Here is a 49,627-nt window from a genome sequence, read left to right as displayed (position 1 = left end):
CCAGCGTCATGGCCCTGGCCATGGACAGCTTCTGAGCCGGCGGCCGAGGTGCTTTGAAAACCGGAGCTGCCGGCGCAATGCGGGTCTGCGCTGCAGCTCTTTTTTATGCAATCTCAAGCGCGGCTTGGTGCTGGCGCCATTCGCGCGGCGACATGCCGAAATTGAGCTGAAACCAGCGTGTGAATGAGGCCTGGCGCGTATAGCCCGTCAGCGACGCGACCTGGCCTATGGAGTAGCGGCTGTTGTTCAGATAGCGCAGCACCAGGTTCTTTCGCACATTGTCCAGCAGCTCCGAGAAACTGGTGCCGCTCAGGTCCAGCTGACGCTGCAGGGTGCGCGTGCTCAGATGCATCTGCTCGGCCACGCGCTCTATCTTGGCCTGCTCCAGCGGCATGAGCAGATAGATGTTCTTGCGCACCTCCTGCAGCACGGCGTTCTCGCCCGAGGCCTTGAGCGGCATGACCACGCTTTCGGCATAACGCACCAGCTCGGGGTCGGCCGCGGGATTCGGAACGTTGAGATCAGCACTGCGCAGCAGCAGGCCGTTGAACTCGCTGTTGAAGCTGATCGGGCAGCCAAAGAACTTCTTGTGCAGATACAGCTCGGACGGCGCCGCATGCATAAAGCTCACGCCGTGCGGGCTCCAGTTGCTGCCCAGCACGCCCTGGCAGGCGCGCACCAGCACCCCGGCCACCAGCTCCGTCGCCTGCTTTTGCGGCACCTGGCTGCCGAGCAGCATTTCAAACCGCAGCAGGGTCAGGTCTCCGGCCGACTCCAGCGACAGGGCCAGAGCCGCATTGAGCAGCTGGCGGTAGCGTATCGCCGCCTGCCACATATCGCGCAGGCACTGCTTGTGGCGCATCAGACTGCCCAGAATGCCGAAGTCCAGCGACTGCCGGTTCTCGGCCATCTGCACGCCGAAAGCCGCACAGCCGGCCTCGCTGGCCGCAAGCTCGAGCAGGCGGCACAGCGTTTCCGCGGAAATATGCCGCTCCACATCCACCAGCGAACCCGCGTCCAGCCCCACTTTGCGCAGCAAATCATGGGGACGCAGCCCATGCTGATTGCATACATTCAAAAACCCGTTGAGGGTGACAGTTCTGACCAGAGTATCCATAGCAACATCACATGCGAGGCCTGCAGTCTTGGCGACGGCATCTTGACGCTCATCAGGGTTTGCACCCAATGGCGCTTAAAGAGAAAACTGAGGCATCAAAAGAGAAAAATACTAGCCGCAAATCCCTACATTGAACATCCTGAAAAACAGAGCCACAACAACAGGAGACTTCATGCGCCGTTTAATCCCGCTCCATCCCGCCATCAACCGCCGCCAGTGGCTGCGCGCCGCGGGAGCGCTTTCTATTGCGGGTGCCGTGCCCGCCATACAGGCCGAGCCTGGTCTTGCCAAATGGCCCGAAAAGCCCGTGCATATCCTGGTCGCGGGACCGGTGGGAGGCTCTGCCGACGTCGTGGCGCGCGCCCTGGGCGATCAGCTGGGCCGCACGCTGGGTCAGCCTTTTGTGATCGATCCCAAACCCGGTGCGGCCGGCGTGATTGCGGTGAACGACTTGCTGCAGTCCCCCAACGACGCCCATACCCTGCTGGTGGGCGTGAGTTCGCTGGTCAGCGAGATCCCCCATATCGTGAAAATGCGCCACGACACGCGCCGGGCCATCGCGCCTCTGGCGGAGCTGGCGCGCGGCGGCCTGGTGCTGGTGGCCGCGCCCAATCTGCCCGCGCAGAACCTCCAGCAGGTAATCGCCCAGGCACGCGCCCGCGCCGACGGCCTGAGTTATGCCTCCTACAGCCCCGGCACCATGTCCCATGTCGCCGGCCTGCTGCTGGCCCAGGCCACGGGCGCGAAATTCGTGCATGTGGGCTACAAGGGCTCCACGCCCGGGCTCAGCGATGTCATGGGCGGCCATATTCCGCTGATGTTTGACGGCCTGGCCACTTCGCTGCCGCTGATACGCTCGGGCAAGATCAAGGCCATAGCCATCACCTCGCCCCAGCGCTCGGCGCTGCTGCCCGATATTCCGACCTTCGAGGAGCTTGGCTACTCACAGCTCACATACACGGGCTGGATGGGGCTGTGGAGCAGCAGCGCGCTGCCCGCCCAGGCTCAGGCCGCCATCAAGCAGCAGGTGCAGGCTGCGCTCAACACGGCCAGCTACAAGAACATCTTGAACCTGGCCGGCTTCGAGCCCAGCAGCCAGCGCGATTCACCGGCGCTGCACAAGGAGCTGCTGGCCGACTACGAGCGCGTGGGCAAGGTGCTGGCCGGCACCACGCTGATGCCTTGACGCCCGCGCGCGCAGCCCGCAGATCCGGCAGGCCGGGCGGTCTCAATACTCGGCGTGCAGCCTCAGCCCGTAGGTGCGCACGGGTCCGCGATCCGCGTTGTAAGCGGGGTTGCGCACCTGCTGGAAATCGAAACCCAGCCAGACCCCCTTGCTCAGGCGCAGGTTGTAGAAGATCTCGTGCACCCATTCGGGCCGGTAGTTCAGCCGTCCATCGCCTATGAAGGCGCCCAGGCCGCCTTGGGCCAGGTATTCGCGATGGCTGGCCGACAGCGTGTTGCGAGTCGCCGCCAAGCCCAGCGTATCGCCTTCGCGGCCCCAGGCTGCACCCTTGAGAACAGCTCCCAGCTGGGCGCTGCGGTCCACCTCTTCGAAGGAATAGGTCTCGGTCTTGCCGTCGTGCCAGCTGTAGCGCACGAAAGCGCCCAGATAGTCCGTCAAGGCCTGGTCCAGATGCAGGCCGTAGCCGCGCTTGGTCTGCAGCCGGCGCACATTCGCCAACGCCGGCGTGCCGCCATTGGCGCGCGCGAAGTCCAGCGCATCCTGAAAGCTGCCCATGTTCTCGCGGTTGCGCCACAGCAGCACGCGCACGGCGCCGGGCTTGCCGTCCCACTGGTGCTTGTGCACCAGCTCCGCCTGATCGCCGTAGAACTTGGCGATGCGGTAGTTCAGTGCCTGGCCGTTGGACTCGCGCGGACCGACGAAGCGGCCTACGCGCAGTTCCCAGTCGTCGCGGAAATACTCCAGCGCCGCGCCCCAGGTATAGCCTTGCGCATCGGCCACATAGTCGAACGAGCCATGGGCGAGCGAGGACCAGGTCATGAACTGGCTGCGCGCATCGTGGCTGTAGGGGTTGAGATCGAAGACATCGACCACCGCCATCTTGCCCGCGCTCAAGACCACCCGGTTCTTGCTGCGCGTGCCCGCCAGCTGGCTGGGCGCCGACTCCACGGTCTCCTGCTCGCCCTCCAGATTCCAGGTCTTGCGCATGAAGGCGCGCGGAAAATAGGCCTTGGGATTGGAGCCCGACACCTTTTGCATCTCGCCGTTCGACAGGCTGCCCAGCCCCGCCAGATGCGACAGCGGCACGCCCTGGATCACCTCGGGGTTCAGATAGAACTCCAGCCCCGGCGCCGCTCGCAGCCCGAGATAGGCCGTGCCCGAGAAGGAATAGGATTTCTCGCGCTCGGTACTCAGGCTGTTCGGACCGGTATAGGGCGCGCTGAAGGCGGGCTTGCGCTGCCAGATATAGGTGCTCTGCAGATGCACTTCCAGATTGCCGGGCGGCTCGGCCTGGTCGCGGCCCTTATCCGTATCGGCAAGGCTTTCCTGCGCGCAGGCGACCGTGGCCACGCTCAGAGCGGCCAGGGCCAGGAGACAGCGGCTCATTGCTTTTCCAGACATCAGGTCGCACCGCCACGCGGGCTGTTTAAGACAGGCCGGCATCTGCAAGCTTCCTCCAACCATGCAAGGGCAACAGCAAGACCAGGGCCAGCCCCACTATGGCATGGCCCCAGCCCAGCATAGCGTGCAGGCTTTCAGGGGCGAAGTAATACAGCAGATAGCCGCTCGAGATGCCTATCAGGCCGAGAGCGCACAGAGCCAGGCCGGTACGGCGCTGGCCGGCCTTGCGCACGCGCAGCTTGGCGCTGCGCGTGGTCATGCGCCAGCCCTGGGGCACATGGCCGGCGGCCAGCATGCCGGCCGTGAACAGGGCCGCAAAAACCGCCGCGCCATGCAGACGCATCAACCAGGGCTCCAGCGGATGGGGCAGATTGTCTGCGCCAGCCCCCCAGAGATAGTGCACGGCCAGCCATAAAGCCCCGCTCAGGGCCAAGGCGCCGGCCGCAATATAGAGCAAGCGGTATTGCCAGCTTTTGAGATGATTCATGTCGATTGCCGTCGAAGAGAGACGGGATTCTAGGCCCCGGCATGCAGCCAGGCGCGGGCACCGTAGTGCGCAAGCAGCGGATGGCCATCGTCGCCGCTGGCGGCCACGATCTTGGTCAGCGCATCGGCCCACAGACACAGCGGCGCCGCCACGCTGACATGGGCGCTGGCATGCGCGCCATTGCCGGCCCAGATCTGGCTGCGCTGCTGCGGCCCCAGACAGCTGGTGGCCAGAGCGCCGTCGCCCAGCGCCAGGAACGGGCGCGCAGCGCCCGATGCCTCGTCACGCAGCATCACCGGCACCTGCACGGCGCCAAAAGCGCGCAGATCGCCGCCCGCGTTGACCCAGCCCTGGGTGCAGCCAGCTTGCTGCAGGATCTGGACCGCGCAGTCCACGGCATAACCCTTGGCTATCCCCCCCAGATCGAAGGCTGCTGCCGCCGCCAGCTTGCGCAGATAAAGCCCCTCGCAGCGCCAGCCGTCGGGCGCCCGACCCTGGGTGATGTCGAACAGTCCGCGACTGGCCAGGCGCAGCTCGTGCGCGGCCTGCAGCACGGCAGCGGTCTCGGGCGCCACCTCCAGGCCGCCACCTGGGGCCAGAGCCGCAAAGCGGCAGACATCGCTGCCGCTCTCGAAACGCGACATGCAGGCTTGCACCCTCTGCACCGCCGCAAATGCCGCTGCCAGCGCGGCCTGCTCGATCGCACCCGCTCCGCCCACGCCGATTTCCACCAGCGTGCCCAGCATAGGCCGGGCACGGCGCAGCCAGACGGGCGCAGCCGGGCTCATGTCAGCTTGCCATTGCGGCGCAGCAGATCCAGCCAAACCACATTGCGCCGCACGCCCTCGGTGAGATGGGTGCAGCTCAAGGTGGCGCCGCTGATGTTGGCGATGTCCTCTCCCACCTGAAGCGGCGAAGCCGCCGTCTTGCCGACGAACTGCTTGCGCCAGGCCGGCAGGCGGATTTCGTGGCCATGGCTTTCACGGTAAGACAGCACTTCCACCTGGCGAATGCTGCCGTCGGCATTCGTGCCCACGGCATAGGTAATGCGCTCGAACTTGCCTATCACCTCATCGACCACCACGTAGCCCTGTACCGCCCCGCCCTGCCTGGCCACGCGCAGCTGCAGGCGCGGTGCCTGGGGCTTGACACCCGCGGCCGCAAGCTGCTGGGACAGCACGGCATCCAGCGGCAGCTCACGCAGCTCGAAGGCATCGGCCTGCGGGAACATGAGCTTCTGGGCCTGTTCGGCGCTCATATAGTCCACGGCCAGCGCCGCGGCGGGCGCCAGGGCCATCACGGCCGCCGGGGCATACAGGGAAATGCGCATCGGAGATGTCATCAGAAGCTCCAGCCCAGACCCAGGTTGAAGCGGTCCGCATTCTTGTTGACCTTGAAGCGCTGGTAGTCGGCCTTGATCACCACCGACGGGGTCAGCCAGAAATTCGCGCCCACCGTCGCCACCTGCTCGGTGCGGGAGGCATCGGGCGTCAGGCCCGGGCCGAGATTCGCGAAGGTGCGCGCGGTGTTGAAGCGCTCGAGGCGCACAAAGGGGCTGAACGCATAGTCGCCCTGCTGCCAGAGCTTGTAAGCCCCCTGCAAATACCAGCCGTCGAAGGTCTTGGGCACCAGGGTCGGGTTGCCCACCAGGGTCAGATTCAACTGCTCGGTATTGGAGATATAGCCGCGCGCATACAGCGCCGACAGGTCCCAGCGCCCGGGCGTCCAGCGCGCATGGACGTCGCCCAGAGTGACGCGCATGCTCGGGTAGCCCGGCTGCCCATGGGTGGTGTTGCCGCTGAACAGCGAAGCGCCCACCAGCAGGCCCGGCACGCCGCGCCAGTTGGCAGCGCCGAACAGGCCGAAATTGCGCGCCTTGGCCTGGGCCGCCTCCTGATGGATGGAGCCCAGCGGGGAAGTCCTGCCATCGCTCGACGCCGCATCCCACTTGGTCAGGTCGAAGCTGGTGCTGATGCCGCCCTGCAGCGTCAGGCCGTTGTCCAGATTCGCGACCAGTTGCGCGCCCGCCTCACGCCAAGTCGTGGGAATGATGGCGGTTTCGACGAAGTTGCGCTCCACGCCATAGAAGGCCGTGGGCTCATGGGTTTCGTTGAGCAGGCCGGCCGGCATCAGGAACAGGCCACCGCGCGCCGCCAGCGTGGGCGTGAGCTGGTGCTCCACATAGGCCTGCTCGACCGCGACTTCGCCGGGATCGCTGGCCGAGGTCACCGCATGCTCGACCTCCAGCTCGGTCACGAGCTTGGTGCGATCGTTGATGCGGTGCTGCAGCCCGATCACGAAACGGCGCAGATCGAGCTGGGCCTTGTCCGAAGCCCTGGTCGGGCGGTTGTAGTTGATCTCGCCATAGCCGGTAATCACCGTTGCGGGGCCTTGATCGATCGGCGCAGCCGCAGCAAGCACAGGTGCGGGCGCGGAGGCTGCGCTGGTCGCTGCGCCCGCGTTGGCAGCCCCGCCATACCAGCCGCCGCTTTGTCCGGCCGCCTGCTGCACGGGCACCTGGGCCGGCTGAGGCTGCTGAGTCTGCAACTGCGCCAGCTGGGCCTTGACGTCTGCGAGTTCGGCGGCCAGCTGCTCGAGCTTGCGCGCCATTTCGGCCTGTGCGGCCGCCTGAGACGCAGCGGATTTGGCGGCAGGTGCTTTCTGCGCGAAAGCCGGCACGGCGGCGATGGCCAGCGACAGACCGAGTGCGCGTGCGGCCAGGGCACTGCCGCTGCGCTTGAAAAGGGGTTTCATGGGTGTGTGGAATGAGAGAAGGTAAAAGGTCTGCTCAAGGCTGGTAGCCGTCCGTCAGCGTTCTGAGAAAGGCGATGACGTCGTCGACCTCGCTGTCGCTGAGAGCGGGAGCGTCCCCGGGCTGGCGGTTGTAGGGCACTTCGGCCACGTTCACGTTGCGGTGAAACTCCTGTGGCATATCGTCGAACTTGTTCACGCTGCCGTCGGCATTGGCCGGATACCATTTCTCGGGGCTGGTGTCGCGCTGCACATAAAAGCTCAGCGCGTCCTTGAGCGTCTTGAAGCGGCCGTTATGGAACAGCGACTGGCGCAGCGCCACATTGCGCAGCGACGGCACCTTGAACAGTCCGCACAGGTCTTTGCGCTGGGCGAGGTCATCGCCGACACGTGCGCACAGGCCGAGATCGAAGAATGCCGGGTCGCTGTTCTGCCTGAGCTCGGGATTGCGCGGCACGCCCAGGCTGTCGTAGCTGAAGTCCGTGAACAGAGGCAGGCTGCCGTCCGAGCCACGAGCCGAAGGATGGCAGGCCAGGCAGTTGCCCTTGCCGGGGTTGTTGAACAGCGCCAGGCCGCGCATTTCCTGGTCACTCAGGCGCGGGATCTTGCCCAGCAGGAAAGCGTCGTACTTGCTGGAGAACGGCCTGAACTGGGGATCCTCCAGCTGATACTGCTGCAAGGCCAGCGTCACGCGCTGGAAAGCCGCTTCGGCATTCCCCATGATGCCGTCGCCAAACACCTGTCGGAACTCCGCCGCATAGGCCGCTGCAGCCAGGCGCTGGATCACCTCGTCCTTGCTGCCATTGGCCATCTCCACGGGGTTCAGAAACGGTTGACCGGCCTGGTCCTGCAGCGACCCGGCCCGCCCATCCCAGAAAAAGCCTCCGGTGGGGGTGCCATCCTTGGCGAAGTAGAACGCCTTGTTGGTGGCCAGATAACGGATGGACGGAGACTGGCGCCCGCCCTGCTGGTCCAGCAGGGGGCCGCCCAGCTGCGCAGCCAGGTTATTGGGCTGCGCATGGCCGAAAGCCGCATCGTGGCAGCTGGCGCAAGACTGCCGACCGGATGCCGAAAGCGAGGGATCGTGAAAGATCTTCTGCCCGAGTTGCGCCACCGAGGACAGCGCGACATCCGCTGGTGCGCCGCCGGGAAGCTTCGAGGGCTCCGCATCCCCCCCTCCTCCGCCGCATGCCGCGAGCGACACGGCAATGGAAAGCGCCCACGCCAAAGCGGAGCCCGCACGCAGCGGCCCCTTAGCCAAAGGCCTGGATAGCATTGAAAAACCTTGTTGTAATGATATTGATTCGCGATTCTACACATGCTCTTTCAAATTGAGAGACTTTTCACGAATCGCCGATATTTGTTGCCTTTTTGCTTCACCGCCAAGCCTTCCCCGGCCAGGCTCTCCGGCTTTTTCATAGCAGCCGGCCAAGCACGCTTGCGTCGCTGCGGCCGGCCAGTCGCAAATATCCGGCCGAAGACCTCCGTATCGTGTACAACATCTTCCAAACTCCGCCTTCAGCGGGCATGAGAAAACAGGCGCGCTCAATGTCTGTGGCCGCATGCGTCAAACCAAGGAGAGCCGATCATGCGTTTGAATATCAACGGCAAGCTTCACGAACTCGACATCGAACCCGAAATGCCGCTGCTGTGGGTGCTGCGCGACGAGCTCAATATCACGGGACCGAAGTACGGCTGTGGCATCGCCATGTGCGGAGCCTGCACGGTACATGTCGACGGTGCAGCCGTGCGTTCCTGCTCATTGCCCGCCGGACAGGTGCATGGCAATGTCACGACCATCGAGGGGCTCGGCAGTCCCGACGCCCTGCATGCGGTGCAAAAAGCCTGGATAGAGCTCCAGGTGGCCCAGTGCGGCTACTGCCAGTCGGGCCAGATCATGTCGGCAGCCTCCTTGCTGGCCTCCAACCCGACGCCCACGGATGCCGAGATCGACGCGGCGATGTCGGGCAATCTCTGCCGCTGCGGCACCTACCCGCGTATCCGCGAGGCAGTAAAGGCCGCAGCCCAGACCTTGAAGGGAGCCTGAGATGAGCAAGCTCAGCCACATCGCGCGCCGCAGTTTCCTGGTCGGCTCGGCCGCCATCGCCGGCGGCGTGATCTTCGGCACCTATCTGGTGCGCAGAACACCGGCCAACCCTTTGCTGGGTGAGCGCGCCGATGGCCAGGCGGTGTTCAATCCCTGGGTCAAGATCGATGCCAGAGGCATCACGCTGATTGCGCCGCACACCGATCTCGGCCAGGGCGTGCGCTCGGTCCAGGCCGCCCTCATTGCCGAGGAGCTGGACCTGGAATGGGGCCAGTTCGCCGTCGAGCCCGGCCCTCCCAGCGCCGCCTACTACAACACGGCCCTGGCCGCCGAACAGGTGCCGTTCATGTCGACCGATACAAGCAACTCGGCGCAAGCCATGCGATCGGCGATGGGCGCGATGTTCAAGGTACTGGGATTGCAGCTCACCGGCGGATCGAGCACCGTGCCCGACAGCTTCACCAAGCTGCGCCTCGCAGGCGCCGTGGCGCGCGAGACACTCAAAGTCGCGGCATCCAGGCAGAGCGGAGTACCCGTCGATCAGTTGAAGACCGAGAAGGGCGCCGTGGTCCTGCCCGGCGGCCGGCGTCTGGCTTACACGGAACTCGCCAGCGTCGCCAGCGTTGTCGAGCCGGTGCAGAACGTCGCACTGCGCGATCCTTCCCAGTGGCGCCTGATCGGCAAGCCCATGCAACGGCTGGACATCGTCCCCAAGTCCACCGGCACGCTGACCTTCGGCATCGACTTGCGCCTGGAAGGCATGCTGCACGCCACCGTGAAGGTCAATCCGCGCCAAGGCGGCAGGATAAACAGCTTCGACGCCAAGACCGCAGCAGGCATGCGCGGCGTGAAGAAGATCGTGCCGGTAACCAACGGCGTGGCAGTGATCGCCGACAACACCTGGCGAGCATTCCAGGCCGCCAACGCCATCAGCTTCGACTGGGGGCCGGCTCCCTATCCGGCAGAGCAAGCCGATCACTGGCGAGCCGTGGCGGAGTCGTTTGTGGCCGAGCGCCTCGACAAGGAGTGGCGCAACGACGGTGACGTGGAGCAGGTACTCGACGGCACGGCCGTCACTGCCGAGTACCGGGCGCCCTACCTGGCCCATGCGCCCATGGAACCGCTTTCCGCGCTCGCCAAGGTCGCTCCCGAGCGGGTGGATATCTGGGTCAGCACTCAGGTACCTCGCTTTGCCCAGGAGAAAGTCGCCAAGATCACCGGCGTCGCGGTCGATAAGGTTCATCTGCACAATCAGTACAGCGGCGGCAGCTTCGGCCATAGGCTGGAGAACGAGCACATTACGCTGGCTGCCGAAGTGGCAAAGCAAATGCCCGGTGTGCCCATCCAGCTGACTTTCAGCCGCGAAGAGGATTTCGCTCACGATTTCCCGCGCCAGATCACCATGAGCCGTGCACGCGGCAGCGCGAAGAACGGCAAGGTCGAGGCTCTGGCGCTGGATATCGCTTCGGTATCCTCCAGCGCCTCGCAGATGAAGCGCCTGGGCCAACCCATGCCCGGCCCGGACGGCCAGATTCCCGCCGGCGCCTGGAACCTGCCTTATGCTCTGCCGCACTTTCGCATGCGCGCCTACCGCGTGCCGGAGCTGGCGCCGACGAGCTCCTGGCGTTCGGTCGGCGCTTCATCGGCCGGGTTCTTTGCCGATGGCTTTCTCGACGAATTGATCCACGCCGCGGGCGCGGATCCCCTGCTGGAGCGCCTGAGACTCACGCAGAACGCGGTTGCGCGCAAGGTGCTCGAGACCGTGGCCGAGATGTCGGACTGGAAAGGCTCCAAGCCCGGCGAGGGCCGGGGACGCGGCGTTGCGCTCGTCGAATCGTTTGGCGTGCCTTGCGCCCAGGTGGTTGAGGTGGAGCAGACCTCCGACGGCGTGCGCATCAACAAGGTCTGGGTGGCGCTGGACGTAGGCCGGATCGTCGACCCTGTCAACTTCGACAACCAGGTCAAGGGAGCCGTTGTCTGGGGCTTGGGTCATGCCATGAACTGCGAGATCACCTATGCCGACGGCATGGCTCAGCAAACCAACTATCACGCATACCAGGGCATGCGGCTCTACCAGTGCCCCGAGATCGCGGTGCGCGGTCTGGAGCACGGGCCTCAGGTGCGCGGAGCCGGCGAGCCCCCGGTGCCGCCGGCCGCACCCGCGCTCGCCAACGCCATCTTCGCGGCGACGGGCCTGCGTTTGCGCGAGATGCCGTTCAACAAGCACATCCGCTTTGTTTAGCTTCTGAATCAAGAGCCGGGAATGGGCGTTATTGCCGACTGTCGGACAACGCCGCACCTTGGCGCCTCTTGTTGGTATTTGGCGACGGGTTCATCCACGCACACTGTATGGACAGGCCACGTCACCGACAGCTGACAAGGCTTGACTTCTAAAAGTCGGCCCTCAAAAATCGTAACGCGCAACAATTTGACGGCGTCATGGCGTCGCCCGATTTCTCTCATGACCTTCTTCCGGAGCGCTCGCCAAACCGGAAGCGCATGAGCCATGCAAGAAGCCCGTAATGAACAGGGCCACGATTTAGAGGGATGGAAATATGCGCAAGCCGTCTTTCCCATTGCTTTTGGCAATCAGCTTGTTTCTTTTGGGCTGCGTCATAGCGGCTTACGAATGGAGACTGATCACCGAATCGCAACAAGCATTGAAGATGTCGCGCTTCTCCGATTCCGCGGAGAGAGCGGTTGAAGAATTGACGGATAGGCTGCAGATCTACGAATATGGCTTGAGAGGCGCAAGCGGCGCGATCATTGCCATCGGCGAAGAAGATATCACCCGAGAGAAATTTCGTCGCTACAGCGCATCGCGCGATCTTGGTCGCGAGTTTCCAGGGGCGCGAGGATTTGGCTTTATTCGCCTTGTCAAGCAGGTCGACCTTCCAGACTTTCTGAAATCCGCAAGAACTGATGGCGCACCCGACTTCGAGGTCAGCGAACTGACGGGGAATAATGGGGATCTACTGATTATTCAGTACATAGAACCGGAAGCTAGCAACAAGAAGGCGATAGGACTGGATATATCCTCGGAGAAATACAGGCGCGAAGCGGCCATCGAGGCCTTGAGCAGCGACAAACCAATATTGACCAGACTGATCACCTTGGTGCAACTTGGAAAGGAAAACAATCAGGGTTTTCTTTTCCTCATGCCTATCTATCGCCAAGGCATGCCCTTGGACTCACCGCAAGCTCGCATGGATGCAGCCTTTGGTCTGACCTATGCCCCGTTGGCGATCAATGAAATATTGGATGGTCTGAGTCTATTCAAGGACGACCTCTCGCTTGCGCTTTACGAGGTCGACAATCAAAAAACCGATAAACCGTTCTATACCACGCCAAACGCCACGCGAGCTGAAAGCACCGGGGTTCTTACCCAGCGACCCATGACACTGTATGGTCGCCAGTGGATGGTCGAGATACGGGCGACACCGAAATTTGTGGAAAGCCTCAATCTGACAAACCCAGAATCTGTCGCAAAAATCATTGTCTATGTTTCTGCCTTGCTGGCCACCCTGCTCTATTTTTTCCTGCTTAATTTCCAGCAGAAACGCAAGGCGGCAATGGATGACTCCCGGATTGCGGCCATTGTAGACAGCGCCAACGAAGGAATTATTGGGCAGGACACTGATGGGGTAGTGACAAGCTGGAATCGAGCCGCCGAAAATATTTTCCAGTACACCGCCAGCGAGGCTATCGGCCAGAATCTCAGCCGCCTGATAGTCCCAGAGTCATGGCAGGATGAAGAGTCGGACATGCTCGCCTGCATCATAAAAGGCGAAGCCATTCCCCTGAAAAAATCAACCCGGCAGAGAAAAGATGGGCGACTCATAGATGTCGCGATCACTGCATCGCCAATCCTGGACTCCAAGCACCGCGTTGTAGGGGTGGCAAAGACGGTCAGCGATATCTCCGAGCAACAAAGTGCGGAGGAGCGCTTTCAGCTTGCAGTAGAAGCGGCACCGACGGCAATGTTGATGATCGACCAGCAGCAGCACATTATCCTGGCCAGCCACAAGGCCCAGGAACTCTTTGGCTACCACGGTTCCGAACTCATCGGACTTTCACTGGAGACATTGATTCCGCAACGATACAGGGCCAACCATATGCGCAATGTCGATCGCTACCAGGGAGATAGGCACGCGCGCCCCATGGGTCTGGGCATGGAATTGTTTGGCCTGCACAAGGATGGCCATGAAATTCCTGTCGAAATCGGCCTCAATCCTGTCACAACACGCCAAGGACCGGCCACGCTGGCCTCCATCGCAGATATTTCGCGACGTCGGCAGCTTGAGTCTCAATTGGAAACCACGATCGAAAGGCTGAGACTTGCAGTGGATGTGGCTGGCCTTGGCATCTGGGTCTGGCATTTTTCCGACAATCAGCAGATATGGGACGAACGCATGTTCGCCATTTATGAAGCACCGGAGTCTTTGAGGGAAAGCGGTGATTACTGGGACTTCTTCCGTTCCAGGGTACATCCGGAAGACGCGGCCATGGTGGAAGAAAACCTGCAGCGCTATTTGCACGAAGATGGTGCTTATGACATGGTTTTCAGGGCCATATTGGATTCAGGCAATGTGCGTTTCATACAAGCGGCGGCCATAGTCGAGCGATCGCCAGATGGAACCGCCGTTCAGATGGTTGGTATCAACCGTGACATCACGGAGCAAAAGCAGGCGGAGTCTCGGATTATCGAACTCAATGCATCGCTGGAATATTTGGTCGCCCAGCGCACCGAAGAATTGAAAGAGGCTTTGGTCGTAGCCAAGCAGGCGACCCAGGCAAAGTCCCAGTTTCTTGCCAATATGAGCCATGAAATCCGGACACCGATGAATGCCATTCTCGGGCTTTGCTATCTGCTTGAAAGACATAGCCTGCCGCCGATTTCCCTGGAAATGGTTTCGCGCATCCACAGTGCCGGCCGTTCTTTGCTGGGCATCATCAACGACATTCTCGATTTCTCAAAAATCGAAGCACACCGACTCGATATCGAAGCCGTTCCCTTCCAGTTGTCGGACGTGCTGGATAATCTTGCGACCATCATGGCCTCATCGCTGGGCAGCAAACCCGTGGAATTGATTGTCTGCGCACCGCCCGTAGGGGCCAATTTTCTGGTCGGAGACAGCTTGCGACTGGGCCAGGTGCTGATCAATCTCGCGGGCAATGCCATCAAATTCACGGAATATGGCGAGGTCGCGGTTCGTATCGAGCAACTTCCATCCCCTGTCGCGGATCAAGTGGCGCTGCGCTTCGCCGTCAGCGACACCGGCATTGGCATTCCCAAGGACGAGCAGTCGCGCATCTTCCATTCCTTCAGCCAGGCGGATACCTCTACCACACGCCGTTTTGGTGGAACCGGCCTGGGCCTGACGATCAGCAGCAGGCTGGTCGAGTTGATGGGCGGCACGCTGGAAGTCGAGAGCGAGCCCGGGCGAGGCAGCACCTTCAGCTTCACACTGTCATTTGCAACCAGCGACCCCAGCGATTGCGCGCTTCCGGAGATGGCTCATCAGCGCGTGCTGATCGCCGATGACAATGCTTCTGCACGAGTCGTCCTGGCCGACACGGCGCTCAGCCTGGGCTGGCAGGTCGAAGTCGTCGACTCCGGCACGCAGGCAATTGCCCGGGCCTGCGATCCAGCCGCGATGGCCTACGACATTCTCTTGCTCGACTGGCGCATGCCCGTGGTTGACGGCCTCGAGGCTGCCGCGCAAATCCAAGCGCGCTGCCCCCACGGGAGGGTGCCCATCATCGTCATGGCCACGGCCTACGACCGAGAACAGCTGCTGTCCGAGGCCGCTCATGTGGCCGCCGATGTCATCATCAGCAAGCCGGTGACAAGCTCCGGTCTGTTCAACGCCGTCACGGAAGCCAAAAGACGCCGGGAAGAGCTGCATGTCGCTCCGCCATCGCCCACACGCACCGATGCCCTGGCGGGGCTGAGGCTGCTGGTCGTGGACGACAGCGAGATCAACCGCGACGTTGCCGAACGGATCTTGCGCAACGAGGGTGCAGAGGTCGAGCTGGCCGAGGACGGGCGCGTCGCGCTGGACATACTGGCCCTGCGCCCGCATGCGTTTGACGCCGTCCTGATGGACATGCAGATGCCCGTGATGGATGGCTATGCGGCAACCCGCCAGATCCGCACCATGCCGGCCCTGTACTCGCTGCCGGTCATCGCCCTCACTGCAGGCGCGTTCAAGCTGCAACGCGACCAGGCCCTGGAGGCCGGAGTCGACGATTTCGTCGCCAAGCCATTCGATGTCAACCAGCTCATCGACGCCATCCTGAAGCTGTGCAGCCGCAACAACCAGGCAATCTCCCCCCCTCCGGAGCCCGCCCCCGCGATGACCAGCACGCCACCCGCATCCGTGATCGATATGGCTCGCGTGCGACGTATCTGGACCGACGAGACGGCGCTGGTTCGCGCCCTGCTGAAGTTCTCCGAAATGCACGCAGACTCCGCTGCCCAGATACGCCTGGCCCCCGCCGATCTCGGCGCGGCCATGGCTCACAAGCTCAAAGGAGTTGCGGCGCAGCTAGGCATGCGTGCAGTGGCAGAACTGGCGCAGGAAGCCGAGGTCGGCTTGACGGAGGGCTCCGATATCGAGGGCGTCCTGGCCCGGCTGCAAAAGGCTTTGGACGAAGCAGACCTCGCCATTCACGAGCATGCCCGCGGCATCTCCGCCCCCCTGGAGAAAAATATAGAAGACAAACAAGGCGCGGCAAAGAAAATGCAAGGTCTCATGCAAGCGCTCATGAGCGATGAGGCCGCTCAAGTGGAGCGAGCCCTGCATATGCTTGCTGGCGTATTGCCCGATGAGCATTGGTGCGTGCTGGAGAAATCGGTTGCACTCTACGATTTCCGCGGAGCAGAAGCCTCTGCCAAGCAAATCGCCAAAACTCTGAGAATTCCCCTGGAGGAATAGCCATGTCTAGCGACCCCGTTCTTATCGTTGACGACGAGCCGCTGAATCTGGATGCCATGCGGCAGATACTGGAGAAGGATTTCCGCTTGATCTTTGCGCGCAGCGGCCAGGAAGCCCTGGCGGCCGTCATCAAGCATTCTCCATCCCTGATTCTCATGGATATCCAGATGCCGGACATGGACGGCTACGCCACCTGCCTGGCACTCAAGGCCAGTGCACGTTTCTCCCATATTCCGGTGATTTTCGTCACCAGCCTCTCTGATACCTGGGACGAGGCAAAAGGCTTCGAATGCGGCGCCGTCGACTACATCATCAAGCCAGTGTCCCCATTGATCGTGCAGGCCCGGGTCAAGACCCACCTCTCTCTGGTGCGCGCCAGCCAACTCGAACAAAGCCATCGCGATGCCATCTACATGCTTGGCAGCGCCGGCCACTTCAACGACAACGACACCGGTGTCCATATCTGGCGCATGGCCGCTTTTGCGAGGGAGCTGGCTGCGGCTACCGGATGGAATTCACACGATTGCAGGACGCTGCAGCTGGCCGCGCCAATGCATGACACAGGAAAGATAGGCATTCCCAGCGCCATTCTGCGCAAGCCCGGCAAGCTGGACGATACCGAGTGGGACATCATGAAGACCCACACCCGCATCGGACACAATATTCTCAGCAAGAGCAATGCCCCGGTATTCAAGCTGGCGGCCGAGGTCGCTCTGCATCACCACGAGAGGTGGGATGGCAGCGGCTACCCGGACGAGCTGGCCGGCGAGGAGATCCCCGAGTCGGCACGCATTGTGGCCATCGTCGATGTTTTCGATGCGCTGACAATGAAGCGGCCATACAAGGAAGCCTGGCCCATCGAGCGTGTGATCAGCACCATGAGAGAAGGAGCCGGAACGCATTTCGACCAGCACCTGCTCCAGCGCTTTTTCGACATTCTTCCGCGGATTCTCCGCATCAAGGATCAATGGGACGAGCAGGAAGTCCGCATCACAGAGGCCAACGAAAACCAGCCCATGCCTTGGATTGAATCGAGCAGCTCTTAGCCTGCTATTTGCAGCTAGGCGTGCTGCAGGCCGATATCCAACAAGCGACCTCTTGCGCTCACTGCAGGGCGGCGACAGTTGCGCGGGTTTATATGCATATTTGGAGAAAATTTGCGCTATAAGCTTAAGCAGTTAACTATCTGTCACGCGTGCCTACCTTCGACTCCATTCTTCGCATAGTGGCTCTGGCTCTGGATCAGCTGGAGGTGGCTGTTTGCGTTTTCGACAACCGGGGCAGGACCGTCCTCTGGAACGAGACATTCCTGCAGTTCTTTCCCGAACATGCCGGCCATGTCTATGCGGGCGAAGACTACCGGGAAAACCTGCGACGCTTTTATCTGCAGCGACTCCCCCAGGACGAACTGCCGTCGATGGAACGCTACATCGAGGAGGGAGTTCAGCGGCATCACAGCCAACAACGTGCGTTCGAGTTCGACCATCATGGCTATCGCGTGCGCGTGGCGTCCCTGTCGTTTGGGGCTTTCGGGCGCGTCCGGCTATGGCGTAAAACCACGCCATTGCTCACGGGCATGCAGGATCGCATCAATCCCAAGCTGACGCCGCTGCCCGGCCGCATCCTGCCCGATACGGCCATGGCTCTCGAGAGCCTGGCCGATGGCATCTTGATGGTCGATGAAAAAGATGGAACGCTCTGGGCCAACCACTCTTTTCTGCGCCTTTACGGGCTGTCCGATATCAAGGATCTGGGCGCACGCCGTTTCGATGAAATCTATGCCGCGGCATGGCAGCACGAAGAACCTACAGCGGGCTATACGACCGGCCTCTCCGTGCTGAAGGAGAGGCAGCGCTTTTCCGGTGCGCCCTATGTTCTGGCATTGCCGCGGAACCGCTGGGTGCGCATTGTCGAGCTGCGCGGCACGCAGGCCAACGGCACCAGCTTCTTCTCCCATGTCGACATCACCACGCAATGGAGGCAGCAGGAAGAGCTCAAGCAGCTGAGCCTGCATCTGGAATCGCTGGCGGTGAAGGATGCCTTGACCGGCCTGCTCAACCGGCGCCGGTTCGACGAGGTTCTCGAAGCCGAGTGGCGCCGCGCCCATCACTCCGAGATGGTGCTGTCCCTGCTCATGCTGGATGTGGACCACTTCAAGCACCTCAACGACACCCATGGTCATCCATTCGGCGACGAGGTGCTCAAGCGCTTCGCCACTGTGCTGGCCGGCAGGATCCAGCGCACCGACAGTCTGGTGGCGCGCTACGGTGGCGAAGAGTTTGCAGTCCTGCTGCCAGGAACGGCTTTAGCCGATGCGGCGCAGCTCGCAGAGCTCATCAGACAGCAGGTGGAAACCATGTCCCTCGGCAATGAGCAGACCGGCTTGGTCCGCATCACGATCAGCATCGGCGTGGCCTGCGCCAGCGATCTCGCCTTCAATGCCTCCAGCTCCATGCTCGTGGACATGGCGGACAGAGCTTTGTACGAAGCCAAACGCAAAGGCCGCAACCAGGTTGCCTGCAGCTGATGGCAAGCTACGCGACTTTGCCCGATGGATAGGCCACCATCCGGACTCTTCACGCAAACAAAAATGCCCGCTTGTTAGCGGGCATTCTCTTTGCAAGCTCTGGTTTTTCTTGCGATGTTTGGTAGGCGCGATTGGACTCGAACCAACGACCCCCACCATGTCAAGGTGGTGCTCTAACCAGCTGAGCTACGCGCCTGTTGTTCTGTTCGATGAAGCAATTGTAGCACGGGTTTCTCACTCATTTTTTGAGAGCTAACATTTTCTTGTCATCGGCCACCGCTAGCTGCAACTGGGATTTACATCAGCGCCTTCTGGCCGAGCGGACACCGGCTACGCCGGCCACAATGCCCAGCACCTTGGTCAGGCGACCGGAGTCTGCGACCTCCACGGTAAAAGTCATCCAGGCTGTGCCTTTGACGGACTGGGTCTGGACGCCGATCACATTGGTCTTCTCGCGTGCGAACACGTCCGAGATATCGCGCAGCAGGCCCTGGCGGTCGGCCGCTTCCACGGCGACATCCACGGGGTAGACCGGCCCGCCCTTCTCCACGTTCTTGGGCAGGCCCCAGTCCACCTCGATGACCCGCTCGGGATTCTTGGCGGCCATTTCGCGGAAGTTGGAACAGTCGACCCGGTGCACGCTCACGCCCTTGCCGCGCGTCACAAAGCCGCCGATATCGTCGGGAGGTGCGGGCTTGCAGCACTTGGCCAGCTGCGTCATGAGCGAATCCACCCCTACGACCAGCACCCCGCCGCGGGACGAGTCATGACCTCTGGCCTTGCGCACCGGGGTGAAGGCCTCCTCCTGTGCCTCTTCCTCCGCGGGGCGCAGCACGGCTTCGATATTGCGCAGCGAATACTCGTCCTTGCCCACCACCTCGAACAAGGCCTCGGCCGACTTGAAGCCCAGCTGCACGGCCAGCTCCTCGAGCTTGATGGCCGTCTTGCCCTCGCGCTGCAGCAGCTTTTCAACCGCCTCGCGTCCGCGCGAGACGGTCTCCTGCATGGCCTGGGCATTGAACCAGGCGCGCACCTTGGCCTTGGCCCGGTTGCTGACCAGATAGCCCAGATCGGCATTGAGCCAGTCGCGCGACGGACGGTCCTCCTTGGCGGTGGTGATTTCCACCGTCTGGCCATTTTCGAGCGCCGTGTTCAGCGGCACCATGGCTCCGTCCACGCGCGCACCGCGGCAGCGGTGACCCAGGCTGGTGTGCACCGAATAGGCAAAGTCCACGGGAGTCGCACCCTGGGGCAGCTCGATGACGGCCGCATCGGGCGTGAGCACATAGATGCGGTCTTCAAACAGGCCGCGCTGGTTGGAGCCCGCCAGATCGCTGCCCCAGGCCAGCAGCTGGCGCAGCACCGCAATCTTGGCGTCGTAGTCACTAGAGGCGCTGACCCCGGCATAGCCCTTGGTGCCCGCTTCCTTGTAGGCCCAGTGCGCGGCCACGCCATGCTCGGCATGGTCGTGCATGGCCTGGGTGCGGATCTGGATTTCTATGGTGCGCCCGGTTTCGTCGCGCACCACGGTGTGCAGCGACTGGTAGCCATTGGGCTTGGGCTTGGCGATGTAGTCGTCAAACTCCTTCTCCAGCGGCGTGAACTGCTGGTGCACCCAGGACAGTGCGGCATAGCAGTCCTTGACCGTGGGCACGACGACGCGCATGGCCCGGATATCGAAGAGCTGGTCGAAGCTCAGCGACTTGCCGCGCATCTTCTTGACGATGCTGTAGATATGCTTGGGCCGGCCCTGGACGGTGGCACTGATACTGTGGGCGCGCAGATCGGCCTCGAGCCGCGCGCGCATCTGCTCCATATAGGCTTCGCGCTCCACGCGCTTTTCGTCGAGCAGTCGCGCCACTTCGCGGTAGGTTTCGGGCTCGAGAAAACGGAACGCCAAGTCCTCGAGCTCCCACTTGATCTGCCAGATCCCCAGCCGGTTGGCCAGCGGCGCGAACACATGCAGGGCTTCGCGCGCAATGCTGGGCGAGACGGGCCGCTTCTCCGCCGCATAGTAGCGCAGGGTCTGCAGCCGCGAAGCCAGGCGCAGCAGCACCACGCGCAGATCGCGCGAGAAGCCCAGCAGCATCTTGCGCACGTTCTCGGTCTGGGTGGCGACATCGTCCACATGCTGGGTGCTCAGCTCGGCATCGCGGGCCTGCTGCTGCACGCGGATGAGCTTGATGGTCTCCACGGCAAGGGTCGCGAAGTTGTCGCCAAAGGCCTTGGCAATCACTTCCTGCGGCTTGTTCAGATGCACGCTGGCATGGACCAGATAGATTGCGGCCTGTATGGTTTCCGAGCCGCCTATCTTCTTGAGGATGGCGGCCACGGCATCGGCGTGCATCAGGGTGTTTTCCCCGGTCTCCATGACCTCGCCGGCAATCAGCGGCTCGGCAAAAGCGCGCGCGCGCGCCAGCGCATGGGCCTGGCCCGGCAGCACCTCGGAGGTGGCCTTGATCAGATCCGGCATCGGCCCCGCGATCGCGGGCGGAGCATCGGAAACTGGTGTTGCGGTATCGCTGGTTTTCATTCAGCTTCCTCTTGGGCCTGCTGCACAAGACTGATTCTTGTCGGCAGACCCTCTTCCCCTTGTAAAAACTTTCGTATCAAAGCCACCTGTCCCGACGCCACCAGCGTCGGCGCGTGACCCACGCCTTCCAGCTCCGTGCAATGCGCGCCGGGGCCGCGCTGGGTCATGGCCTCGGCCGTGGCCGCAGACAGCAGATCGGAATCCGCACCATGCACAAGCAAGACCCGTGCCTTGATCTGTTCATAGAGCTGCCACAGCAGCGCCTCGCCCGCCTGGGCCGAATCCTGGTTTATGTGCGCCATGGGTTCGGCAATGCGCGGGTCGTAATGCAGCACCACGCCGCCTTGCGGATCGGGTTTGATCATGGCCTGCGAAAGCCTGCGCCACTGCTCATCGCTATGTGGCCCGAATCCCCCGGATATCAAGCGCATGGCGGCTGCCGCGCTCTCGAAGTTGGGAAACTGCAAGCCTTTGCCCAGATAGGAGCCGATGCGCTCCAGCGACTCCCATTCGATGACCGGCCCCACATCGTTGAGCACCAGACGCCGCACCGGCGCCGGCAGCGGCAGGCCGGGCTGGCCCGCCAGGCCCATGCCTATCAGCCCGCCCATGCTGGTGCCGACCCAGTCGAGCTGCGCGATGGGGGCCTGGGCCTGCAGCCGGGCCAGCAGCGCCAGCATGTCTGCCGCATACAGCGGCAGCTGATAGCCCATGGGATCGGCCAGCCAGTCGCTCTCGCCGCGGCCCACGACATCGGGGCAGATCACGCGCGCGAAGCGGCTGAGCTGCTCGGCCAGCACATCGAAGTCGCGCCCCTGGCGCGAGAGCCCGTGCACGCAGACAATGACATGCGGATGGGCGGCATTGCCGGTGCGGTTCCACTCCCAGTAGGCCATGCGGTGCATGCCCTCGGGCTGGGACAGGACCTGCTGCCGGCGCTGGGCCGAGGCCCAGGACGGAGCCACAGCAGCCGCCCCGGGACACGATACGTAGTTCAGCGTAGGTTGATTCATGAGGAACGCGTTGGCAGGACCGGGGCCGATAATGGCTGTCGTCGCATCGTAATTCATTCGGAGACCTCATATGTCCATGTTGAAAGGCAAAACCGCTCTCGTGACAGGCTCGACCAGTGGCATCGGCCTGGGGATTGCCATCGCCCTGGCCCGCCAGGGCGCAAACATCGTGCTCAACGGCTTCGGCGATGTCGACGGCCCTCGCAGCCAGGTGCTGGAAGCGGGCAAGGCCGCAAGCATCCGCGTCGGCTATCACGGCGCGGACATGAGCCGGGCCGGCGAGATCGAGGAGATGATGAAGTACGCGGCCGCCGAGTTCGGCCGCGTGGACATCCTGGTCAACAACGCCGGCATCCAGCATGTAGCCAAGGTGGAAGACTTTCCACCCGAGCGCTGGGACGCCATCATCGCCATCAATCTCACCAGCGCCTTCCACACCACGCGCCTGGCACTGCCCGCCATGCAGCAGGCCAACTGGGGCCGCATCATCAACGTGGCCTCGGTGCACGGCCTCGTGGCGTCGGCCCAGAAGTCGGCCTATGTCGCGGCCAAGCACGGCATCGTGGGCCTGACCAAGGTCACGGCGCTGGAGAACGCCACCACCGGCGTGACCTGCAACGCCATCTGCCCCGGCTGGGTGCTGACGCCTCTGGTGCAGAAGCAGGTGGATGCCAAGGCCACGGCCCAGGGCATCTCCAACGAAGACGCCACGCGCCAGTTGCTGGGCGAGAAAGAGCCCTCGCTGCAGTTCACCACCCCCGAGGAGCTGGGTGAGCTGGCCGTGTTCTTCTGCTCTGCGGCCGCCGGCAATGTGCGCGGCGTGGCCTGGAACATGGATGGCGGCTGGGCGGCCCAATAAGAGTCCAAGCCTAACAAATTGATAGCATCTAGCGCCCTATGAATTAGGGTTTTGATGCGATTCAATGAGAAATATCAAAAAGGAGCGGCGCCAGCCGCTCCTTTTTTCATATCAGATCACTGCATCTGGATCGAGCCGCCGACGCTGACCGTCACCTCGGTGCGGTCCGACTCCACCGGCACCGGTGCGGCATCGGCGAAGCTGGCCGACTTGGCCATGGCCAGCATGCCGACGCGGGGCATGGGACGGAAATTGCCGCCGCTGCTGCTGACCGTCACCTCGCGCAAGCTGTAGCCCGCAAAGCCGAAGCTCTTGGAGACGGCCGCGGCGCGCTGGCGGAAATTCTCGATCGCCTTGGCCTGTGCCTCGCCCTCGACCTTCTCGCGGGCCTCGCGCGACAGGCCGAAGCCCATGCCGCCCAGCGTCATGTCCTGCACCTTGGCCGCGGCCTGGGTGATGCGTGCGAAGTCGCGGCCCTGCAGCACGATGTCGGCCTGGCCCTGCCAGCCCTCGACCTTGCCGCTGTTGCCGTAGCGTGGCGAGATGGAGAAATTGCCCGTGCTCAGCTCCATCTGCCCCGGCTGCGCGTCGCGGCGCAGCGTGGCCATGGCGGCCTCCACCACCTTCTGCAGCTGCGCCTGCACCGCGGCCGCATCGCGCCCGTCCTTGGTCGCGGATACGGTCGCCGTCATCCAGTCCTGCCTGACCTCCACCGTCCCCTGGGCCGACAGCTGGGCCACGTTCATCGGCCTTGGCATTTCTCGGACCGCCGGCGCGGCATTCTGGGCCCAGGCATTGCCGCCGGCGGCGGCCAGTAGCAGGACTGCGGCGGCGGAGCGGGACAAGGATTTGGAAAACTGCTTCATATGGTTCACCCCTGGAAATAAATCGACTGGCGTGGATACAAGTGCGCGTGGACACCGGTACTGTGGCGCATCGCGGCGACGATGTCAGCCACGACAGGCTTTCTGCGTACGAATCACAGAAATTCAACTCATGCTTAGGACAATAATTGTGTCACACCTCAAAATATAGTTCTAGAATTTATAAAGAAACATTTATCGTCCCAAATTTAAACGCAACTTTTGTAACATTAAGCAAGAAACAGCCTGATTTCTTTGAAATTTTTGCGCCAAGCGATAACAATGCCCGTGTTACAAATAAATCGACAAGGACGATCATGGCAACGACAAGCACCCGTACCGACAAGATCCTCGTGGTGGATGACGATGCACGCATCCGCGACCTGCTGCGCCGCTATCTGACGCAGGAAGGTTTCGAGATCATGATTGCCGAGGACGGCAAGGCGCTGAACCGCATCCTGCTGCGCGAAACCGTGGACCTGATCGTGCTCGACCTGATGATGCCCGGCGAGGACGGCCTGTCCATCTGCCGCCGCCTGCGCTCGGCCAACGATCGCACGCCCATCATCATGCTCACCGCCAAGGGCGAGGATGTGGACCGCATCGTGGGCCTGGAGGTCGGTGCCGACGACTACCTGGGCAAGCCTTTCAACCCGCGCGAGCTGCTGGCCCGCATCCACGCCGTGCTGCGTCGTCGCCCGCCCCAGGAAGCGCCGGGCGCCCCCTCGGGCGACAACGAAGTCGTGAGCTTCGGCCCCTTCAGCTTCGACCTGGGCACACGCGTGCTGCAGAAAAACGGCGAGGAGCTGCCGCTGACCACCGGCGAATTCGCCATGCTCAAGGCCCTGGTGCGCCACCCGCGCCAGCCGCTGTCGCGCGAAAAGCTGGCCCTGCTGGCGCGCGGTCGCGAGTTCGAGCCCTTCGACCGCAGCCTGGACGTGCAGGTCTCGCGCCTGCGCAAGCTGATCGAGGAAGACGCCGCCGCGCCGCGCTACATCCAGACCGTCTGGGGCGTGGGCTATGTGTTCGTGCCCGATGGCATGAACTAAGCCAGCTTCCGCATGGCCCTCGCACCCTGCCCGGCAAGCCGCACTTTGCGGCTTGTTTTGCGTGAGGATGGCGCCGCCGGGCCGCATCGGCCGCATTTTTTAGACAAGCGGTAACTTGCGCCGGCCGTATTGGGCGTACGCTTGGGCCTGCTTTTTTTTTCATTGTCATCGCTGCTCATGAGCGCTTATTCCAACCCGCCGTCAGATGCCACAAGCCCCGTACCGCTGGAGTACGAGCGGCGCACCACGGCGCGCTCGCCGGTCGGCCTGAACCTGTTCTGGCGCACCTTCTTCCTGCTGGCCCTGCTGCTGGTCGGCAGCATTCTGGCCTGGTTGCAGACCCTGCGCGCGCTGGATTTCGAGCCGCGCACGCTGCAGACGGCCAAGCAGATCGCCTCCCTGGTCAATCTGAGCCGCGCGGCGCTGGTGCACTCGGATGCCATCAACCGCGTCTCCCTCATCAAGACCATGGCCGACCAGGAAGGCGTGCGCATTCTGCCGCGCGAGCCCGGTGATACCTACGAGCTGCTGGAACAGAACGCTCTGGGCCAGCGCCTGACCGAGGAGCTGACCCAGCGCCTGGGCTACGGCACAGTGGTGGCGCGCAGCGTCAACAACGAACCCGGCCTGTGGGTGGGCTTCACCATCAACGGCGACCGCAACTGGCTGCTGATGGACCAGTCGCGCTTCACTCCGGCCAGCGGCCAGACCTGGCTGATCTGGCTGATCACGGCGGCGCTGCTGTCCCTGGTCGGCGCGGCGGTGATCGCGCGCCTCATCAACAAGCCGCTCAAGCAGCTGTCCTATGCGGCCAACCGCGTGCGCGAGGGGGACTTCGATGCCAGCCAGCTCGACGAGGAGGCCGTGACCAGCGAGATCCGCGAGGTCAACATCGGCTTCAACCGCATGGCGCAGAAGCTGGCCAAGCTCGAGCAGGACCGCGCCGTGATGCTGGCCGGCATCTCACACGATCTGCGCACGCCGCTGGCGCGCCTGCGGCTGGAGACCGAAATGAGCGTCTACGACGATGTGGCGCGCGAGCATATGGTGGCCGACATCGTGCAGCTGGACGCGACCATAGACAAGTTCCTGGACTACGCACGCCCCCACCACCGCGTCACGCTCAGCCCCGTGGACCTGCACGCGCTGATCGCCTCCTGCGTCTATGCGGTGCAGGACCACCGCGAGCTGCAGATCAATATGAACGTTCCCGAACACCTCTATGTGCTGGCCGACGAGGTGGAGCTGGCCCGCGTGATCTCCAATCTGTTTGAGAACGCGCGCCGCTACGGCAAGACACCGGGCACGGATACCACCCAGGTCGACGTGATTGCCAAGGACAGCGAGAAATGGGTGGTGGTGCGCATCCGCGACCATGGCCGGGGCGTGCCGCCCGAGCAGCTGGCCAGCCTGATCCAGCCCTTCTTCCGCGGCGATTCGGCGCGCACGGCAGCCGCCGGTGCGGGCCTGGGCCTGTCCATCGTGGACAAGACGGTGCAGCGCATGGGCGGCATGTTTGCGCTGTCCAACTCCTCCACGGGTGGGCTGGTCGCCCACCTGCAGATGCAGCGCGCCATGGGCGTGACCGCGGCCGTGGCCCCCGAGCAGCGCCTGCAGCGCCCCCAGATCAAGCGTAATCTGCCGCGCGACAAAAAGGACGAAAACCCGGACCAGGACTGAGCCCGCCGGGGGCCTGAGCCGGGATCAGGCCTTGTACAGCAGGGCCACGGCACGCGCCTCCATGGCCTGCTGCTGGCCCACGGGTCCCATTTTCTCGGCCGTCTTGGCCTTGACGTTGACCTGCTCCACATCCAGCCCCAGCACCTGGGCAATGCGCTCGCGCATGCTCTCTATATGGGGCGCCAGCTTGGGCGCCTGGGCCACGACGGTGCTGTCGATATTGCCGATCTCGAATCCCTTGGCGCGCACGCGCCGCGCCGCCTCGGCCAGCAGCAGGGCGGAATCCGCCCCCTTGAACTGCGCATCGGTGTCCGAGAAATGGCGACCGATATCGCCGAGCGCGGCCGCGCCGAACAGCGCGTCGGTAATCGCGTGCAGCAGCACGTCGGCATCCGAATGGCCGAGCAGGCCCAAGGTGTGAGGAACTTCGACGCCGCCCAGAAGCAGCTTGCGCCCCGGCACCAGCGCGTGCACATCCCAGCCTTCACCGATACGAAAATTCATATAAATCCTTGTCAAACCATTGCTGAATCAGCGCCAGCAGCTATGAAATATTAAGCACCCTAGCCGCGTCGCAACAGCACGGCCTCGGCCAGCGCAAAATCGTCGGGATAGGTCACCTTGAAATTCTGTGCGCCGCCGGCCACCAGCAGCGGCGCATGGCCGGCCAGCTCCATGGCGCTGGCCTCGTCGGTGACCGCAGCACCGGCAGCCTCGAGTGCCGCCAGCAAGGCGCCGATGCGGAACATCTGCGGCGTCTGGGCCAACCATTTGTCGGCCCGATCCACGGTCTGCCGCACACGCGGCGCTCCGCCCACCGCCTCGGCCTGCTTGAGCGTATCGGGCAGCTTCAGCGCCAGCAGCCCTCCCACCGCATCGGGCAGGCAGGCGTCGATCAGGGCATCGATCTGGGCCGTGGTGACCAGGCAGCGCGCCGCATCGTGCACCAGCACCCAGTCCTCTGCCGCTGCGCCCAGGCGCAGCAGCTCGCGCAGCCCGTTGCTCACGGTCTCGGCACGGGTGGCTCCGCCATGGGCAGAGATGCTGAGCCGGCCATCCGTGGCGCGCCCCTGCCAGAAATCGTCGGAATCGGAGATCACCAGCAGCACCTGGTGTATGCGCTCCACCGCCATCATGGCGGCCAGCGTATGCATGACCATGGGCTGGCCCGCCACACTCTGGTATTGCTTGGGCAGCTCCGGGGAGTCCGCCGCAATGGCGCGCAGACCGACGCCGGCGCAGGGAATCAGCGCCCAGCAGCGTGGCGCAGATGCTGGCGATGAAGCCGCCGCAGCGTTTGCCTTGTCATCCGTCATGGACTCAGGTGAGAAAAAGCGATCTGTCATGCACAGTATTTTAAAATTACCGTTTCGCCCGAAAGCCCGTGCGCTCTATCTTCGACCTGCTTTCGGCTTGCATCGCCTTGAGGTGTCCCCATTTTGAGTGAATGCGCCGCCAACCCTCAGCTCCTCGCTGATTGGGCCGTGAGCCCTACCCCTGGAGGCTGGACTCGCCCGCATTCAATCTGTCCCTATTTCCCTCATGCGGCCCGCGTCCACGCCCGGCCGCATCCGCTCGTCCAACACCATGCAACTGCCCAAGCTCTCTCCTGGTAAACGCTTTCATCTGCCCCGCCCCGTGGGCAGCGCCGATGCTCTGCTGCTGGCTCAGCTGGGAGAGCGCGAGAAAAAGGATGGGCGCGTCACCGCCATCATCACGGCCGATGCCTCGGACGCGCAGCGGCTCATCGACGAGATGGCCTTCTTCGCGCCCGGGCTGCGCTGCGCGCTGTTCCCCGATTGGGAAACCCTGCCCTATGACAGCTTTTCGCCGCATCAGGACCTGATCAGCGAACGCCTGGCCGCGCTGTGGCGCATCAACCAGCGCGACAAGGAGCATGGTGCCGACGTGGTCGTCGTGCCCGCCACCACGGCGCTGTACCGCCTGGCTCCGCCCTCCTTCCTGGCCGGCTATACCTTCGAGTTCAAGCAGGGGCAGAAGCTCGACGAGACCAAGCTCAAGGCCCAGCTCACGCTGGCCGGCTACCAGCATGTGTCCCAGGTGGTCAGCCACGGCGAATACGCGGTGCGCGGCGGCCTGATCGACCTGTTCCCCATGGGCTCGCTCCAGCCCTACCGCGTGGACCTGTTCGACGACGAGATCGACTCCATCCGTACCTTCGACCCCGACACACAGCGCAGCCTCTACCCCGTGCCCGAGGTGCGCCTGCTGCCAGGCCGCGAATTCCCCATGGACGAGGAGGCGCGCGCCAAGTTCCGCAGCCGCTGGCGCGAGCTGCTCGAGGGCGACCCCACGCGCAGCCGCATCTACAAGGACATGGGTGCCGGCATTGCCACGGCCGGCATCGAGTACTACCTGCCGCTGTTCTTCGACGCGACGGCCACCGTCTTCGACTATCTGGGCGACGAGGCCACCGTGGTGTTGCATGGCGATCTGGAGCCGGCCTTCCAGCGCTTCTGGCAGGACACCAAGGACCGCTACCGCCTGGTGCAAGGCGACCCCGACCACCCGGCCCTGCCGCCCGAGGCCCTGTTTCTCACGACCGAGCAGTTCTACAGCTGCAGCAAGGAACATTCGCAGCTGGCCCTGCGCCCGGGCACCGAGGATGTGGCCGACAGCGCCATCTTCCAGAAGCTGGAAGACCTGGCCGTGCTGCGCGGCGCTGACGATCCGCTCGCCAAGCTGCAAAAACACATAGCATCCAGCGGGCACCGCACCTTGCTTCTGGCCGAATCCGATGGCAGGCGCGAGAGCCTGCTGGACTTCTTCCGCGCCTCGGGCGTGAATCCGCCGGTCTTCGACTCCCTGGCCGAGTTCCAGGCCGACACCACGGAGAAGGTCGGCATCGCCACCTCCAGCCTGATGAACGGCTTTGCCTGGGTCGAGGAAGGCCTGGACTTTGTCACCGAGACCGAGCTGTTCGCCACCAGCCCCACGGGCCGCCGCCGGCGCCGCCAGGAGCAGGTCAGCGACGTGGAAGCGCTGATCAAGGACCTGTCCGAGCTCAAGGTCGGCGACCCCATAGTCCATGCCGACCACGGCATAGGCCGCTACCGCGGGCTCATCAATATGGACATGGGCCAGAAGAATCCCGACGGCACGCCCGCGCTGCAGGAATTCCTGCACCTCGAATACGCGAGCGATGCCGTGCTCTATGTGCCCGTGAGCCAGCTGCATCTGATCAGCCGCTACACCGGCGTCTCGCCCGAGGATGCGCCGCTGCACAAGCTGGGCGGCACGCAGTGGGAAAAAGCCAAGCGCAAGGCGGCCGAGCAGGTGCGCGACTCGGCCGCCGAGCTGCTCAATATCTATGCGCGCCGCGCGGCGCGCCAGGGCCATGCGTTCCGCTTCCCCACGGCCGACTACGAGCAGTTCGTGGCCGACTTCGGCTTCGACGAGACCGCCGACCAGCGTGCGGCCATCCATGCCGTGGTACAGGACATGATCTCGCCCCAGCCCATGGACCGCTTGGTCTGCGGCGATGTGGGCTTCGGCAAGACCGAGGTGGCGCTGCGCGCGGCCTTTGTGGCGGCCATGGGCGGCAAGCAGGTGGCTTTCCTCGCGCCGACCACGCTGCTGGCCGAGCAGCATTACCAGACCCTGGTGGACCGCTTCTCCAAATGGCCGATCAAGGTCGCCGAGGTCTCGCGTTTCCGCTCGGGCAAGGAAATCTCTGCCGCCGTCAAAGGCATTGCCGAAGGCACGGTGGACATCGTCGTGGGCACGCACAAGCTGCTCTCCGAATCCACGCAGTTCAAGAACCTGGGCCTGCTCATCATCGACGAGGAGCACCGCTTCGGCGTGCGCCACAAGGAAGCCATGAAGGCCATGCGCGCCGAAGTGGACGTGCTGACGCTCACGGCCACGCCGATTCCGCGCACCATGGGCATGGCGCTCGAGGGCCTGCGCGACCTGTCGGTCATCGCCACGGCGCCGCAGCGCCGCCTGGCCATCAAGACCTTTGTGCGCAACGAGGGCACGGGCGTGATCCGCGAGGCCGTGCTGCGCGAACTCAAGCGCGGCGGCCAGGTCTACTTCCTGCACAACGAGGTCGAGACCATAGAGAACCGCAAGCAGAAGCTCGAGGAAATCCTGCCCGAGGCGCGCATCGCCGTGGCCCACGGCCAGATGCCCGAGCGCGAGCTGGAGCGCGTGATGCGCGATTTCGTGGCCCAGCGCTACAACATCCTGCTGTGCTCGACCATCATCGAGACCGGCATCGACGTGCCATCGGCCAACACCATTCTCATCAGCCGCGCCGACAAATTCGGCCTGGCCCAGTTGCACCAGCTGCGCGGCCGCGTGGGCCGCAGCCACCATCAGGCCTATGCCTATCTGATGGTGCCGGACCTGGACGGCCTGACCAAGCAGGCCCAGCAGCGGCTGGAAGCCATCCAGCAGATGGAGGAGCTGGGCTCGGGCTTTTACCTGGCCATGCACGATCTGGAAATCCGCGGCGCCGGCGAGGTGCTGGGCGAAAACCAGAGCGGCAATATGCTGGAAGTGGGCTTCCAGCTCTACAACGAGATGCTGGCCGAGGCCGTGCGCAGCCTGAAGGCCGGCAAGGAGCCCGACCTGCTCTCTCCGCTGTCGGCCTCCACCGACATCAATCTGCACGCGCCGGCCCTGCTGCCCAACGACTACTGCGGCGATGTGCATCTGCGCCTGTCCTTCTACAAAAAGCTGGCCACGGCCAAGACGGCCGACCAGATCGATACCCTGCTCGAGGAGATCGTGGACCGCTTTGGCAAGCTGCCGCCCCAGGCCCAGACGCTGATCGACGTGCACCGCCTGCGCGTGCTGAGCCAGCCCTATGGCGTGGTCAAGGTCGATGCCGCTCCCGGCGTGATCAACATCACGTTCAAGCCCCAGCCGCCGATCGATCCAATGAACATCATCCATCTGATCCAGAAGAACAAGCACATCAAGCTGGCTGGCAACGAGAAGCTGCGTGTCGAGAAAGCGCTGGAAAATCCCAAGGACCGCGCGCAGATGGTGCGCGACGTGCTGCGCAGCCTGGGCCAGCCGCTCAAGACCGAGGCTGCGGCCCACGCCTGAGGCACCATGCCCCTCGAAGCCGCCATCGCCCTCATCGCCCTGGCCGTGGCGCTGTGGCTGCGCCCCTGGCGCATGCTGACCGGCCGGCCCGGCCCCGGCGGCATAGACGATCGCCTCGCCTCGCCGCTGCTCACGCCGCTGCTGGGCGTGCTCGTGCTGCTGCCCTGGATCTGGGCCCTGCCCACGCTGCACAAGATGCCGCTGCAGTTGCAGTGGTCGGCCGCGCCGCTGGTGCTGCTGATGCTGGGCTGGCCGCTGGCCATTCCCGTGTTGCTGGTGGTGGCGGCCATCGCCCATTTCCTCTCGCCCGCGCTGAACTGGCAGGCCGCGCTGGGCCTGGCCGTCTGGCAGGGCGTGGTGCCGGCCACGCTGGCCCTGCTCTGGGGCGCGCTGCTCAGGCGCTGGTGCTGGCACAACATCTTTGTCTTCATCCTGGCGCGCGGCTTTCTGGGCACGGTGCTCAGCGTCTTTATCGCCACGCTGCTGGGCCAGGCCGCCGGCCATGTGCTGCCCAGCATCAACGAGGACCTGTCGCGGCTGGCGCGCTGGCTCATGGCCTGGGGCGACGGCGTGATCACGGGCATGCTGACCGCGGTCTTCGTGGTCTTCAGGCCGCAATGGATGGCCACCTGGTCCGACGCCATCTATCTGGAAGCCCCCCCGGAGCCCTGAGCCGCCGTTGCTGCCCCGCCATGGTGCCGGCCCGGGCCCGTGCACCGCTGTGCAGCATTTTTCGGACCTTGGGCAATCGGGCGAAATGCCAAGCCACCTGGCACAGAGTTTGCTCATCATGGCGACAAGCGCAGCAAATCTTGCCGCTGCGCATTCTCGGCTCGCAGCAAAGGGGTAGGCATGCATTTCAAACACCGGATGATTGCAAACATGTTTGCCCTGGCGGCCTGCACGCTCGCCGCCAGCGCTCATGCGCAGGACGGCTATCCCGCGCGCCCCGTCAAGGTCGTCGTGGCCCTGCCCGCCGGGGGCAGCGCCGACATGATTGCGCGGGTGGTGAGCCAGAAACTGGCCGCGGAGCTGAAACAGCCTTTTGTGGTGGAGAACAAGGCCGGGGCTTCGGGCCAGATCGGAACGCCGGCCGTGGCGCGCGCCGCAGCCGATGGCTATACCCTGATGGTTTCACCGGCCTCGTTCCTGACCACCAACAAAAGCATTTTCAAGTCCCTGCCCTACGACCCCGAGGCCGATTTCGCGCCGGTCAGCACCTTGGTCAACCAGCCCATGGTGCTGGTGGTCAGGGACAGGCAGAAATTTCCCGACCTGGCGGCCATCGTCGCTGCAGCCAAGGCCGCGCCCGGCAAGCTGACCTTTGCCTCCTCGGGCGACGGCAGCCCCCAGCACCTGGCCGCGCTGATGTTTGAAACCCGCACCCAGGCCCGAATGCTGCATGTACCCTACAAAGGCGGAGCGCCCGCCGTCAACGACACGCTGGCGGGCAATGTGGACATGCTGTTCGCCGTGCTGCCCGAGGCCTTGCCGCACATACAGTCCGGCAAGCTGCACGCCCTGGGTCTGATGAGCGCCAGGCGCACGGCAACGCTGCCGGACACGCCGACCATGGGCGAAAGCGGCTTTGCCGATCTCGAGCTTTCGGCCTGGGTGGGCCTGCTGGCCCCCGCCAGAACGCCTCAGCCCGTGATCGACAGGCTCAACCGCGCCGTGCGCGCGGCGCTAGACGCCGAGGTCAAGGCCAAGCTGGGCGGCAACGGCATGGAGGTCGCGTCCTCCACGCCGGAGCAGCTGAAACAGACGATTGCACGCGACATACGGCTGCACGCCGAGCTGGTCAAGGCCGCAGGCATTCAGCCGCAATAGCCTTTGCCGGAAGCGCCGAGCCCTTGGGGGCCGGCCCGCCTCAGCGGATAATGGCGCACTCATTCAAGGATCCTGAAGCCCCGGCCACCAGGGCCTTCATCCCTGCACCGTACCCGCAAGCATTGACAATGACAGACGCTACCGAATTCGCCCCCGGCCTGATGATCCGCGGCATCACCGCACCGCAGAAGCTGGCCGACTACAAGCTCATCGCCTTCGACATGGACTCGACCCTGATCACCATCGAGTGCATAGACGAGATCGCCGATGCCACGGGCAAGAAGGCCGAGGTCGCGGCCATCACCGAAGCCACCATGCGCGGCGAGATCACCGACTTCAAGGACAGCCTGCGCCAGCGCGTGGCCAAGCTCGCGGGCGTGACCGAGGCCGACATGGCCCGCGTGCTCAAGGAACGCCTGCAGCTCTCGCCGGGCGCAGCCAGCCTGGTCAAGGCGGCTCGGGCCGCGGGCCTCAAGGTGCTGCTGGTCTCGGGCGGCTTCACCTACTTTGCCGAGCATGTGCGCGGCCTGCTGAACATCGACTTCGTGCGCGCCAATGTGCTGGAAGTCCGGGATGGCGTGCTGACCGGCGGCCTGATCGAGCAGACCTGGGGCGATATCTGCGACGGCGCCGAAAAGCGCCGCACGCTGCTGGAGGTCGCCTCGCTGATCGGCATTTCTCCCGCCCAGTGCATTGCCGTGGGCGACGGCAGCAACGACATTCCCATGATGCAGGCTGCAGGCCTGTCGGTGGCCTACCACGCCAAGCCGCGCGTGCGCAACGAAGCCAAGGTGGCCATCAACGAAGGCGGCCTGGACCGTCTGCTCGAAGTCCTGCAATAGGCCCCGGGCCGCTGCAGGCCCGATGCCCTACACTGTCTTCGGCTTCCATCCCACTCCACGCAAAGGTGTCCAAAATGAGCAAGTTGAAGATTGGCGTCGTCGTCGGCAGCACCAGCCAGCAATCCATCAACCGCCGCCTGGCGCAAGGCCTGGTCAGGCTGGTGCCGGACCAGGCCGATTTCGAGTTTCTCGATATCGGCCACCTGCCCGTCTACAACCGCGACTTCGACGGCACGCCGGCGGCCAAGCCCTTTGAAGAGCTCAAGTCAAGAATCCGCAGCTGCCAAGGCATGCTGTTCGTCACGCCCGAGCACAACCGCTCCGTTCCCGCCGCGCTCAAGAACGCGCTGGACGGTGGCAGCCGCCCCTATGGACAGTCGGCCTGGAGCGGCATTCCCGCGGCGGTCATAGGCAGCTCTCCGGGCGGCGCGGGCACCGCCATGGCCCAGCAGCATCTGCGCAATATCTTTGTGTTTCTGGACATGCCCACCATGCAGCAGCCCGAAGGCTTTGTGCAGTGGAAAGAGGGCCTGATCGATGCTGATGGCAATATCGGCCCCGCAAGCCACGACTTCCTGACCAAGTACATGAGCCGCTTTCTGGACTGGGTGAGCCTGCATCAGCGGGCTTGATTTCCGATAGCAGGCCCCGCATGCGCTTCAAGCGCTGCGGGGCTTTTTCATGCCTGAATGCTGGTGGCGTCAAAGGGCTATTGCAGCCTCAGGCAAGACACCGATGTCTCTAAAATACCGCTGCCACCCCATAAAGCACACAACAAGCGGTGGCCGGAGCCAGGGTTCCTGCATCCCATGCGCGGTTTCAGCCCCCGGCTCTTGAAATCTCTCCCCTACCCCCTAAATACATAGCAGGCAATCCAGCACGCACAAGCGTCTGCAGGTTGCTGTGTAGCTGCGCCCAGCGCGGATACCTATGTCAACCAAGATTGGAAAACGATCAGTGAAGATTTCTTACCGTGCTACCGCCTCCGTGATTGCCATCGCAATCGCATCGCTGACCGCGCCTTCGCTGGCCCAGGCCAAGCGTCTGGGCGGCGGCAAGACCGTGCGCCCCGCGAGCATCGGCAGCAAGGCCCCGGCACAGCCTGCGCCCGTGGCACCCGCAGCCGCGGCCCCCAAGGCAGCAGCTCCAGCAGCAGCCACTGCAGCACCTGCAGCTGCTGCCACACCGGCTGCAGCCGCACCTGCCGCCAAAGGCCCGAGCATGATGGGCACCATGGGCGCAGCAGCCGTGGGTGCCGTGGCCGGCACCATGGCCGGCAGCGCCATTGCCGGTGCCATGACGCCTTCGGAAAAGGAAGCCGCCGCCAAGAAGGAAGCCGAAGCCAAGGCCGCCGAAGCCGAAGCCGCCGAGCTGCAACGCAAGGCAGATGCAGCCAAGGCCAAGGCAGAAGCCGCTCGCGCCTCCGCCAAATAAGCCTCTGCACCCCTGCCCTCGCCGGTCTCCATGGCTGCCGAGGGCCCGGAACAGCCCCATGACGTCTGAGCGCGCATGGGGCTGTTCTGTTTTGGCATGGCTGCCCCATGAAAACAGTCTCCGATGCGGCAAGGCAGGGCTGCAGCGCTTGCTAGCATCTTTGGCTTGCATATAACAAGGAGACTCGCATGCAGGCATTTGCCGCCCATTCCCGCTTCGGCTTCAAAAAACTGGCGCTGGCCGGCGCCATAGCTGCCGCGCTGGCAAGCAGCAGTCTGGCGGTGCAGGCCCAGACCGCCCCAGCAGCTGCGGTTCCAGCCGCGTCGGCTGCCACCACCACGCCACAGGCCCAGGCCCTGCATGCGCAGATCGACGAGCGGGCCAAGGCCATAGAGCAAAAGCTCATCGCCTGGCGCCGCGACATCCACGAACACCCCGAGCTGGGCAATCTGGAAACGCGCACCTCCGCACTGGTGGCAGAGCATCTGCGCAAGCTGGGCATGGAGGTGAAAACCGGCGTGGCCGTGACCGGTGTCGTCGGTCTGCTCAAGGGCGGCAAGCCCGGTCCGGTCGTGGCTTTGCGCGCCGACATGGACGCGCTGCCGGTCAAGGAACAGGTGGACCTGCCGTTCGCATCCAGGGCCAAGGGCATGTACCTGGGCAAGGAGGTGGACGTGATGCATGCCTGCGGCCACGACACCCACACCGCCATGCTGATGGCCACGGCCGAGGTGCTGGCCGGCATGAAGGAGCAGTTGCCCGGCAGCGTGAAGTTCATCTTCCAGCCGGCCGAAGAGTCGCCCGCGACCTTCGAGCCCGACGGCGAGAAGATCTGGGGCGCCAAGCAAATGGTCAAGCAAGGCGTGATGCAGAGCCCCAAGGTCGATGCCGTCTTCGGCCTGCATGTGTCAAGCAGCTATCCCGCGGGCTGGATCGCCTGGCGCCCGGGTCCGGCCATGTCGGCCGTGGACCAGTTCTGGATCGACGTGAGCGGCAAGCAGACGCATGGCGCACGCCCCTGGTCCGGCGTCGACCCCATTGTGGCCAGCGCGCAGATCATCACCGGCATCCAGAGCATCATCAGCCGCCAGTCCAATATCTCGCTGGAGCCCGCAGTGGTGACGGTGGGGGCCATCAACGGCGGCAACCGCATGAACATCATTCCCGACAAGGTCGCGATGATAGGCACCATCCGCACCTATGACGAGGGCATGAAGAAGGACATCCACAAGCGCCTGGCAACCACGGCCGAGCACATTGCCGAAAGCTCGGGCGCCAAGGCCAAGGTGAAGGTCGTAGAGCTGTACAACGCCGTGGTCAACCCACCCGATCTAGTGGCCAAGATGGGCCCCACGCTGGAACGCGTGGCCGGCCCCGGCAACTTCGGCCTGCAGCCCAAGTCCTCGGCCTCCGAAGACTTTTCCTTCTACCAGCAGCAAGCGCCCGGCATGTTCTTCTACCTGGGTGTGACCCCCAAGGACAAGGACCCGAACACCGCGCCCAACAACCACTCGCCGCTGTTCTATGCCGATGAATCGGCGCTGATCTATGGCGTGCGCGCGCTGTCTAACATGGCGGTGGACTATATGCTGGCTTCGCGCTCCTGAGTCTCGGGGCAACACTGCCGCTTCAGCCCTTGGGCGACGGCGGCAGGCCCGCCGCCTGCCGCAGCGGAGCCAGCAGAGGCGACAGTCCGTTGTGGTCCAGCTCGTGCATCAGCGCCAGCAAACGCCCGAGCTCGCCCTTAGGAAAGCCCTCGCGCGCAAACCAGTTCAGGTAGTTGCCGGGCAGGTCGGCAATCAAGCGGCCCTTGTATTTGCCGTAAGGCATCTGCACCTGCAGCAGGCGCTCCAGGGTTTCGGGGTTCATAGGCGGTTCTTCGATCGATGGATTTGAATAAAAAGCGACGTTCTTATAACTAAATAAGAAAAATGTCCTGCAAGCATCGGTGCGCGGCACTAGACTATGCACCTTGCTTCACCGCGGCCCACGCAAGCCCAGTGGATTTATCGCAACCTGCTGAAGAAAGTCAGAACCCATGTTGAAGAAAGCTCTCTCTGCTATCGCTATTGCCACTCTGGCACTGTCGGCCCAGGCCGGCGAAGTGCTCAAGGTCGGCGCCACTGCCGTGCCCCACGCTGAAATCCTGAACCACATCAAGCCCGCGCTCAAGGCCCAGGGCATCGATCTGGAAATCAAGGAGTTCAGCGACTATGTGCAGCCCAATGCCGCAGTGCAGGACAAGCAGCTGGACGCCAATTTCTTCCAGCACAAGCCCTATCTGGACAGCTACAACAAGGACCGCAAGACCGACCTAGTCGAAGTGCCCAACGGCAAGGTCCATGTGGAGCCCTTCGGCGTCTACTCGCACAAGATCAAGAACATCAAGGACCTGAAGGACGGCGCCACGGTCGCCATCCCCAACGACCCCTCCAATGGCGGCCGCGCCCTGATCCTGCTGGCCAAGCATGGCCTGATCGGGCTCAAGGACCCCAACAGCCTGACGCCCACGCCGCTGGACATCGTCAAGAACCCCAAGAAGCTCAAGTTCAAGGAACTCGAAGCCCCTCTGCTGCCGCGTGCCCTGGGTGACGTGGATCTGGCCCTGATCAACACCAATTACGCCATCGAAGCCAAGCTCAACCCCACCAAGGATGCGCTGTTCATCGAAGGCGCGGATTCGCCCTATACCAATATCGTCGTGGCTCGCAAGGACCGCGCCAATGGCGCCGACATCGCCAAGTTGATGAACGCTCTGCACACGCCCGACGTGAAGAAGTTCATCCTGGAAAAGTACAAGGGCGCCGTGGTGCCTGCGTTCTAAGCGCTTCTGTCGACAAAAAACGCTGCCCTATGGCAGCGTTTTTTTTGCTCCCTAGTTACTGGCCCGCTCGGAGGCCTTTGGCACACAATGACATTCCCAGGGACCTCTGCCTCTCATGCCTGCCGTCATCTCGGGCAGATGCTGATATACCCTGCGCCACTCCAGACCCTGTTGGCTACAAGTTGCCTGACATCGTTGTTCAGTGGACGGAATAAAGCTGGCCAAAAACATGAGCCCTATACAAGCCAAAAAGCTTAGAACGACTATGAGGTCTCGTTTGTGATTCTGAGATAGCTGCATGTGCCCTGCCGGTTTGTACGGCCGTCACCGATTGACTCGAAGATTCTTCTGAACATTGACGCATCTTCAGATGCATTCGCAGAGTTCTATACAGAAAGCACAGAACATTCAGGTTGGCAGGGCTGCCCGATAGCTGCTTCTGGCCGAAATCCGCCGCTCAATGCCACCGGCACGGATGACCCATTCAACTGGGATACACGTCGAAACACTCAGTTGCTTGGAGCCGGCACGGAATGCAGCAGCGTGGGTGTCACGCCGTCGCCATTGACGCTTTCCAGCTTGACGCCAAAGCCCCACAGACGCGCCACATGCTTGAGCACCTCCAACGCATCGTCGGCCAGAGGCCGGCCCTGGTACTGGGTGTGGCGCAGGGTCAGGCAGCGGTCGCCGCGCAGGTTCACGTTCCAGACCTGGATATTGGGCTCGCGCACCCCCAGGTCGTACTGCTGGGACAGCAGCTGGCGCAGCGTGCGGTAGCCGTCCTCGTCGTGGATGGCGCTGACCAGCAGCTCGCGGTCGCTGGGGTCGTCGTGTATCGCGAACAGCCGCATGTCGCGCATCAGCTGCGGGCTCAGGAACTGGCCGACAAAGCTCTCGTCCTTGTAGTTGCGCATGGCATGGTGCAGCGCCGGCAACCAGGGCGTGCCGGCCATGTCGGGGAACCAGCGCCGGTCTTCCTCGGTGGGGTTCTGGCAGATGCGGCGAATGTCGCGGTACATCGCAAAGCCCAGCGCATAGGGATTGATGCCGCTGTAGGCGCGGTGCCCGGCCGGCGGCTGGTAGATCACATTGGTGTGCGATGACAGCCATTCGATCATCACGCCGTTGGTGAGCCAGCCCTCGTCATACAAGGTGTTGAGCAGGGTGTAGTGCCAGAAGGTGGCCCAGCCCTCGTTCATCACCTGGGTCTGGCGCTGCGGGTAGAAGTACTGGGCGATCTTGCGCACTATGCGCATGATCTCGCGCTGCCAGGGCTCAAGCAAAGGGGCGTTCTTCTCGATGAAGTAGAGGATGTTTTCCTCCGGCTCCTTGGGAAAACGCTCGTTTTCCTGGGCCGTGCTGTCCTTGCCGCGGCGCTCCGGCAGGGTGCGCCACAGCACGTTGACCTGCTGCTGCACATAGGCCTCGCGCTGCTCGCGCTCGGCGCGCTCGCGGGCCAGGCTTTTCTTGGAGGGGCGGCAATAGCGATCGACACCGAAGTTGGCCAGTGCATGGCAGGAGTCCAGCAGCTGCTCCACCGCATCCAGGCCGTACTGTTCCTCGCACTGGGACACGTAGTCGCGCGCATAGACCAGGTAGTCGATAATGCTGCCCGAATCGGCCCACATGCGAAACAGGTAGTTGTTCTTGAAAAAGCTGTTGTGGCCATAGGCCGCGTGGGCGATCACCAGCGCCTGCATGGCCGTGCTGTTTTCCTCCATCAGATAGCTGATGCAGGGATTGGCGTTGATGACGATCTCGTAAGCCAGCCCCATGGTGCCGCGCCGGTAGCGCCGCTCGGTGGCGAGAAACTCCTTGCCATAGCTCCAGTGGCGGTAATTGACGGGCATGCCCACGCTGGCGTAGGCATCCATCATCTGCTCGGCGGTGATGATTTCGAGCTGGTTGGGGTAGGTATCGAGGCCGTAACGCTCGGCCGTGGCCGCAATGACGGCGTGGTAGCGTTCTATCAGTTCGAAGGTCCAGTCGCTGGGATCGGGCAGCGGATGCGCGGGTCGCTTGCCGGCCGGCAGCGGCGCGAGGGGCACGTCGCGCGGGGTGCGCTCGTTCACGACCGTCGCCCTGCCATGGTGGGCGCCGGAGCTGGGGGCCAGCACGGGATACTGAGAGAGGTTCATACCGCCCCCTCTTTCTTGAACAGGTCGCGGAACACGGGATAGATCTCACCGGGCTCGGACACCTTGCGCATGGCGAAGTGGGGAAACAGCGGCGCCAGCTGGCTATATTCTTCCCACAGATTCTGCTCTTCCTGCACCACCTGCACATAGGCGTAGTAACGCACCAGCGGCAGGATTTTTTCGGCCAGCAGATTGCGGCAGTTGTTGCCGTCGTCCTGGAAGTTGTCGCCGTCACTGGCCTGGGCCACGTAGATGTTCCAGTCGCCCACCGGATAGCGCGCGCGGATGATCTGGTCGAGCAGCACCAGCGCGCTGCTGACCACCGTGCCGCCGCTCTCCTGCGAATGGAAGAACTCGTCTTCGTTGACCTCGGCGGCCTGGGTGTGGTGGCGGATGAAGACGATCTCGATCTTCTCGTAGTGGCGCGTGAGAAACAGATACAGCAGGATGAAGAAGCGCTTGGCCAGATCCTTGCGCTCCTCGTCCATGGAGCCGGACACATCCATCACACAGAACATCACGGCCTGGCTGCTGGGCACGGGCACCTTGGTGCGGTTGCGAAAGCGCAGATCCAGGGGATCGAGAAAAGCCACCTTGCCCATGCGCGCCTTGAGCGCGTCTATGCGCCGCTGCAGCTCGGCCACGGCCTCGCTGGTGCCGTCGTCCTGGGCCAGCAAGGCATCGAGCTCCTCCTGCAGCCGCTGCAGCTCGCGGTGCGGTGCCTTGGTCAAGGCGATGCGCCGCCCCAGGGCTCCGCGCATGGTGCGCACCACCGCCAGATTGTGCGGCGTGCCGTCGTGACTGTAGCCGGCGCGGCGCGTCTTATACTGCAACGTGCTAGCGATCTGGGTGCGCAGCAGGCGCGGCAAGGCCAGGTCTTCAAAGAACAGTTCCATGAACTCTTCCTTGGTCAGGGTGAAGGTGAAGTCGTCCTCGCCCTCCCCGCTGTCGCTGGCCTGGGAACCCGAACCACCCGCGCCGCCCTGAGGCCGGGGAATGCGGTCGCCGCGCACATGGTCACTATTGCCCGGGTGCACAGAGTCGCGCACGCCGCCCGAGCCATGGCGGAACACCGGCTCGTGGATGTCCTTGCGGGGAATGGTGATGTTCTCGGCCTGGTCAATATGGCGGATGTCGCGCTTGGCAACGGCACGCCGCACCGCCTCGGCGATCTGTTCCTTGAAGCGACGCACAAAACGCTCGCGATTGCCCACCGATTTGTTCTTGCCTGCGAGCCTGCGGTCGATGATTTGTAATGCCATCTATACCCCCTGCATGACGCAGAACCAGCGGGCCATCAGCTACTCTTGCGCACGCGCAAATACCATTCGCACAGCAGACGCACCTGTTTGGGCGTGTAGCCCTTGGCCTCCATGCGCGTGACAAAGTCTTCGTGCTTGCGCGCGTCCTCGGCACTGGCCTTGGCGTTGAAGCTGATGACGGGCAGCAACTCCTCGGTGTTGGAGAACATCTTCTTCTCTATCACCAGGCGCAGCTTTTCATAGCTGGTCCAGCTCGGATTCTTGCCCTGGTGATTGGCACGCGCGCGCAGCACGAAATTCACGATCTCGTTGCGGAAGTCCTTGGGATTGGCGATGCCCGCGGGTTTCTCGACCTTCTCCAGCTCGGCATTGAGCGCGTTGCGGTCGAACACCTCGCCGGTGTCGGTGTCGCGGTACTCGCTGTCCTGGATCCAGTAGTCGGCATAGGTGACGTAGCGGTCGAAGATGTTCTGGCCGTACTCGCTATAGCTTTCCAGATAGGCGGTCTGGATCTCCTTGCCAATGAACTCGGCATAGCGCTGCGACAGGTATTCCTTGATGAAGCCTATGTATTTGGTTTCGAGTTCGGCAGGGAACTGCTCGCGCTCGATCTGCTGCTCCAGCACATACATCAGGTGCACGGGGTTGGCCGCCACCTCGGTGCTGTCGTAGTTGAAGACCTTGGCCAGGATCTTGAAGGCAAAGCGCGTGGAGATGCCGGTCATGCCCTCGTCCACGCCCGCATAGTCGCGATACTCCTGGTAGCTCTTGGCACGCGGGTCCGTGTCCTTGAGGCTCTCGCCGTCGTAGACCTGCATCTTGCTGAAGATGCTGGAGTTCTCCGGCTCCTTCAGGCGCGTGAGCACGGAGAACTGCGCCATCATCTTCAGCGTGCCCGGAGCGCACACAGCATGGGCCAGCGAGGATTCGCGGATCAGCTTCTCGTAGATCTTCACCTCTTCGGAGACGCGCAGGCAGTAAGGCACTTTGACGATATAGATACGGTCCAGAAAGGCTTCGTTGTTGCGGTTGTTGCGAAACGCCTTCCACTCGCTCTCGTTGCTGTGTGCCAGCACCAGCCCATCGAAGGGAATTGCGCCAAAACCCTCCGTACCCTTGTAATTGCCCTCCTGCGTCGCGGTGAGCAGCGGATGCAGCACCTTGATGGGGGCCTTGAACATCTCGACGAACTCCAGCAGACCCTGGTTGGCCAGGCACAGGCCGCCCGAGTAGCTGTAGGCATCGGTATCGTCCTGGGCATAGTTCTCGAGCTTGCGGATATCCACCTTGCCCACTAGGCTGGAGATGTCCTGGTTGTTCTCGTCGCCGGGCTCGGTCTTGGCAATCGCCACCTGCCTGAGGATGCTGGGATAGCGCTTGACGACGCGGAACTGGCGGATGTCGCCGCCGTACTCTTCCAGGCGCTTGACGGCCCAGGGCGAGAGCACATGCTGCAGGCAGCGCCTCGGGATGCCGAACTGCTCTTCCAGCACGGGCCCGTCTTCCACAGCGTCGAACAGGCCCAACGGAGATTCGTTCACCGGGGAGCCCTTGAGCGCATAGAACGGCACCTTCTGCATCAGGTATTTGAGGCGCTCGGCAATCGAGCTCTTGCCGCCGCCCACCGGCCCCAGCAGATACAGGATCTGCTTGCGCTCTTCCAGCCCCTGGGCCGCATGGCGGAAGAAACTCACCACCTGCTCTATCGAGTCCTCCATGCCGTAGAACTCGGAGAAAGCCGGATAGCGGCGGATGACCTTGTTGGCGAACAAACGTGACAGTCGTGGGTCGTTGCGCGTGTCCACCATCTCTGGCTCACCCATGGCTTCCAGCATGCGCCGGGCAGAGCTTTCGTAAGCCATGGGATCACGCTGGCACAGGGCCAGGAACTCGTTGACCGACATCTCCTCCTCGCGCAGATGAACGTAACGCGCAGCAGTGTTGCTGATGACATCCATACGACCTCCCCTGGCGACACCCCAAGGCGAACAGTGCCGCGAAGTTGCAAGGCATTCGCTACCGTATGGGGAGTTTGTAGCATCTTGCCCCGGCTTTGAACAGGCGATCCGTCCTACAAGCACGCGCAGGCCGACACCCCAATTCAAGGCAGGCCGAATGCCCCCTATCCGGCTTCGGTCAAGCCTGGCGCGGGCCTCATGGAAGCGGGCGGCAACGAGCGCGAAGACATGGCGGTGCCTGCCAAGCAGCGCGCCGCAGAGCGAGGCTTAGCCCGCAAAAAAGGGAGCTTGCAGCGCTCGGAGCACCTGCATTTCTATCGGCTGCAGGCTTAGAACCAATAGCCATCCAGCGCAAAAAGCTCTTTTTTCACTAGCATCAGATTCAACCCGCGGTCGTCGCCGGAGCCTGGGGCGCGGCGCTCTTGGCACCGGGCCGCGTCATCGCGCTGCCCATGGCCGCGCCCATGATGCAGACGATAGCCAGCCACTGCACCGGCGCCAGATGCTCGCCGAGCAGCAGCATGCCCATCAGGGCCGCAACGGCAGGCTCGGTCGCGAGCGCGATGCCAAAGGTCCCGGGCGGCAGGCGACGCAAGGCCAGCATCTCCAGCGTATAGGGCAAGGCGCTGGAGATGGCCGCCACCATCAGGCCGAACAGCAGCACCGACGGGGCCAGCAGCTTAGCGCCGGCTTCGGCCACGCCAAAGGGCACGACCACCAGTGCCGCGCAGGCCAGTCCCAGGGAGACGGCCTGGCCGCTGGGCACATGGCTCATGCGCTGGCCCAGCAGAATGTACAAGGCCCAGCAGACGGCAGCGCCCACCGCGCAGGCAATGCCTACGGGCGAGAGCGCCAGCGCGGAAGCGCCGCCGGCACCGATGCCTATGGGCAGAATCAAGGCCAGCCCGGCCACGGCCAGCGCCAGCCAGACAAAGTCCACGGGCCGGCGCGAGTGATAGATGGCCACGGCCAGCGGCCCCGAAAACTCGATGGCCACCGCCAGTCCGAAGGGAATGCTGCGCAGCGCCATGTAGAACATGAGGTTCATTCCCCCCAGCACCACGCCGAAGCGCAGCAGCGACCAGGCCTGCTGGCGATTCAGCGGCCAACGCCAGGGGCGCCATACGCAGACCAGAATCAGCGCCGCAAATCCCACGCGCAAGGCCGAGGTGCCCTGCGCGCCCACCAGCGGAAACAATTGCTTGGCCAGAGAGGTGCCCACCCCCAGGGAAGTGACCGAGCCCAATACGGCCAGCAAGGGCCACCAGTGATTCCAACGATTTTTCGACATAGCGACGTACGATATTGCATGCACCGCGTGAAAATCGCTTGATTTTTGCCAGTTTTGTGCAAGTTTCGCTCTCTCGCCCTCTTCTCCAGCCGCCACCATGCCCGCCGCCGACCTAGACTCCTTTGACCGCGCCATCCTCGCCGAACTGCAGCGCAACAATCTCACGCCCCAGCGCGTGATTGCCGAGCATGTCAATCTCTCGGCCCCCGCCGTGCAGCGCCGCATCAAGCGCCTGCACGAGGAAGGCGTGATCGCGGCCAATGTGGCCGTGCTGGACCCCGCACGAGTCGGCCGCACGCTGACGGCCGTGATCAGCGTGCAGCTGGTCAATGACCGGCCCGATCTGTCACGCGACTTTCGCGCCCGCATCGCCAAGGAAGCTGCCGTGCAGCAGTGCTTTTACGTGACCGGCGAGACGGACTACGTTCTGGTCGTCACGGCCTCCGATATGGAGGACTACCAGGCCATCACCCGGCGGCTGTTCGAGGGTGACGACAACATCCGCCGCTACAGCACCTCGATTGCGCTGGAGCAAGTCAAGACCGGCCTGCAGCTTCCGGTCTGACGGGCGGGTGTCGAAGTTGGCAAAACTACCAAGATGCGGCAGCGCTCAGTTAAGATACAAAATGCAACAATTACCATAATATTGCGCACTGCAAGCCAACCACGAAGAGACACACGATGAACAGCTCCGCCTCGCCCGATATGGCAACTCTGGTTGCCGAACGCACCCTGGCCAAATACGCCAAGGATTACTATCCGAGACGCGAGCAGGTGACGATTGCCTTTCGCGGCGATATTGCGGAAAAGCACCAGTACGACAAGATCCGCCCGCTCTCCGAAGCCAAGCGCCAAGGCAAGCATTTGGTGGTGATCGAGGGCCAGAGCCAGAAGACCGGCGCCACCGCCTTCTACCGCATCGAATGCAATAACTGGAACCTGATCGAAGCCGTGGGCCTCTGGGAGCAGACGGCACCCGACTAGGACGCTTAATCCCCAAGGTCCCAGACGCTGCCGGCCACCCACCAGGCCAGGCCGAACATCATCACCGCGGTCAGGCCGTCCATGACGCGCCAGGCCTTGGGATGGGCAAACACCCGCCTCATGCGCTGGCCCGCAAAAGCCAGCAGCAAGAACCATGAGAGGCTGGCGCTGGCCGCGCCCAGCACATAGAACCAGCGCCCCGCCCCCTGCTGGCGCGCGCCTATGGAGCCCATGAGCAGCACGGTGTCCAGGTATACATGGGGATTGAGCAAGGTGATGGCGACCAGCGCGCCCAGCACATTCCGCAGGCTTCTCGACCGCATCTGCCCCTGATCGCCGGGCAGGGCCGCATCGGTTGCGACCAGCATGCGGCGCAGCGAGAACAGGCCATAGGCCAGCAAAAATGCCACTCCGCCGAGCGTGAGGTAATAGGCGAGTTCCGGATAGCTGAGCAGCATCTGCGACATGCCGAGCACGCCGAAAGTCACCAGCAAGGCATCGCTGATCACGCACCAGGTGACGCAGGCGCGAATGTGCTCGCCCTGCACGGCCTGACGCAGCACATACAGATTCTGGGCACCGATGGAGATGAGAAGCGAGGCACAGACCGTGAAGCCCGCAGTCCAGGCCGAAGAAAGATGAGTAGACAACATGGGCGGCATTGTGCGACGCCCAAAGACCTCAATAAAATTACATTTACTCAAGCAAATTAAGAATATCTAATGCTCGACTACACCGGGCTCGAAGCCCTGTCGGCCGTGGTGCGCGAAGGCAGCTTCGAGCGCGCGGCCCGCAAGCTGCACATCACGCCCTCGGCGGTATCGCAGCGCATCAAGCAGCTGGAAGAGCGCGTGGGCCAGGTGCTGGTGTTGCGCGGCCAGCCCTGCACCGGCACCGAGGCCGGCAGGCGGCTGTGCCTGCACGTGGAGCAGGTGGCGCTGCTGGAAAACGATCTGCGCCGCAAGAACCCCGAGTTGGTGCCGGAGGGCCAGACCGCCCTGGCCTCGCTGAAGCTGGTGGTGAACGCGGACTCGCTCTCGACCTGGTTCATGGATGCCATGACGGCCTTCACGCGGAACAGCAACGAGCTGTTGGACATCAGCATCGATGACCAGGATCACACGGCCAAGCTCATCCGGGAGGGGGAAGTGATGGCCGCGGTGACGGCAACGGGCACCGCCATCACGGGCTGCAATACCTGGCCTCTGGGCCGCATGCGCTACACGGCCGTGGCCAGTGCCGATTTCATCGCCCGCCATCTGCGCGAGGGCATTACGCCCCAGGCCCTGGCCCGGGCGCCCATGATGTGCTACGGCCGCAAGGACAGTCTGCAGGACGTCTGGCTGCAGAAACTGGGCGTGGACGGACGGCGCAATGCCGCGCGCCACTTCCTGCCTTCCAACCAGGGCTATACGCGCGCCCTGGAGCTGGGCATGGGCTGGGGCATGCACCCCGTGCAGATCATGGAGACCCTGCTGCAGCATGGCCACTTGGTCGAGCTGCTGCCCGGCCACGACCTCTACATCCCCATGTACTGGTGCCATACGCGCAGCGCCCAGGCCAGCTTGCAGCGCCTCACCGATTGCGTGATCCAGGCGGCCAAGGCCTGGCTCGAGCCCATGGAGGGCTGATGCCCGCGCTCAGGGCCGGCGCTCGGAGTCCACATGCCGCACCGCGGCCTTGGCCTGGCTCAGCATGTGGAAGTCCAGAATTCGCGTGGCCATGATGGTTTCCCAGAGAAAGCAGCACAGCGCAGAGACAAAGGCCAGCACGCCGATCAAGAAGCTGACCACGGCATAGCGATGGCCGCTGACGCCATAGGCCTCGCCCACGAACAGCAGCACGATGGTCAGGCCTATGGAGACCCCGCACAGCGTCAGCAGGCCGATGGCGATATTGGCCAGACGCCCGCGTTCGCGCAGAAAGTGCAGCTCCGTCAGGCTGCGGGCAATCTGCTCATGATCGGTGGCGGTGCGCAGGCTCTCTTCCAGCTTGCGCGCTCTATCGATGATGCGCGCCAGCCGTCCTGCCACCGAGCCAATCATGCCGGCCACGGCCGTGAGAAAAAAAACCGGCGCCACCGCCAACTGGATGCTATGGGTGACGGTCTGGGCGTCTATGGACCAGATGCTCATATCTTAAGATTCCTTGTAAATTTACTAATCATTTAAGCACTTGAAAATTAATGGATTTTTATAAGTAAATAATTTGTAGCCTTCAGAGATCAGACTTATTTTTAAACGTTCCTCTGACGATCTTTCCTTCGCCGATAGCCTTCTCTAGAGACTGCTCTATGCGTAGGGCTTCATTCACTGATGCCAGCCTGATGATCTCCACCAACTGACTGATCACCAACTTCCGCAGCTTGCGGTTTTTCCCCTTCTCCTTGATCCGGAGATCTTCCATCTCGTCACGCTGCTGGCGCACGGCCTTGCCCATAACCGCCCGAACCTGCTCGGCGAATTCGGGGTAGCGATTGTGAATCAGCGGGGGGGACACTTTCGCTTCATCCGCCACAGCCTTGAGGGTGACCTTCTTGCCGCTCTGTTGCACGCGAATCAGAGCCAGACTCAGTTCTTGCTGCGTACGCTCGCGATCCCGTTTCCTGGGTGCATCGTTGGCGATGCCAGCAACTTTCGACCTAGCGGGGAGCGATTTGGCCATCGCCTTCCTCCGCGTCTACCTCAACTCCCAAGTCTTTGAGGATTTTTGCCGCCTGGTTCAGATCCCTCTCCACCCGCATCACCACCCCAGGCCCCAGTTCCTGGGCATCCATGCGCAACTCCTTGTGGTGGCGATAGGCCTCCTGCCAGATTGGGATAAACCTACGATCGATCACGCCGTTACGGCAATCGCCGCAGGTTCCTTTGGCATAGATCCCCGAGCCACCACAACCCTCGTCCTGTGCTAGGCACCACGAATGCCCTGTGGAGCGCATATTGACACGCCGCGACGTTTCAATGAGGAGCTCCTTTCGGTTGTCAAAGTCATTGGCCCGCATTTCCATAAGCCTGGGAGCAGCACCTCCAGCCAGTGGCTCATCTTTTTCCAACCACTGCGCCACCACGCCGGCCTTATAAGCTATCAACTCGCTGAGGATGTCGTCGTACAGTGCCACGTCCTGCAATGGGTCTGAGCCATAGAGTTGCGTCATATCGATGCTGGAATGTTTGAACTGCTCCTTGAGGAACAGCATGTCTCCCAGGCGGTGGCGTACGAAGGTATATGCGTAGAGCCGCCTCATCTGGTGGGGCGCGAGCTTCCAGTCAACGCCTGCAGCACGTGAAAAACTCGCACAAACCATTCCCCAGCCGACAGAAGACACAGCTACAAGGCCACCTCTTGAATTTCCCAGAAAGAGCCGCTTGACATTGCTTCTGGCTGTGATCAGCCATTGCAATTGCTTTGGCGTGAGCGACTGCGAATTTCGCTCCATCATCGAAATCTGCTTAGATGTTCAGTCCCACAGTGAGATGGTGCGGATGAAGTCTAAAGCGACTTGGATCTTTTTCCCACGCCTCGCACATCGCA

Annotated in this window: 41 protein-coding genes and 1 tRNA gene; 20 read left to right on the top strand and 22 right to left on the bottom strand. The window is 63.1% G+C overall.

All coding sequences use genetic code 11. The annotated features are described in order from the left end of the window. Positions 1-103: 103 nt before the first annotated feature. Positions 104-1,078, bottom strand: a complete 975-nt coding sequence (locus tag AB6724_RS19675; RefSeq protein WP_369340232.1) for an AraC family transcriptional regulator — start codon at positions 1,076-1,078, stop codon at positions 104-106. A gap of 211 nt (positions 1,079-1,289) precedes the next feature. Between AB6724_RS19675 and AB6724_RS19670 the strand changes: the two genes are divergently transcribed. Further along, on the top strand, positions 1,290-2,303 hold the full coding sequence (locus tag AB6724_RS19670; RefSeq protein WP_369340231.1) for a Bug family tripartite tricarboxylate transporter substrate binding protein: 1,014 nt from the start codon (positions 1,290-1,292) through the stop codon (positions 2,301-2,303). 42 nt (positions 2,304-2,345) lie between these two features. Here AB6724_RS19670 and AB6724_RS19665 read toward each other — a convergent pair whose 3' ends face one another. From AB6724_RS19665 to AB6724_RS19640, 6 genes are read right to left on the bottom strand one after another with little or no spacing between them, the layout of a single operon-like run. Further along, complete coding sequence (locus AB6724_RS19665) at positions 2,346-3,689, bottom strand: carbohydrate porin (RefSeq protein WP_369340230.1); 1,344 nt, start codon at positions 3,687-3,689, stop codon at positions 2,346-2,348. Positions 3,690-3,729: 40 nt separating this feature from the next. Further along, positions 3,730-4,191: a hypothetical protein gene (locus AB6724_RS19660; RefSeq protein ID WP_369340229.1), complete on the bottom strand. Its 462-nt coding sequence runs from the start codon at positions 4,189-4,191 to the stop codon at positions 3,730-3,732. 29 nt (positions 4,192-4,220) lie between these two features. Continuing rightward, positions 4,221-4,979: an FAD:protein FMN transferase gene (locus tag AB6724_RS19655; RefSeq protein ID WP_369340228.1), complete on the bottom strand. Its 759-nt coding sequence runs from the start codon at positions 4,977-4,979 to the stop codon at positions 4,221-4,223. Next, positions 4,976-5,533, bottom strand: coding sequence for an FMN-binding protein (locus tag AB6724_RS19650; protein WP_369340227.1), 558 nt, complete (start codon positions 5,531-5,533; stop codon positions 4,976-4,978). Before AB6724_RS19650 ends, AB6724_RS19655 begins: the two co-directional genes overlap by 4 nt. Continuing rightward, entirely contained in the window at positions 5,533-6,945 is a 1,413-nt protein-coding gene (locus AB6724_RS19645) for a putative porin (protein ID WP_369340226.1), read from the bottom strand. The genes AB6724_RS19650 and AB6724_RS19645 overlap by 1 nt, the downstream gene beginning before the upstream one ends. A 34-nt stretch (positions 6,946-6,979) precedes the next feature. Further along, on the bottom strand, positions 6,980-8,056 hold the full coding sequence (locus tag AB6724_RS19640) for a cytochrome-c peroxidase (protein ID WP_369340225.1): 1,077 nt from the start codon (positions 8,054-8,056) through the stop codon (positions 6,980-6,982). 471 nt (positions 8,057-8,527) lie between these two features. Here AB6724_RS19640 and AB6724_RS19635 point away from each other — a divergent pair, with 471 nt between their 5' ends. From AB6724_RS19635 to AB6724_RS19615, 5 genes are all read left to right on the top strand, one after another. Beyond that, complete coding sequence (locus AB6724_RS19635; RefSeq protein WP_369340235.1) at positions 8,528-8,989, top strand: (2Fe-2S)-binding protein; 462 nt, start codon at positions 8,528-8,530, stop codon at positions 8,987-8,989. A gap of 1 nt (position 8,990) precedes the next feature. Then, positions 8,991-11,231 carry a xanthine dehydrogenase family protein molybdopterin-binding subunit gene (locus AB6724_RS19630; RefSeq protein ID WP_369340224.1) on the top strand — a complete coding sequence of 747 codons (2,241 nt, stop codon included), beginning with the start codon at positions 8,991-8,993 and terminating at the stop codon, positions 11,229-11,231. A gap of 313 nt (positions 11,232-11,544) precedes the next feature. After that, positions 11,545-15,930 carry a PAS domain S-box protein gene (locus tag AB6724_RS19625; RefSeq protein ID WP_369340223.1) on the top strand — a complete coding sequence of 1,462 codons (4,386 nt, stop codon included), beginning with the start codon at positions 11,545-11,547 and terminating at the stop codon, positions 15,928-15,930. Between the two features lie 2 nt (positions 15,931-15,932). Continuing rightward, complete coding sequence (locus tag AB6724_RS19620) at positions 15,933-16,976, top strand: response regulator (protein WP_369340222.1); 1,044 nt, start codon at positions 15,933-15,935, stop codon at positions 16,974-16,976. 149 nt (positions 16,977-17,125) lie between these two features. Then, on the top strand, positions 17,126-18,457 hold the full coding sequence (locus AB6724_RS19615; protein WP_369340221.1) for a GGDEF domain-containing protein: 1,332 nt from the start codon (positions 17,126-17,128) through the stop codon (positions 18,455-18,457). Positions 18,458-18,576: 119 nt separating this feature from the next. On the opposite strand, the gene AB6724_RS19610 is transcribed toward AB6724_RS19615, so the two are convergent. From AB6724_RS19610 to AB6724_RS19600, 3 genes are all read right to left on the bottom strand, one after another. Beyond that, positions 18,577-18,653 (bottom strand) — tRNA-Val (locus AB6724_RS19610). A 105-nt stretch (positions 18,654-18,758) separates the two neighbouring features. Then, complete coding sequence (locus tag AB6724_RS19605) at positions 18,759-20,990, bottom strand: RelA/SpoT family protein (RefSeq protein WP_369340220.1); 2,232 nt, start codon at positions 20,988-20,990, stop codon at positions 18,759-18,761. Beyond that, a complete protein-coding gene (locus tag AB6724_RS19600) occupies positions 20,987-22,003 on the bottom strand; it encodes an alpha/beta fold hydrolase (protein ID WP_369340219.1) in 1,017 nt (338 codons plus the stop codon). The genes AB6724_RS19605 and AB6724_RS19600 overlap by 4 nt, the downstream gene beginning before the upstream one ends. A gap of 76 nt (positions 22,004-22,079) precedes the next feature. Between AB6724_RS19600 and AB6724_RS19595 the strand changes: the two genes are divergently transcribed. After that, positions 22,080-22,862 (top strand): 3-hydroxybutyrate dehydrogenase, encoded by a 783-nt coding sequence (locus AB6724_RS19595; RefSeq protein WP_369340234.1) that lies wholly within the window; start codon positions 22,080-22,082, stop codon positions 22,860-22,862. 116 nt (positions 22,863-22,978) lie between these two features. Here the strand turns inward: AB6724_RS19595 and AB6724_RS19590 are convergent, their stop codons facing one another. Continuing rightward, positions 22,979-23,728 carry an SIMPL domain-containing protein gene (locus AB6724_RS19590; RefSeq protein ID WP_369340218.1) on the bottom strand — a complete coding sequence of 250 codons (750 nt, stop codon included), beginning with the start codon at positions 23,726-23,728 and terminating at the stop codon, positions 22,979-22,981. A gap of 314 nt (positions 23,729-24,042) precedes the next feature. Between AB6724_RS19590 and ompR the strand changes: the two genes are divergently transcribed. After that, entirely contained in the window at positions 24,043-24,774 is a 732-nt protein-coding gene (gene ompR, locus AB6724_RS19585) for an osmolarity response regulator transcription factor OmpR (RefSeq protein WP_369340217.1), read from the top strand. Between the two features lie 177 nt (positions 24,775-24,951). Further along, on the top strand, positions 24,952-26,454 hold the full coding sequence (locus tag AB6724_RS19580; RefSeq protein ID WP_369340216.1) for an ATP-binding protein: 1,503 nt from the start codon (positions 24,952-24,954) through the stop codon (positions 26,452-26,454). A 24-nt stretch (positions 26,455-26,478) separates the two neighbouring features. Here AB6724_RS19580 and ispF read toward each other — a convergent pair whose 3' ends face one another. Both ispF and ispD read right to left on the bottom strand, forming a co-directional pair. After that, on the bottom strand, positions 26,479-26,958 hold the full coding sequence (ispF, locus tag AB6724_RS19575; protein ID WP_369340215.1) for a 2-C-methyl-D-erythritol 2,4-cyclodiphosphate synthase: 480 nt from the start codon (positions 26,956-26,958) through the stop codon (positions 26,479-26,481). 59 nt (positions 26,959-27,017) lie between these two features. Next, positions 27,018-27,770 carry a 2-C-methyl-D-erythritol 4-phosphate cytidylyltransferase gene (ispD, locus tag AB6724_RS19570; RefSeq protein ID WP_369340214.1) on the bottom strand — a complete coding sequence of 251 codons (753 nt, stop codon included), beginning with the start codon at positions 27,768-27,770 and terminating at the stop codon, positions 27,018-27,020. Positions 27,771-28,041: 271 nt separating this feature from the next. Between ispD and mfd the strand changes: the two genes are divergently transcribed. From mfd to AB6724_RS19535, 7 genes are all read left to right on the top strand, one after another. Continuing rightward, complete coding sequence (gene mfd, locus AB6724_RS19565; protein WP_369340233.1) at positions 28,042-31,533, top strand: transcription-repair coupling factor; 3,492 nt, start codon at positions 28,042-28,044, stop codon at positions 31,531-31,533. Positions 31,534-31,539: 6 nt separating this feature from the next. Further along, positions 31,540-32,205, top strand: a complete 666-nt coding sequence (locus tag AB6724_RS19560) for a hypothetical protein (RefSeq protein WP_369340213.1) — start codon at positions 31,540-31,542, stop codon at positions 32,203-32,205. A 210-nt stretch (positions 32,206-32,415) separates the two neighbouring features. Then, complete coding sequence (locus tag AB6724_RS19555) at positions 32,416-33,363, top strand: Bug family tripartite tricarboxylate transporter substrate binding protein (RefSeq protein ID WP_369340212.1); 948 nt, start codon at positions 32,416-32,418, stop codon at positions 33,361-33,363. A gap of 128 nt (positions 33,364-33,491) precedes the next feature. Beyond that, on the top strand, positions 33,492-34,205 hold the full coding sequence (gene serB / locus AB6724_RS19550) for a phosphoserine phosphatase SerB (RefSeq protein WP_369340211.1): 714 nt from the start codon (positions 33,492-33,494) through the stop codon (positions 34,203-34,205). 74 nt (positions 34,206-34,279) lie between these two features. Continuing rightward, positions 34,280-34,837, top strand: a complete 558-nt coding sequence (locus AB6724_RS19545; RefSeq protein WP_369340210.1) for an NADPH-dependent FMN reductase — start codon at positions 34,280-34,282, stop codon at positions 34,835-34,837. Between the two features lie 298 nt (positions 34,838-35,135). Beyond that, on the top strand, positions 35,136-35,639 hold the full coding sequence (locus tag AB6724_RS19540) for an ABC transporter substrate-binding protein (RefSeq protein ID WP_369340209.1): 504 nt from the start codon (positions 35,136-35,138) through the stop codon (positions 35,637-35,639). Positions 35,640-35,827: 188 nt separating this feature from the next. After that, the gene (locus AB6724_RS19535; protein ID WP_369340208.1) at positions 35,828-37,246 is read left to right on the top strand and encodes an amidohydrolase; all 1,419 of its coding nucleotides are present in this window, start codon (positions 35,828-35,830) and stop codon (positions 37,244-37,246) included. Between the two features lie 22 nt (positions 37,247-37,268). Here the strand turns inward: AB6724_RS19535 and AB6724_RS19530 are convergent, their stop codons facing one another. After that, entirely contained in the window at positions 37,269-37,508 is a 240-nt protein-coding gene (locus tag AB6724_RS19530; RefSeq protein ID WP_369340207.1) for a DUF3820 family protein, read from the bottom strand. A 169-nt stretch (positions 37,509-37,677) separates the two neighbouring features. Here AB6724_RS19530 and AB6724_RS19525 point away from each other — a divergent pair, with 169 nt between their 5' ends. Beyond that, the gene (locus AB6724_RS19525; protein ID WP_369340206.1) at positions 37,678-38,463 is read left to right on the top strand and encodes a MetQ/NlpA family ABC transporter substrate-binding protein; all 786 of its coding nucleotides are present in this window, start codon (positions 37,678-37,680) and stop codon (positions 38,461-38,463) included. A gap of 509 nt (positions 38,464-38,972) precedes the next feature. Here the strand turns inward: AB6724_RS19525 and AB6724_RS19520 are convergent. The 4 genes from AB6724_RS19520 to AB6724_RS19505 all read right to left on the bottom strand — a co-directional run bounded on the left by AB6724_RS19520 (position 38,973) and on the right by AB6724_RS19505 (position 45,112). Continuing rightward, positions 38,973-40,601 carry a SpoVR family protein gene (locus AB6724_RS19520; RefSeq protein WP_369340205.1) on the bottom strand — a complete coding sequence of 543 codons (1,629 nt, stop codon included), beginning with the start codon at positions 40,599-40,601 and terminating at the stop codon, positions 38,973-38,975. Continuing rightward, a complete protein-coding gene (locus AB6724_RS19515) occupies positions 40,598-41,863 on the bottom strand; it encodes a YeaH/YhbH family protein (protein WP_369340204.1) in 1,266 nt (421 codons plus the stop codon). Before AB6724_RS19515 ends, AB6724_RS19520 begins: the two co-directional genes overlap by 4 nt. Before the next feature lie 35 nt (positions 41,864-41,898). After that, entirely contained in the window at positions 41,899-43,821 is a 1,923-nt protein-coding gene (locus AB6724_RS19510; RefSeq protein WP_369340203.1) for a PrkA family serine protein kinase, read from the bottom strand. A 382-nt stretch (positions 43,822-44,203) separates the two neighbouring features. Beyond that, positions 44,204-45,112: an EamA family transporter gene (locus AB6724_RS19505; RefSeq protein WP_369340202.1), complete on the bottom strand. Its 909-nt coding sequence runs from the start codon at positions 45,110-45,112 to the stop codon at positions 44,204-44,206. 97 nt (positions 45,113-45,209) lie between these two features. Between AB6724_RS19505 and AB6724_RS19500 the strand changes: the two genes are divergently transcribed. Both AB6724_RS19500 and AB6724_RS19495 read left to right on the top strand, forming a co-directional pair. Then, complete coding sequence (locus tag AB6724_RS19500; protein ID WP_369340201.1) at positions 45,210-45,677, top strand: Lrp/AsnC family transcriptional regulator; 468 nt, start codon at positions 45,210-45,212, stop codon at positions 45,675-45,677. 116 nt (positions 45,678-45,793) lie between these two features. Beyond that, positions 45,794-46,096: a hypothetical protein gene (locus AB6724_RS19495; RefSeq protein WP_369340200.1), complete on the top strand. Its 303-nt coding sequence runs from the start codon at positions 45,794-45,796 to the stop codon at positions 46,094-46,096. Positions 46,097-46,101: 5 nt separating this feature from the next. On the opposite strand, the gene AB6724_RS19490 is transcribed toward AB6724_RS19495, so the two are convergent. Beyond that, a complete protein-coding gene (locus AB6724_RS19490) occupies positions 46,102-46,749 on the bottom strand; it encodes a LysE/ArgO family amino acid transporter (RefSeq protein WP_369340199.1) in 648 nt (215 codons plus the stop codon). A gap of 69 nt (positions 46,750-46,818) precedes the next feature. Between AB6724_RS19490 and AB6724_RS19485 the strand changes: the two genes are divergently transcribed. Continuing rightward, a complete protein-coding gene (locus tag AB6724_RS19485) occupies positions 46,819-47,727 on the top strand; it encodes an HTH-type transcriptional regulator ArgP (RefSeq protein ID WP_369340198.1) in 909 nt (302 codons plus the stop codon). A gap of 9 nt (positions 47,728-47,736) precedes the next feature. Here AB6724_RS19485 and AB6724_RS19480 read toward each other — a convergent pair whose 3' ends face one another. From AB6724_RS19480 to AB6724_RS19470, 3 genes are all read right to left on the bottom strand, one after another. Then, complete coding sequence (locus AB6724_RS19480; protein WP_369340197.1) at positions 47,737-48,231, bottom strand: DUF2721 domain-containing protein; 495 nt, start codon at positions 48,229-48,231, stop codon at positions 47,737-47,739. Positions 48,232-48,313: 82 nt separating this feature from the next. Further along, complete coding sequence (locus AB6724_RS19475; protein ID WP_369340196.1) at positions 48,314-48,760, bottom strand: TetR family transcriptional regulator; 447 nt, start codon at positions 48,758-48,760, stop codon at positions 48,314-48,316. Beyond that, on the bottom strand, positions 48,738-49,535 hold the full coding sequence (locus AB6724_RS19470) for a site-specific integrase (protein ID WP_369340195.1): 798 nt from the start codon (positions 49,533-49,535) through the stop codon (positions 48,738-48,740). Before AB6724_RS19470 ends, AB6724_RS19475 begins: the two co-directional genes overlap by 23 nt. Positions 49,536-49,627 lie beyond the last annotated feature (92 nt).

This window comes from Comamonas guangdongensis, from assembly GCF_041079535.1.
Taxonomy (GTDB): Bacteria; Pseudomonadota; Gammaproteobacteria; order Burkholderiales; family Burkholderiaceae_C; genus Comamonas; species Comamonas guangdongensis.
This window is presented reverse-complemented; position numbering and strand designations above follow the sequence as displayed.

What these genes read in the sequence shown, in the direction of transcription:
- AB6724_RS19670 (WP_369340231.1), top strand. Translation starts at nt 1,290, where the DNA reads ATGCGCCGTTTAATCCCGCTCCATCCCGCCATCAACCGCCGCCAGTGG.
- AB6724_RS19665 (WP_369340230.1), bottom strand. Translation starts at nt 3,689, where the DNA reads ATGAGCCGCTGTCTCCTGGCCCTGGCCGCTCTGAGCGTGGCCACGGTC.
- AB6724_RS19660 (WP_369340229.1), bottom strand. Translation starts at nt 4,191, where the DNA reads ATGAATCATCTCAAAAGCTGGCAATACCGCTTGCTCTATATTGCGGCC.
- AB6724_RS19655 (WP_369340228.1), bottom strand. Translation starts at nt 4,979, where the DNA reads ATGAGCCCGGCTGCGCCCGTCTGGCTGCGCCGTGCCCGGCCTATGCTG.
- AB6724_RS19650 (WP_369340227.1), bottom strand. Translation starts at nt 5,533, where the DNA reads ATGACATCTCCGATGCGCATTTCCCTGTATGCCCCGGCGGCCGTGATG.
- AB6724_RS19645 (WP_369340226.1), bottom strand. Translation starts at nt 6,945, where the DNA reads ATGAAACCCCTTTTCAAGCGCAGCGGCAGTGCCCTGGCCGCACGCGCA.
- AB6724_RS19630 (WP_369340224.1), top strand. Translation starts at nt 8,991, where the DNA reads ATGAGCAAGCTCAGCCACATCGCGCGCCGCAGTTTCCTGGTCGGCTCG.
- AB6724_RS19625 (WP_369340223.1), top strand. Translation starts at nt 11,545, where the DNA reads ATGCGCAAGCCGTCTTTCCCATTGCTTTTGGCAATCAGCTTGTTTCTT.
- AB6724_RS19620 (WP_369340222.1), top strand. Translation starts at nt 15,933, where the DNA reads ATGTCTAGCGACCCCGTTCTTATCGTTGACGACGAGCCGCTGAATCTG.
- AB6724_RS19605 (WP_369340220.1), bottom strand. Translation starts at nt 20,990, where the DNA reads ATGAAAACCAGCGATACCGCAACACCAGTTTCCGATGCTCCGCCCGCG.
- AB6724_RS19600 (WP_369340219.1), bottom strand. Translation starts at nt 22,003, where the DNA reads ATGAATCAACCTACGCTGAACTACGTATCGTGTCCCGGGGCGGCTGCT.
- AB6724_RS19595 (WP_369340234.1), top strand. Translation starts at nt 22,080, where the DNA reads ATGTTGAAAGGCAAAACCGCTCTCGTGACAGGCTCGACCAGTGGCATC.
- AB6724_RS19590 (WP_369340218.1), bottom strand. Translation starts at nt 23,728, where the DNA reads ATGAAGCAGTTTTCCAAATCCTTGTCCCGCTCCGCCGCCGCAGTCCTG.
- ompR (WP_369340217.1), top strand. Translation starts at nt 24,043, where the DNA reads ATGGCAACGACAAGCACCCGTACCGACAAGATCCTCGTGGTGGATGAC.
- AB6724_RS19580 (WP_369340216.1), top strand. Translation starts at nt 24,952, where the DNA reads ATGAGCGCTTATTCCAACCCGCCGTCAGATGCCACAAGCCCCGTACCG.
- ispF (WP_369340215.1), bottom strand. Translation starts at nt 26,958, where the DNA reads ATGAATTTTCGTATCGGTGAAGGCTGGGATGTGCACGCGCTGGTGCCG.
- ispD (WP_369340214.1), bottom strand. Translation starts at nt 27,770, where the DNA reads ATGACGGATGACAAGGCAAACGCTGCGGCGGCTTCATCGCCAGCATCT.
- mfd (WP_369340233.1), top strand. Translation starts at nt 28,042, where the DNA reads ATGCAACTGCCCAAGCTCTCTCCTGGTAAACGCTTTCATCTGCCCCGC.
- AB6724_RS19560 (WP_369340213.1), top strand. Translation starts at nt 31,540, where the DNA reads ATGCCCCTCGAAGCCGCCATCGCCCTCATCGCCCTGGCCGTGGCGCTG.
- AB6724_RS19555 (WP_369340212.1), top strand. Translation starts at nt 32,416, where the DNA reads ATGTTTGCCCTGGCGGCCTGCACGCTCGCCGCCAGCGCTCATGCGCAG.
- serB (WP_369340211.1), top strand. Translation starts at nt 33,492, where the DNA reads ATGACAGACGCTACCGAATTCGCCCCCGGCCTGATGATCCGCGGCATC.
- AB6724_RS19545 (WP_369340210.1), top strand. Translation starts at nt 34,280, where the DNA reads ATGAGCAAGTTGAAGATTGGCGTCGTCGTCGGCAGCACCAGCCAGCAA.
- AB6724_RS19540 (WP_369340209.1), top strand. Translation starts at nt 35,136, where the DNA reads ATGTCAACCAAGATTGGAAAACGATCAGTGAAGATTTCTTACCGTGCT.
- AB6724_RS19535 (WP_369340208.1), top strand. Translation starts at nt 35,828, where the DNA reads ATGCAGGCATTTGCCGCCCATTCCCGCTTCGGCTTCAAAAAACTGGCG.
- AB6724_RS19530 (WP_369340207.1), bottom strand. Translation starts at nt 37,508, where the DNA reads ATGAACCCCGAAACCCTGGAGCGCCTGCTGCAGGTGCAGATGCCTTAC.
- AB6724_RS19525 (WP_369340206.1), top strand. Translation starts at nt 37,678, where the DNA reads ATGTTGAAGAAAGCTCTCTCTGCTATCGCTATTGCCACTCTGGCACTG.
- AB6724_RS19520 (WP_369340205.1), bottom strand. Translation starts at nt 40,601, where the DNA reads ATGAACCTCTCTCAGTATCCCGTGCTGGCCCCCAGCTCCGGCGCCCAC.
- AB6724_RS19515 (WP_369340204.1), bottom strand. Translation starts at nt 41,863, where the DNA reads ATGGCATTACAAATCATCGACCGCAGGCTCGCAGGCAAGAACAAATCG.
- AB6724_RS19510 (WP_369340203.1), bottom strand. Translation starts at nt 43,821, where the DNA reads ATGGATGTCATCAGCAACACTGCTGCGCGTTACGTTCATCTGCGCGAG.
- AB6724_RS19505 (WP_369340202.1), bottom strand. Translation starts at nt 45,112, where the DNA reads ATGTCGAAAAATCGTTGGAATCACTGGTGGCCCTTGCTGGCCGTATTG.
- AB6724_RS19500 (WP_369340201.1), top strand. Translation starts at nt 45,210, where the DNA reads ATGCCCGCCGCCGACCTAGACTCCTTTGACCGCGCCATCCTCGCCGAA.
- AB6724_RS19495 (WP_369340200.1), top strand. Translation starts at nt 45,794, where the DNA reads ATGAACAGCTCCGCCTCGCCCGATATGGCAACTCTGGTTGCCGAACGC.
- AB6724_RS19490 (WP_369340199.1), bottom strand. Translation starts at nt 46,749, where the DNA reads ATGTTGTCTACTCATCTTTCTTCGGCCTGGACTGCGGGCTTCACGGTC.
- AB6724_RS19485 (WP_369340198.1), top strand. Translation starts at nt 46,819, where the DNA reads ATGCTCGACTACACCGGGCTCGAAGCCCTGTCGGCCGTGGTGCGCGAA.
- AB6724_RS19480 (WP_369340197.1), bottom strand. Translation starts at nt 48,231, where the DNA reads ATGAGCATCTGGTCCATAGACGCCCAGACCGTCACCCATAGCATCCAG.
- AB6724_RS19475 (WP_369340196.1), bottom strand. Translation starts at nt 48,760, where the DNA reads ATGGCCAAATCGCTCCCCGCTAGGTCGAAAGTTGCTGGCATCGCCAAC.
- AB6724_RS19470 (WP_369340195.1), bottom strand. Translation starts at nt 49,535, where the DNA reads ATGATGGAGCGAAATTCGCAGTCGCTCACGCCAAAGCAATTGCAATGG.